This is a genomic window from Roseospira navarrensis (assembly GCF_009601025.1).
In the GTDB taxonomy this organism is placed as follows: Bacteria; Pseudomonadota; Alphaproteobacteria; order Rhodospirillales; family Rhodospirillaceae; genus Rhodospira; species Rhodospira navarrensis.
This window is the reverse complement of the sequence record NZ_WIVE01000033.1, coordinates 1-48,317: the sequence shown is the minus strand read 5'-3', so window position 1 is coordinate 48,317 and position 48,317 is coordinate 1. Positions and strand designations below refer to the sequence as shown.

Annotated in this window: 37 protein-coding genes and 2 pseudogenes; 19 read left to right on the top strand and 20 right to left on the bottom strand. The window is 67.9% G+C overall.

Annotation, left to right across the window (positions count from 1 at the left end):
• Nucleotides 1-590: 590 nt before the first annotated feature.
• Together soxC and GHC57_RS11395 are read left to right on the top strand one after the other, a co-directional pair.
• Nucleotides 591-1,886, top strand: a complete 1,296-nt coding sequence (gene soxC / locus GHC57_RS11400; protein ID WP_153344295.1) for a sulfite dehydrogenase — start codon at nucleotides 591-593, stop codon at nucleotides 1,884-1,886.
• Nucleotides 1,870-2,541 carry a c-type cytochrome gene (locus tag GHC57_RS11395; RefSeq protein ID WP_153344293.1) on the top strand — a complete coding sequence of 224 codons (672 nt, stop codon included), beginning with the start codon at nucleotides 1,870-1,872 and terminating at the stop codon, nucleotides 2,539-2,541. Before soxC ends, GHC57_RS11395 begins: the two co-directional genes overlap by 17 nt.
• Before the next feature lie 37 nt (nucleotides 2,542-2,578).
• Here GHC57_RS11395 and GHC57_RS11390 read toward each other — a convergent pair whose 3' ends face one another.
• Nucleotides 2,579-3,733, bottom strand: a complete 1,155-nt coding sequence (locus GHC57_RS11390) for an asparaginase (protein WP_153344291.1) — start codon at nucleotides 3,731-3,733, stop codon at nucleotides 2,579-2,581.
• A 238-nt stretch (nucleotides 3,734-3,971) separates the two neighbouring features.
• On the opposite strand from GHC57_RS11390, the gene GHC57_RS11385 reads away from it, so the two are divergent.
• The gene (locus GHC57_RS11385) at nucleotides 3,972-4,940 is read left to right on the top strand and encodes a DMT family transporter (protein ID WP_153344289.1); all 969 of its coding nucleotides are present in this window, start codon (nucleotides 3,972-3,974) and stop codon (nucleotides 4,938-4,940) included.
• 27 nt (nucleotides 4,941-4,967) lie between these two features.
• Here the strand turns inward: GHC57_RS11385 and GHC57_RS11380 are convergent, their stop codons facing one another.
• From GHC57_RS11380 to GHC57_RS11365, 4 genes are all read right to left on the bottom strand, one after another.
• Entirely contained in the window at nucleotides 4,968-5,591 is a 624-nt protein-coding gene (locus GHC57_RS11380) for a DUF1013 domain-containing protein (protein WP_153344287.1), read from the bottom strand.
• Between the two features lie 216 nt (nucleotides 5,592-5,807).
• Entirely contained in the window at nucleotides 5,808-6,818 is a 1,011-nt protein-coding gene (locus tag GHC57_RS11375; protein ID WP_153344285.1) for an NAD(P)H-quinone oxidoreductase, read from the bottom strand.
• Between the two features lie 95 nt (nucleotides 6,819-6,913).
• Nucleotides 6,914-8,257 carry an NAD(P)/FAD-dependent oxidoreductase gene (locus GHC57_RS11370; protein ID WP_246152273.1) on the bottom strand — a complete coding sequence of 448 codons (1,344 nt, stop codon included), beginning with the start codon at nucleotides 8,255-8,257 and terminating at the stop codon, nucleotides 6,914-6,916.
• Nucleotides 8,258-8,324: 67 nt separating this feature from the next.
• Nucleotides 8,325-8,756, bottom strand: coding sequence for a thermonuclease family protein (locus GHC57_RS11365; RefSeq protein ID WP_153344283.1), 432 nt, complete (start codon nucleotides 8,754-8,756; stop codon nucleotides 8,325-8,327).
• A 434-nt stretch (nucleotides 8,757-9,190) separates the two neighbouring features.
• On the opposite strand from GHC57_RS11365, the pseudogene nhaA reads away from it, so the two are divergent.
• Nucleotides 9,191-10,364 (top strand): annotated as a pseudogene (nhaA, locus tag GHC57_RS11360) (Na+/H+ antiporter NhaA); the annotation flags it as partial.
• Between the two features lie 107 nt (nucleotides 10,365-10,471).
• On the opposite strand, the gene tgt reads toward nhaA, so the two are convergent.
• Together tgt and GHC57_RS19355 are read right to left on the bottom strand one after the other, a co-directional pair.
• Nucleotides 10,472-11,629 carry a tRNA guanosine(34) transglycosylase Tgt gene (tgt, locus tag GHC57_RS11355; RefSeq protein WP_153344279.1) on the bottom strand — a complete coding sequence of 386 codons (1,158 nt, stop codon included), beginning with the start codon at nucleotides 11,627-11,629 and terminating at the stop codon, nucleotides 10,472-10,474.
• Nucleotides 11,630-11,912: 283 nt separating this feature from the next.
• Nucleotides 11,913-12,575 (bottom strand): cytochrome c, encoded by a 663-nt coding sequence (locus GHC57_RS19355; RefSeq protein ID WP_170294846.1) that lies wholly within the window; start codon nucleotides 12,573-12,575, stop codon nucleotides 11,913-11,915.
• A 324-nt stretch (nucleotides 12,576-12,899) separates the two neighbouring features.
• Between GHC57_RS19355 and GHC57_RS11345 the strand changes: the two genes are divergently transcribed.
• Nucleotides 12,900-13,691 (top strand): hypothetical protein, encoded by a 792-nt coding sequence (locus GHC57_RS11345; RefSeq protein ID WP_153344276.1) that lies wholly within the window; start codon nucleotides 12,900-12,902, stop codon nucleotides 13,689-13,691.
• A 265-nt stretch (nucleotides 13,692-13,956) separates the two neighbouring features.
• On the opposite strand, the gene GHC57_RS11340 is transcribed toward GHC57_RS11345, so the two are convergent.
• Entirely contained in the window at nucleotides 13,957-16,380 is a 2,424-nt protein-coding gene (locus tag GHC57_RS11340; RefSeq protein ID WP_153344274.1) for a GcvT family protein, read from the bottom strand.
• Nucleotides 16,381-16,475: 95 nt separating this feature from the next.
• Between GHC57_RS11340 and GHC57_RS11335 the strand changes: the two genes are divergently transcribed.
• The 9 genes from GHC57_RS11335 to grxD all read left to right on the top strand — a co-directional run bounded on the left by GHC57_RS11335 (nucleotide 16,476) and on the right by grxD (nucleotide 25,344).
• Nucleotides 16,476-17,369, top strand: a complete 894-nt coding sequence (locus GHC57_RS11335; protein WP_153344272.1) for a MurR/RpiR family transcriptional regulator — start codon at nucleotides 16,476-16,478, stop codon at nucleotides 17,367-17,369.
• A 28-nt stretch (nucleotides 17,370-17,397) separates the two neighbouring features.
• Complete coding sequence (locus GHC57_RS11330; RefSeq protein WP_153344270.1) at nucleotides 17,398-18,366, top strand: TAXI family TRAP transporter solute-binding subunit; 969 nt, start codon at nucleotides 17,398-17,400, stop codon at nucleotides 18,364-18,366.
• 92 nt (nucleotides 18,367-18,458) lie between these two features.
• The gene (locus tag GHC57_RS11325; RefSeq protein WP_153344268.1) at nucleotides 18,459-21,050 is read left to right on the top strand and encodes a TRAP transporter permease; all 2,592 of its coding nucleotides are present in this window, start codon (nucleotides 18,459-18,461) and stop codon (nucleotides 21,048-21,050) included.
• Nucleotides 21,051-21,075: 25 nt separating this feature from the next.
• Nucleotides 21,076-21,516: a universal stress protein gene (locus tag GHC57_RS11320; protein ID WP_153344266.1), complete on the top strand. Its 441-nt coding sequence runs from the start codon at nucleotides 21,076-21,078 to the stop codon at nucleotides 21,514-21,516.
• Nucleotides 21,517-21,567: 51 nt separating this feature from the next.
• Nucleotides 21,568-22,251, top strand: a complete 684-nt coding sequence (locus GHC57_RS11315) for an O-methyltransferase (protein WP_153344264.1) — start codon at nucleotides 21,568-21,570, stop codon at nucleotides 22,249-22,251.
• Between the two features lie 86 nt (nucleotides 22,252-22,337).
• On the top strand, nucleotides 22,338-22,733 hold the full coding sequence (locus GHC57_RS11310; RefSeq protein ID WP_153344262.1) for a DUF952 domain-containing protein: 396 nt from the start codon (nucleotides 22,338-22,340) through the stop codon (nucleotides 22,731-22,733).
• Nucleotides 22,730-23,812: a quinone-dependent dihydroorotate dehydrogenase gene (locus GHC57_RS11305; protein WP_153344260.1), complete on the top strand. Its 1,083-nt coding sequence runs from the start codon at nucleotides 22,730-22,732 to the stop codon at nucleotides 23,810-23,812. Before GHC57_RS11310 ends, GHC57_RS11305 begins: the two co-directional genes overlap by 4 nt.
• Complete coding sequence (locus GHC57_RS11300) at nucleotides 23,809-24,693, top strand: TIGR01459 family HAD-type hydrolase (RefSeq protein ID WP_153344258.1); 885 nt, start codon at nucleotides 23,809-23,811, stop codon at nucleotides 24,691-24,693. Before GHC57_RS11305 ends, GHC57_RS11300 begins: the two co-directional genes overlap by 4 nt.
• Nucleotides 24,694-25,002: 309 nt before the next feature.
• Nucleotides 25,003-25,344 (top strand): Grx4 family monothiol glutaredoxin, encoded by a 342-nt coding sequence (grxD, locus tag GHC57_RS11295; protein ID WP_153344255.1) that lies wholly within the window; start codon nucleotides 25,003-25,005, stop codon nucleotides 25,342-25,344.
• A 25-nt stretch (nucleotides 25,345-25,369) separates the two neighbouring features.
• On the opposite strand, the gene GHC57_RS11290 is transcribed toward grxD, so the two are convergent.
• From GHC57_RS11290 to GHC57_RS11265, 6 genes are all read right to left on the bottom strand, one after another.
• Nucleotides 25,370-26,137 (bottom strand): trypsin-like serine peptidase, encoded by a 768-nt coding sequence (locus tag GHC57_RS11290; RefSeq protein ID WP_170294845.1) that lies wholly within the window; start codon nucleotides 26,135-26,137, stop codon nucleotides 25,370-25,372.
• A 77-nt stretch (nucleotides 26,138-26,214) separates the two neighbouring features.
• On the bottom strand, nucleotides 26,215-27,024 hold the full coding sequence (locus GHC57_RS11285) for a trypsin-like serine peptidase (RefSeq protein WP_170294844.1): 810 nt from the start codon (nucleotides 27,022-27,024) through the stop codon (nucleotides 26,215-26,217).
• Nucleotides 27,014-27,838 carry a 3'(2'),5'-bisphosphate nucleotidase CysQ gene (gene cysQ, locus GHC57_RS11280; protein ID WP_153344249.1) on the bottom strand — a complete coding sequence of 275 codons (825 nt, stop codon included), beginning with the start codon at nucleotides 27,836-27,838 and terminating at the stop codon, nucleotides 27,014-27,016. The genes GHC57_RS11285 and cysQ overlap by 11 nt, the downstream gene beginning before the upstream one ends.
• On the bottom strand, nucleotides 27,835-30,201 hold the full coding sequence (locus GHC57_RS11275; RefSeq protein ID WP_153344247.1) for a xanthine dehydrogenase family protein molybdopterin-binding subunit: 2,367 nt from the start codon (nucleotides 30,199-30,201) through the stop codon (nucleotides 27,835-27,837). Before GHC57_RS11275 ends, cysQ begins: the two co-directional genes overlap by 4 nt.
• Nucleotides 30,202-30,344: 143 nt before the next feature.
• Nucleotides 30,345-31,415: a GDP-mannose 4,6-dehydratase gene (gene gmd, locus GHC57_RS11270; RefSeq protein ID WP_153344245.1), complete on the bottom strand. Its 1,071-nt coding sequence runs from the start codon at nucleotides 31,413-31,415 to the stop codon at nucleotides 30,345-30,347.
• Nucleotides 31,416-31,706: 291 nt separating this feature from the next.
• Nucleotides 31,707-32,666 (bottom strand): O-fucosyltransferase family protein, encoded by a 960-nt coding sequence (locus GHC57_RS11265; protein WP_153344243.1) that lies wholly within the window; start codon nucleotides 32,664-32,666, stop codon nucleotides 31,707-31,709.
• 790 nt (nucleotides 32,667-33,456) lie between these two features.
• On the opposite strand from GHC57_RS11265, the gene GHC57_RS11260 reads away from it, so the two are divergent.
• From GHC57_RS11260 to GHC57_RS11250, 3 genes are all read left to right on the top strand, one after another.
• Nucleotides 33,457-34,080, top strand: coding sequence for an FkbM family methyltransferase (locus GHC57_RS11260; RefSeq protein WP_153344241.1), 624 nt, complete (start codon nucleotides 33,457-33,459; stop codon nucleotides 34,078-34,080).
• A gap of 285 nt (nucleotides 34,081-34,365) precedes the next feature.
• Nucleotides 34,366-35,619: an O-antigen ligase family protein gene (locus GHC57_RS11255; protein WP_153344239.1), complete on the top strand. Its 1,254-nt coding sequence runs from the start codon at nucleotides 34,366-34,368 to the stop codon at nucleotides 35,617-35,619.
• A 443-nt stretch (nucleotides 35,620-36,062) separates the two neighbouring features.
• Complete coding sequence (locus GHC57_RS11250; protein ID WP_153344237.1) at nucleotides 36,063-39,590, top strand: LamG-like jellyroll fold domain-containing protein; 3,528 nt, start codon at nucleotides 36,063-36,065, stop codon at nucleotides 39,588-39,590.
• Nucleotides 39,591-39,965: 375 nt separating this feature from the next.
• On the opposite strand, the gene GHC57_RS11245 is transcribed toward GHC57_RS11250, so the two are convergent.
• From GHC57_RS11245 to GHC57_RS20265, 5 genes are all read right to left on the bottom strand, one after another.
• The gene (locus GHC57_RS11245; RefSeq protein ID WP_170294843.1) at nucleotides 39,966-40,679 is read right to left on the bottom strand and encodes a VPLPA-CTERM sorting domain-containing protein; all 714 of its coding nucleotides are present in this window, start codon (nucleotides 40,677-40,679) and stop codon (nucleotides 39,966-39,968) included.
• 1,324 nt (nucleotides 40,680-42,003) lie between these two features.
• The gene (hslU, locus tag GHC57_RS11240; protein WP_153344233.1) at nucleotides 42,004-43,314 is read right to left on the bottom strand and encodes an ATP-dependent protease ATPase subunit HslU; all 1,311 of its coding nucleotides are present in this window, start codon (nucleotides 43,312-43,314) and stop codon (nucleotides 42,004-42,006) included.
• A gap of 57 nt (nucleotides 43,315-43,371) precedes the next feature.
• Entirely contained in the window at nucleotides 43,372-43,941 is a 570-nt protein-coding gene (gene hslV, locus GHC57_RS11235; protein ID WP_153344231.1) for an ATP-dependent protease subunit HslV, read from the bottom strand.
• 102 nt (nucleotides 43,942-44,043) lie between these two features.
• Nucleotides 44,044-45,273, bottom strand: a complete 1,230-nt coding sequence (locus GHC57_RS11230; RefSeq protein ID WP_153344229.1) for an adenylate/guanylate cyclase domain-containing protein — start codon at nucleotides 45,271-45,273, stop codon at nucleotides 44,044-44,046.
• Nucleotides 45,274-45,303: 30 nt separating this feature from the next.
• Nucleotides 45,304-45,792: an LEA type 2 family protein gene (locus GHC57_RS20265; RefSeq protein ID WP_170294842.1), complete on the bottom strand. Its 489-nt coding sequence runs from the start codon at nucleotides 45,790-45,792 to the stop codon at nucleotides 45,304-45,306.
• A 236-nt stretch (nucleotides 45,793-46,028) separates the two neighbouring features.
• Between GHC57_RS20265 and GHC57_RS11220 the strand changes: the two genes are divergently transcribed.
• Nucleotides 46,029-47,015 (top strand): 2-hydroxyacid dehydrogenase, encoded by a 987-nt coding sequence (locus GHC57_RS11220; protein ID WP_153344225.1) that lies wholly within the window; start codon nucleotides 46,029-46,031, stop codon nucleotides 47,013-47,015.
• Between the two features lie 41 nt (nucleotides 47,016-47,056).
• A complete protein-coding gene (locus GHC57_RS11215; protein ID WP_153344222.1) occupies nucleotides 47,057-47,995 on the top strand; it encodes an AEC family transporter in 939 nt (312 codons plus the stop codon).
• A gap of 131 nt (nucleotides 47,996-48,126) precedes the next feature.
• Here the strand turns inward: GHC57_RS11215 and GHC57_RS11210 are convergent.
• Nucleotides 48,127-48,317: pseudogene (locus tag GHC57_RS11210) on the bottom strand (hypothetical protein); the annotation flags it as partial.

The window sequence follows — 48,317 nt, the reverse complement described above, 5'->3', positions numbered from 1 at the left end:
CCGGATCGCGGATCACGATGACAACGGGCAAAGACCCCATCCTGAGACGATCACACGATCCGGTGCGGGGCCCCGGGTGGCCACCCGGGGCCCCGCAACCCGGCATCTCCACAATGCCACAAATCAAACAGACAATCCTGAGAGAGTGAAGCGACCGAAGGACCTCGTGAGGCGGATTTGACCCCATCAGTGTCACAGAACGGTCATCCGGGTTCGGGCCCCTGGGATGCCAGCCGGCACGCGATGCCGGCGCCATCCCAAGAGATCCACCGCACGCCCGGCGATTCCAGCGCGTTTTTCTTCTCCACGGGATCGCCGTTCAGGCAATACATCCCTTTCTTTTCAGGGGGTATCAGCAAAACCGGGGCTGTTGTACGCGAACACATGGCATCGATTCGGAGAGGCGTGCGCCCGGGCGCACGGGATCATGATTCGCTCTTGAACGGCCGTGATATTTCGTTAGGGTTATCTAATATTCAAACGGCCAAGAGGGGCTCCAGCGGCGCGAGACCGCTCCGGAAAGCCCCCCGCCACGACAGGGAGACGAAACGATGGTCCGGACAAAGGGGGCGCCGCCGGGCGGTGCCGGAATGCAACGGCCTTCGGCGCCCAGCTCAAGCGGGCGCCGCCGGTTTCTCAAGGCCGGGGCCGGCATGGCGGCCGGGGCCGCCGCCGGCGCCGTGATGGGCCGCACCGGCGCGGCCGCCGCCGCGGCCGAGGCCGATCCCACCACGCTGCCGCCGAACGTGCCCTGGTGGGGCCAGTACCTGGGGGACGGCGTGGCGGCCCATCCCTACGGCATGCCCTCGGAGTTCGAGGCCCATGTCGTCCGGCGCAACGTCCCCTGGCTGACGGCGACCACCGAGTCGTCGGTGAACTTCACGCCGATCCACGAGCTGCACGGGTTCGTAACCCCCAACGGCCTGTGCTTCGAGCGCCACCACGCCGGCGCGCCCAGCCTGAACCCGGCTGATTTCCGGTTCATGATCAACGGGCTGGTGGACACGCCGAAGATCTTCACCCTGGAAGACATCCTGCGCTTCCCGCCGGTGAGCCGCTTCCACTTCCTGGAGTGCGCGGCCAACAGCGGCATGGAGTGGCGCGGCGCCCAGCTCAACGGCGTGCAGTACACCCACGGCATGATCCATTGCGTGCAGTACACCGGCGTGCCGCTCAAGGTGGTGCTGGATCAGGTGGGCGTGAAGCCGAACGGCACGTGGCTGATGGCGGAGGGCGGCGACGCCTCCGGCATGAACCGCTCGATCCCGCTGGAAAAGGCCATGGACGACGCCATCCTGGCCTATGCCATGAACGGCGAGATGCTGCGCCCGGAGAACGGCTATCCCCTGCGCCTCGTCCTGCCCGGCTGGGAAGGCAACATGTGGGTGAAGTGGATCCGCCGCATCGAGGTCGGCGATCAGCCCTGGTTCGCGCGCGAGGAAACCTCCAAGTACACCGACCTGCTGGCCAACGGCAAGGCGCGCTACTTCACCTGGGAGATGGACGCCAAGTCCGTCATCACCGGCCCGTGCCCGGAAAAGCCGGTGCTGCGCAAGGGGGTGAACCAGATCAAGGGGCTCGCCTGGTCGGGGCGCGGCAAGATCAAGGAAGTCCACGTCAGCACCGACGGCGGCCGCAACTGGATGCAGGCGCGGCTGGCGACCCCCGTGCTGGACAAGTGCCTGACCTGCTTCAACGCCGAGTTCGACTGGGACGGCGGCGAGGTCCTGCTGCAAAGCCGCGCCGTGGACGAGACCGGCTATGTCCAGCCGACCATGCAGGCGCTGCAGGAGGTGCGCGGCGTCAACTCCATCTACCACAACAACTCCATCCAGACGTGGCTGGTGAACAAGAGCGGGGAGGTGGAGAATGTCCGTCTCGGCTAAGACCCTTCTGGCCGGTGTGGCCGGCGCCACGCTGCTCGCGGCCGGCGCCATCGCGGCCGATCTGAAGCCGGGCAAGTCCTACGATTTGGGCCGCGCCGCGACACCCGAGGAAATCGCCGGCTGGGACATCGATGTGCTGCCTGATGGCAGCAATGCCCTGGAAGGCGAGGGCACGGCGCTGGAAGGCGAGGAGATCTTCATGGCCCAGTGCGCCGTCTGCCACGGCGAGTTCGGCGAGGGCGTGGACCGCTATCCGGTGCTGTTCGGGGGCGAGGACACCCTGGCCAGCCACGACCCGGTCAAGACCCCGGGCAGCTACTGGCCCTATGCCTCGACCCTGGTGGATTACATCTACCGGGCCATGCCGTTCGGGCAGGCGCAGACCCTGACGCCGGACGAGGCCTACGCCCTGACCGCCTACCTGCTCTACATCAACTTCGTGCTGGACGATGACACCCTCGTGCTGAGCCACGAGAACATCGGCGAGGTCGAGATGCCGAACCGGGACGGGTTCATTCCCGATGACCGCCCGGACGCCCAGCCGGAGACGGTGTGCATGAGCGACTGTGACGTGGCGACTCAGGTGGTCGGGCGCGCGCGCATCATCGACGTCACGCCGGACGACGACGAGACGGCGGGCATCAGCATCGAGTAGGGCTTGACGGTGCGCGCGGGGCGGATCGCCTCGCGCGTCACCCGGTCGCGTCGTCGTCCCAGCCTTCGTCCCAGGGGTCGATGCGGTCGCCGTCGTCGTCCTCTTCCTCTTCTTCCTGGGGCGGGTTCTCCACGGGCAGCACCGGCAGGACCCGGCCCGCCGACGCCCCGGCGGCGTTTGTCACGGCGGGCTGAAACACGGTGGCCAGCGCCTCCCGCTCCGGGGCCGACAGTTCCCCCAGGGTCTCCAACACGAGACCCAGCGCGACCTCGGCCGCGCGGCGGTCGCCGTCGTCGATCTTGAGCGCGAGCCCGAGCCCCCGCTCCGGCAGCATGGCGGCCGTGTTGCCCTCGGCGCCGCGCTTGACCAGCACGCGGCCCCGGGTCGTCTCCATCACCACGGTGTCGCACCAGCCGGGCCCGGCGATCAGGTCCGGGTGCGCCGCCATGGCGGCCCGCAGGCGGATCGCCGCCGACCGTCGGGGCGGCGCCAGGGTCTCGGGGTCCGCCAGCCGGGCCATGCCCAGCGCCACCGCCCACAACGGCAGCGCCAGCGAGGGGATGCCGCAGCCCTCCAGGCCCCAGGGAGCCGCCTCGGCATCCAGGTCGGTCAGGTCGGAGATCGCGGCCATGGCGGCCCGCTGCACCGGGTGGTCATGCTGCACATAGCCCCGTGTGGGTGCCCCCATCGCCTGCGCCAGCCGCAGGAACCCGGCGTGCTGGCCGGCGCAGTTGTGATGCACCGCCGTCGGACGCGCGCCGGCGCGGGCCATGGCCCGCGCCGTCGAGGGCTCCGTCGGCCAGTCCAGGTGGCCGCATTCCAGGTCGGCGTCGGACAGCCCCATCTCGGCCAGCCACGCCTCGATCAGGGCCGTGTGCCGGGGCAGCCCCACATGGGACGAGGCATGCAGCGCGATGCGCTCGGGAGTCAGGTCCGGGGCGTCGGGCAGCGCCTCCAGCAGCGGCAGGGCCTGCATGGGCTTGAGCGCCGAGCGCGCGAACACCGGCCGTTCCACGTCGCCCCAGGCCAGAACCACGTTGCCCTCGGCGTCCAGCACGATCGCGGCGCCCCGGTGGTGGTTCTCCACGGTCTCGCCCCGCGTGGTGGCCACCAGGACGGGATTGTCGGGAAACGCCACGGCCGGGGTCTGGTCCCGGGAGTCGGCGGCGGTGTCAGCGGGCTCTGCGCACATGCGGGCGATGTCCTTGGCGGAGGGGGAGGAAGCGGCACGGCCCGCGACTGTGGCAAGGGACCGCCGGGCAGGCAAGCATCCGCGGCCGGGGACGCGGGACCCGACACGCGAGGGACCCGACACGCGAGGGACGCGACACGGCGCGGGCGATCCGATAGATTACCGCAACACCGCCCCTTGATGGTGCCGCCGGTCGGTCGGCGCAGACCTGGGGGCGTCCCGCGAACGGATTCCGTCCATGACCTCGCCGCTGACCCGTGTCCACGCCCTTGCCGTGTCCGCCGTGCCAGGCTGGCGGACGCTGCCGGGCAACGTGCGCGGCGGGGTGCTGATGCTGGTCTCGGCCTTCTTCTTCACGGTGATGGCGACCCTGGTGAAGGCCCTGGGCGGCGTGGTGCCCACGGTCGAGCTGGTGTTCTTCCGCTTCGCGTTTCAGGCGGTGGCGCTGCTGCCGCTGGGCGTGCTGGCGCTGCGCGACGACCGACGGGCGCTGATGACGCGCCGTCCCGGGCTGCACGCGCTGCGCCTCGTGTTCGGCGCGGCCGCCATGTACGGCGGATTCTTCGCCGTCGCCAATCTGCCGCTGGCCACGGCGATGTCGATCACCTTCACCCGCGCCCTGTTTCTGACCGTGCTGGCCGTGATCGTGCTGCGCGAGTCGGTGGGCCCGCACCGATGGGGAGCGGTCTGTGTGGGGTTCGCGGGGGTCCTGGTGATCCTGCGGCCCTGGGACGGCGGCGCAATCGAGCCGGCGATGCTGGTGGCGCTGGGCGCTGCGGCGGCGGTGGCCAGCATGAGCATCTGTGTGCGCCTGCTGTCGCGCACCGAAGGCAATCTGGTGCTGATGCTGTACCCCAGCCTGTTCGCGACGCTGCTGTTCGCGGGGCCGGCCTGGGCGGTCTGGGTCATGCCGGATGCCTGGACCCTGGTCCTGCTGATCGCCATGAGCGCGGCGGGAGGGCTGGGACAGGTGCTGCTCATCAGCGCCTACCGGCAGGCCGAGCCCTCGGCGGTGGCGCCGATCAACTTCACGCAACTGATCTGGGCGACCCTGTTCGGGTTCGTGCTGTTCGGCGAATTTCCGGATGCCGCGACCTGGATCGGGGCCGCCATGATCCTGGGCGGCGCGCTGTACACCCTGCACCGGGAGCGGCGGCGGCGCATCACCATCGCCGCCGGCTTCGATCGGAGTGGCGGCGATCCGTGACCCCGCCCGGTGGGCGGGGCGCCGTCGTCAGGAATGATCCTCGGGCATGGCCGGTTCCAGCGGGTCGTCGCCGCTGGACTCGTCGTGGTCCAGTTCGACCGGCTGATGCTGCTGCTGCGCGGCGTGGCCGGCCCGGCTGCGGGCGATGATGATGGCCTTCTCCAGGTCCGCCTCGATGCACAGGCCCAGGATCACCGGGTTGCGCGGCTTGATGTTGGGCGCGTTCCAGTGCGAGCGGTCGCGGATCGACTGGATCGTGGGCTTGGTGGTGCCCAGCAGCTTGCAGATCTGCGCGTCGGTCAGTTCCGGATGGTTCTTCAGCAGCCAGGCGATGCCGTCCGGACGATCGTGGCGCTTGGACACCGGGGTGTAGCGCGCGCCCTTCTGGCGGGACTGCGGAATGGGATTCTGGCCTTTCTGGAGCACCAGGCGCGCATCGGAATTGGCCTGGCATCGATCCAGTTCGGCCTGGGTCAACTGGCCGTTGGCGAGAGGATCGAGCCCGGTGATCCCGATGGCCACCTCGCCGTCGGCGATGGCCTGGATCTCCAGTTCATGCATGCCGCAGAACTCCGCGATCTGCTCGAAGGTCAGCGCGGTGTTCTCCACCAGCCAGACCGCGGTCGCCTTGGGCATCAGCGGCAGAGCCATGGGTCGGTCCTCCCAAACGATAAGCCGTCGCCGGACGGGGGCCGGCGCCTGACAGGCCATCCGGGGCGCATGGCTGCGCCGCCGGATCCGTCCTGGACCCGGTGGACCCTCCGTCCCCCTGCGACGTGAAGTTGCGTGAGCGTCCGTTTCTCCGCCTCGGCCGACCATCATCCAGGCGGCGCGCGTGCACGGAGCGTATCCCGTGTATTTGGCGGGTCAGCGACCCACGGTCAAGACAATCTTGCCGATGTGGGCGCTCGATTCCATCAGGGCGTGGGCCTGGGCGGCCTGCTCCAGGGGCAGGGTGGTGTGGATCACGGGGCCGACGGAGCCGGCCTCCAGCAGCGGCCAGACCTGTTCGCGCAGGGCGGCGGCGATGCGGCCCTTGGCGGCCACCGGCTGCGGGCGCAGGGTCGAGCCGGTCAGGGTCAGGCGTTTCAGCATGACCGGCATGAAGTTCATCTCGACCGTCGAGCGCGCCAGGAAGGCGATGGAGACATGCCGGCCCTCGGGCGCCATCAGCGCCACGTTGCGCGGCAGGTAGTCGCCGCCGACCATGTCCAGGATGACGTCCACGCCCTTGCCGCCGGTGTCGGCCTTGATGGCCTCCACATAGTCCTCGGTGGCGTAGTTCACGGCCAGATCCGCGCCTAGATCGCGGCAGGCGGCGCACTTCTCGTCCGAGCCGGCGGTGGTGTAGACCGTCGCCCCGAACGCCTTGGCGAGCTGGATCGCGGTGGTGCCGATGCCGCTGGTGCCGCCGTGGACCAGGAACCGCTCGCCGGCCTTCAGCGCCGCGCGCTCGAACACGTTGTGCCACACCGTGAAGAAGGTTTCCGGCACCGCCGCCGCCTTGACCCCGTCGTAGCCGGTCGGGACCGGCAGCACCTGCGGCGCGGGGGCCACCGCATAGGCCGCATAGCCGCCGCCGGCCAGCAGGGCGCAGACCGACTCCCCGACCTTGAGGCCGCCCGTGTCGCCCTCGCCGAGCGCGACGATCTCGCCGGCCACCTCCAGGCCCGGCAGGTCGGAGGCATCCTTGGGCGCGGGGTAGTGCCCCAGGCGCTGGATCACGTCCGGCCGGTTGACGCCGGCGGCTTGCACCTTGATGAGCACCTCGCCGGACCCCGGGGTCGGGACAGGGCGTTCGGTTGCCACCAGCACGTCCGGGCCGCCCGGCTTGGTGATCTCGACGCAGGCCATGGTCTCGGGCAGGGCGTCGGTCATGGCGGGGGCTCCTCTGTCGGGCTGGGTGCGGGGCGGTTCGGGCCGCGAGGGTAGCGGGCGGGGTGCCACCGGACAAGGCCGGGCGGCGTGGTGTGTTACAGCCAGTCCCGCACCCGGTGCAGCGCCATGGCGGCCACCAGCATCGGCGTGCGCAGCAGGCGCCCGCCCGGGAAGGGCAGGTGGCGGATGCGGGCGAACAGGTCGAACCGTTCTTCCTGCCCCGCGACCACTTCGGCCATCAGGCGGCCGGCGAGACTGGTCAGGCCCACGCCGTGGCCCGAGAAGCCCTGGGCGAACAGGGTATGCCGTCCCAGCCGCCCGAAGTGGGGCAGCCGGTTCACGGTGATCCCCACGTAGCCGCCCCAGGCGAAATCCACCGGCACGTCCGACAGGTCGGGGAAGGCCCCCAGCATGGTCCGGCGCATTGCCTGTGCGACGCTGGACGGCTCCACGCGCGAATAACTGACGCGGCCGCCGAACAGCATGCGGTGATCGGCGGAGAGGCGGAAGTAGTTCAGCACGAAGTTGACGTCGGACACGCCCTCGTTGCCGGGGATCATGGCCCGCGCGCGCGCGGCCCCCATCGGGGCGGTGGCGATGATGTAGGTGCCCACCGGCATGATGCGGCTGCCGATGGCGGGCACCGTGCGCCAGAGATAGGCGTTGCCGCACAGGATCAGCCAGCGCGCCCGCACCGTGCCGTGCGGGGTGCGAACGACGATGCCCGTGTCCGTCTCCTCGAACCCCAGCATGGGCGTCGAGTCGTGGATCATAGCGCCGGCGCGTTCGGCGGCCTCGGCCAGCCCCAGCGTGTAGTTCAGGGGGTGCAGGTGGCCGCCGCCGGGGTCGTGGACCGCGCCGACGTACCGGGAACTGGCGATGCGGGATTGGGTGGTGGCGCGGTCCCACACCTGCAGGCCCCGATAGCCCATGCGCGCCCAGTCCTCGGCGGTCTCCTCCAGCTCGCGCACCTGGCGGCGCTTCAGCGCGACGTCCACATGGCCGGGCGCGAAGTCGCAGGCGATGTTGTGCCGCCGGATCAGATCCTTGACCAGCGAAACGGCCTCTTCGCCCAGGTCCCAGTAGGCCTGGACCTCGGCCGGTCCCAACTGGGCGCGGATCGGCTCCAGCCCGGCCGCGAACCCGGCGATGAGCTGCCCGCCGCTGCGCCCGGAGGCCCCGAAGCCGATGACGTGCTCTTCCAGCACCCGCACGGCGTAGCCGCGCTCCGCCAGATGCAGGGCGGCGGCCGTGCCGGTCATGCCGGCGCCGACGACGCAGACGTCGGTTGTGGTGTCGCCGTCCAGCGCCGGCCGGGGCGCGCGCGGATGAGCGGACTCCGTGTACCAGGAGCGGGGCGGCGTCTGGGCGGGCTGGCTGTGGGGGGGCGCGAAGGGCATGCGGAGGAAACGGGCCGGCGGCGGAGGGGAAACGGCCATCCCCTCTTACGCCAGGGCCTCGGTTTGCGTCCAGGGCCAGTGACGGACCCAGGGGAAAGGCGGTCTCTCAGCCGCCGCCGCCGCACAGGCGGGTGCGCTGCGCCTTGCGATCCGCATAGGGCACGGCGTGCCCGGCCTCGATCAGCGCCCGGCCCAGATTGAGGCCGGTTTCCGTCTCCAGTTCGCCCAGCACCCGGCCGGCATAGGTGCCCAGCCGGACGTTGCGCAGCCACAGCGCCCCGTCGGCCTGGATCACAAGGGCCTTGACGTGGTCGCGTGCGCGTTCGGCGGCGGCCTTTTCAGCGGCGCACCGGCCGCGGAGTTCCGGGGTGTCGATGTCGGCCAGGCGAACCGCCGTGGTCACCACCTGATCGGGCCAGATGTGGGCGCGCACCTCCACCGTGTCGCCGTCGATCACGCGCACCACTTCGGCCAGGAAGGGCCCCGGATACAGGCGCGGGTCGCCGGCGTGCGCCGGCCGCGGGCCGATCGCCAGCATGGCGAGGCCGACGCCGGTCAGCAGCGCGCAGGCGCGAGCGGAAGCGGGGCGGGCGCGGGTCGTTACACGTCATGGTTAAGTCTGGGGCGAATGTGCGCTCAGGATGCGCGCTCGGCCGTCCGGCCTCAGGCGAAAAATGCAGCCGAAACGTTTTATTCTCATGAATGCGCGCTTTGCGCGCGTCAGCGCTCGCCTTGAGGGCGCGCGCCTTGAGGGTGGGCGCCGCTGCCGGTTTCCCATGCCTCAGGGACTCGTAACATGCGTTCAATTGGATTATGTAAGAACGGGTCGGAGGCACCGTGGTTCGATGCTGTGAATGGTCGTGGCGTTGATCTATGTGGGCCGCGACAGCCTTACGCCTTCAAGCCGGGTTGGAGTCCCAAGCGCCGGTGAACCAGAATCGAATAAAGACGATCATCGCCTGGAGCCTGCTCATGCCCTTGACCGCGATCAAGTATTTCCTGCGAATGGAGGCCTCCGGCGGGATCCTCCTCATGATCGCCGCCGTTCTGGCCATGATCGTGGCCAACTCCGCCATCGCCTCGTACTACACAACCTTCTTCGAGACCCATCTGGTCATCGGGTTCGGCGACCTGAAGCTGGACAAGTCCCTGATCCACTGGATCAACGACGGCCTGATGGCGATCTTCTTCCTGCTGGTCGGCCTGGAGATCAAACGGGAGGTCATGCGGGGCGAACTGTCGACCCCGTCCAAGGCCGCCCTGCCCATCATCGCGGCGATCGGCGGCATGGTGGCCCCGGCGCTGGTCTATGTGGCGTTCAACTACGGCGATCCGGTGACCATGCGGGGCTGGGCCATCCCGGCCGCGACGGACATCGCGTTCGCGCTCGGCATCCTGATGCTGCTGGGGTCGCGGGCGCCCATCTCGCTCAAGATCTTCCTCACCGCGCTGGCCATCATCGACGACCTGGGCGCGATCATCATCATCGCCCTGTTCTACACCGAAGACCTGTCGATGGTGGCGCTGTATGCGGGCCTGGCCTGTATCGCGGTGCTGACGGTGTTGAACCTGGCCGGCGTGCGCAAGGTGTCACCCTATGTGATCGTCGGCGTGATCCTGTGGGTCTGCGTGCTGAAGAGCGGGGTGCACGCCACGCTGGCCGGTGTGGCGCTGGCGCTGGCGATCCCGCTGGGCGAGCGCGGCAAGGACCAGAAGGATCTGGCCGGCCACATGGAGCATGAGCTTCACCCCTGGGTCGCCTACGCCATTCTGCCGCTGTTCGCGTTCGCGAACGCCGGGGTCTCGGTGCAGGGCATGACCCTCGCGAGCCTGCTGGCGCCGGTGCCGCTGGGCATCGCTCTGGGTCTTTTCGTGGGCAAGCAGATCGGGGTGATGGGCTGCGTGTGGCTGGGCGGCAAGCTGCGGCTGTGCAAGCTGCCCGAGGACGTGACCTGGATGCACATCTACGGGGTCTCGCTGCTCACGGGCATCGGCTTCACCATGAGCCTGTTCATCGGCACGCTGGGCTTCGAGCACTATCCGGAATACGGCGACGATGTGCGCATCGGTGTGCTGGGCGGCTCGATCCTCTCGGGTCTGGCGGGCTACTTCGTGCTGCGGTTCATCGCGCCGAAGGCCCAGGACATCGGGGCCACGCCGGCGACGGCGGACGCCAGAGCGCAACCCGCCGCGAGCAGGGCGGGATGACGGGCGGGGGCCTCCGGGCCTCCGCCCGGTTCCGTGTCCGGGAGGTCAGGCGAGGGGCGGAAGGTCGCCCGCCTCCATCTCCGCCAGCACCGACGCCGCGTGGGCCTGAAAGCGTCCCTCGGCGATGGCGGCCCGCAGGCCGGCCATCAGGTCCTGATAGTGCTGGATGTTGTGCCAGGTCAGCAGCATGGGGCCGAGCATCTCGTTCGCGCGGATCAGGTGATGCAGATACGCGCGCGAGTACCCCCGGCAGCACGGGCAGCCGCAGGTCTCGTCAAGGGGCCGGGGGTCATCGGCGTGGCGGGCGTTGCGCAGGTTGACGGTCCCCCGCCACGTGAACCCCTGCGCCGTGCGCCCCGAGCGGGTGGGCATGACGCAGTCGAACATGTCCACGCCGCGCCGCACGGCCTCGATGATGTCGCGGGGCCGACCCACGCCCATCAGATAGCGCGGACGGTCCTGGGGCAGGTGGGGCGCGATGCCCTCCAGCACCCGCAGCATCTCCGCGTGCGGCTCTCCCACCGCAAGCCCGCCGATGGCGTAGCCGTCGAAGCCGATGTCCCTCAGCGCGGCCGCCGACTCCCGGCGCAGGTCGTCGAACACGCCCCCCTGGACGATCCCGAACAGGGCATAGCCCGGCCGCGCCTGGAACGCGGCCCGGGAGCGCGCGGCCCAGCGCATGGACAGGTTCATGGACTCCGCCGCCTGCTCCCGGGTGGCGGGGTAGGGGGTGCATTCGTCGAAGGCCATGGTGATGGTGGAGTCCAGCAGCCCCTGGATCGCCATGGACCGTTCGGGCGTCAGGTGGTGGCGCGACCCGTCGATGTGCGACTGGAAGGTGACGCCGTCCTCGGTCAGGGTGCGCAGCTTCGCGAGGCTCATGACCTGAAAGCCGCCCGAGTCCGTCAGCACCGGCCCCGGCCAGTTCATGAACCGCCGCAGGCCGCCCAGCCGCGCGACCCGCTCCGCGCCCGGCCGCAGCATCAGGTGGTAGGTGTTGCCCAGCACGATTTGGGCCCCGGTCGCCGCGACGCTGTCCGGGCGCATGGCCTTGACCGTGCCGGCGGTGCCCACGGGCATGAAGGCGGGCGTGTCGAAGCTGCCGTGCGCGGTCTCGACGCGGCCCAGGCGGGCCGCGCCGTCGGTGGCGAAGGCGGTGTAGTGGAAGGCGGGCGGCGCGGCCGGGGCGGGGGTGTCGATCATCGCGCGGGTTTAGCCCGCCGCCTCGGTGCGCTCAAGGGGCACGGCGTGCAGGCAGGGCAACGGGCTCAGGGTAACGGCATCGCTCTTCCAGGTCGTTTCAGCGGGTCGGAGGCCTGCGCTCGAGGTCCTTCAGCCGCTTCGCGGCGTCAGGATGACATCTTATAATTGTAGCGTGTCATCCCGAGTGAGCGAAGCGAGACGAGGGATCTCGAGAGGCCTGTTCCGGCCGAGCGGACCGTGCCGTCATGTTGACCTGAGCCCGTTGCCCTGGGCGCGCAGGCGCTCAGGAGCCGTCCTCGATTATCAGGCGGAAGGTGTCGTGGCACGACCGGCACACCGCCGTGACCTCCTGCAGGCTGCCCATGAGGGCAGTCACCTCGGCGGCGTCCGGGGACTCGCCCATGGCGCGGGCCTGCTCGGCGAAGCGCTGACCGGCGGCGTGGAAGCTCTGGCCCATCATGCGAAAGTTTTCCGGCATGAAGCGGCCCGGCCCCGGCCCCATGGCCATGCCGCCGCCGCGTCCCATGCCCATGCCCTGGCCCATGCCCTGGCCCATGCCGCCGCCGGGGCCTTGTCCCGATCCGGGCTCCATGCCGGCGGCCGTCATGGCATCGCGCATGGCGGCCTTGCGCGCCGCGATTTCTTCGGGGCTCATGCCCTGGTCTTCCATCGCCTCCCACATGCGGTGGGCGAAATCCCAGTGGACCACGGCGATGTCGGCGGCTTCGTCATAGTCGCCCTCGGACAGGGCGTACAGGATGTCGTCGAGCGAGCGCATGTGCCCGCGCATCTCGGCGCGCAGGGCCTCGGCGACCGCGGCCGGCAGCGGCACGGCGATGCGGGGGTCGCTGGTGTCGCCCGGGGTCTGGGCGCGGGTCGGCGTCACGGAAGCAGCAGTCAGGGCGGCGACGATCGTGGCGGCGGTGAGTGTCGCGCGGAGGGGCACGGGGCATCTCTCCCAGGATCAAGGTGTGGCGAGACCGGCTCGCCGGGACCCAAGCGTAGCAGGGCGGCCCCCATGCAGGGAAGCGGTCGCGCCGGGGGAGTAAGGCGGCGGGGGCCTGCATCGCCGCACCACCGATGCGTCCCTCCTTGCTCTGCTGCTCTCGGGCAAAACTATCAAAAATTTGTGACAATTATGCTTATATTTTTGTTCAGGTCGGCGCCGCGGCTTGGTATTGTGGCGATATGATGGTCCCGGCTGCGGGTGGGCGACCGCGCCCCCCACCCGCGACCCGGGCCAGCGGTCACGTGGATGGGAGATCTCCCCATGAGCACGGAAGCGTTGCATCGGCCGGGCCACCGGGCATTGACCACCCAGGAATGGGTCGCCGCCTGCACCATGGCGGCCATCGGCGGCATGCTGCCGACGCTGTCGCGCATCGCCGGGACCTATGTCTCGAACCCGGGCAACCCGCTGCCGGAAATCGGGCTTTTGGTCGGGCTGGCCATCTTCGCGCTGATCGGCATCGTGCTGTGCATCGCGTTTCGTCAGACGGAGCTGCGTCAGGCGCTGATCGTGGGGATCTCGGCCCCGGGCATCGTCACCAATATCGTCGGCGGCCTGTCTGACGGGCAGGGGCGGGCCGAGGCCGAAGCCGAGGTCGCCGCGCTATCGCGCACCGTCGAGCAGCCCACGGCCGCCGTGATGCCCGGGGGATTGTTCATCGCCAGCGCCCATGCCAAGGACCCGGTGTTCACGCGCGAGTCGGCGGTCCAGCCAGCCAGCACTCGTCAGGCGGTCATCCAGTATTCGCAAAAAGGGTTGGCGAGTTCGACCCCGATCCTGGTCTACGCCAACACGGCGGGCCGGGGGGGCGCCGAACGGCTGGGCGTGCTGGGCCGGGTTTCCAGCGTGGCCATTCCCCACGACACGGTGTCGCTGTCGTTCCGGTCGGGCAGCCTGACCAAGACGGTGGATGTGCCCGATTCGGGCTCGTTCGTCGTGACCGTTCAGGTGGTGTCAAAGGCGACCTGGGGGCAAGACCTGCTTTGGGCGCTCGGCAAGCAACGGTCCGGGTCCGTGGTCGAACTGGATGCGCGCGTCATGACCGCGTATTAGGGCCTGTTGACATTAGGGGCACGGTCACGGCGGGCCGGGGTTTTTCGCTGGCAAGGAGCGGATGGCGCCGTGTGGCAGGTCCCACACAAGCCATGCGCGACGCTGCCCAGCGGGAAATCCCGGCCCGTCCCTTCGGGATTGGGCGAAAACGGCCCGAGATGGCGTCGCTTGTCCTTGAATATGCGCGGCATGTCCTTCGTCCTCGCTCCTGATCTCTGACCGTTTTCGCCTCAACCGTGGCCGCGCCTCCTATTGTCAACAGGCCCTAGCCGGGCGTGTTCTCGTCAGGGCGCATGCGCGCGCCTTGCAGGTCGTAAAGTGGCCCCCATGTCACGGTCGCGTCGAGCCGGTGACCCGCGATGTCCACCTGAACCCGGGTTCCGGTCTCGACCGGCGTGGACAGGTCCTTGAGGACCGCCAGCGCGACCGGCCGCCCGATGCGGTAGCCGAAGGCGCAGGACGTGGTGTCGCCGATGATCCGGTCGCCCAGGTGGACGGGCTCGTGGCCCAAGGGCACGGCCTGGGGATCATCCAGCGTGAGGGAGACGATCCGTGCACAGGCCCCCTCGGCGCGCCGGGCGCGCAGGGCCTCCGCTCCGATGAAGCCGCCGGCCTTTCGGGTCAGGCCCGCCAGCCCGGCCTCGACGGGCGTGATGTCCGAATCCAGTTCGTGGCCCATCGCCAGGAAGCCCTTTTCGATTCGCATCGCGGTCTGGGCGTACAGGCCGGCCGGCGCCGCGCCCGCGCCGGTCAGGGCCGCGTAGACATCCCGCGCCGCCTCGACCCGGCGGGTGATCTCCCATCCGGCCTCGCCCACGTAGGAGAGCCGGGCCGCGCGCACGGCATGGCCGGCGATCTCGACCGCGGCATGGCGAAAATAGCCGATGGCGTTCAGCGCCGGGCACCCGATGGCGGCGGCGATCCGGGGCGTGTCCGGCCCCATGAGGCCGAGCACGGCGAAATCCTCCGTGCGGTCCGTCACCGTGACGGCGAAGCCCTCGGCATGGCGGCGGAACCAAGCCAGATCGCGCCGGATGGCGGTCGTCCCCACGAACAGGCGGTAGCGCGTTTCCGTCAGGCGTTGAGCGGTCAGGTCGCTTTCATAGGTGCCGCGGTCGTTCAGCACGGCGGTGTAGATCACCGCGCCCGGCGCGCGGCCCACCTGGCCCGCGCAGGTGTGGCGGAGGAAGGCCTCGGCGTCGGGACCCTCCACCTCGATCTTGCCGAAGGGGGAGGCATCGAACACGGCGGCCGCCTCGTGGGCCGCGCGGACCTCGGCGCCCACGGCTTCGAACCAGTCCGGGCGCCCGAACCGCAGCACGGGCTCGGCGGTCTTGCCGTAGTAGAGCGGCCGTTCCCAGCCGTAGACCTGCCCCATGTGGGCCCCGGCGGCGCGGTGCTCGGCGTCCAGCGGCAGGGGGCGCAGGTCTCTCGCGGTCCGGAATTGCATGCCGGGATAGGCGATCGCGTAGTGCGTGCCCAACACCTCCGGGGCGCGCGCCATCAGGTGCTCGACCGAATTGAACACGGGGGCGAACCGCATGGCGTCGGCCTCGCCCAGGTCATAGGCGGTGTGGCCGTGCACGATGGCGTGGGCCAGGTTCATGCCCGCGCCGCCCCCCGCCGCGATGCCCACCGAGTTCATGCCGCAGCCCAGGAACAGACCCCGGGTCTCGGCGGTCTCGCCCAGCATGAAGGTGCCGTCCGGCGTGAAGCTCTCCGGCCCGTTCAGCAGCATGCGCACCTCGGCCTGTTCCAGCACGGGCAGGCGGTGCAGGGCGCGTTCGGCCATGGGTTCGAAATGCGCCCAGTCCTCGGGCAGCAGCGCGAATTCGAAGGTCTCGGTCAGCACGCCGGGCGGGATGGCCTTGCCCATGGGCTCGAAGCAGCCGACCAGAAGACCGCCGGAATCATCGCGGATATACAGATGGTTGTCGTGATCGCTCAGGGTAGGCAGGTTGCCGGAGATGCCTTGCACCGGCTTGGTCAGCATGTAGAAATGCTCGCAGGGCCACAGCGGCGCGTCGGCGCCGGCCATGGTGGCCACCTCGCGCGACCACAGGCCGGCGCACACGGCCACGGCGTCGCACATCACGGTGCCCTGCGTGGTCTCGACGCCCCGGATGCGGCCGGTCTCGGTCAGGATGCCGCTCACCCCCGTCTGTTCGAAGAAGGTCGCGCCCAGCCGCTTTGCCGCCTTCACCAGCGCCGCACAGACGTCGGAGGGGCTGACCCGTCCGTCCTCCGGTGACCAGACCGCGCCCAGCACATCGGCGGCGTTCATCAGGGGCCAGCGCTCGGCGGCCTCGCCCGCGGGGATCGTGCAGGCCGGAATGCCATAGGAATGGGCGAGGGCGGCCTGTCGTTTTATGTGGGTCAGGCGGTCCGGGGTGGTGGCGATGGACAGGGATCCTTCCCCGATCCACCCCACCGCCTGGCCGGTTTCTGCTTCCAGACGGTTGTAAAGATCGACGGAATACTGGATCATTCGTGTCAAGTTTCGGGAATGCCGAAGCGCGCGGACCTGCGCGGCGGAATGCCACGTGGTCCCGGAGGTCAATCTGTTCCGGTCCACCAGGATGGCGTCACCCACACCCATCCGGGCCAGATGATAGAGGGTCGAGCAGCCCATGATGCCGCCGCCAATGACAACGACGGAGGCCTGTGCGGGAAGGGGCTTCGAAGGCATGGCGCCGCGCATCCGGATCAAGGTGAGAGGGTCACGGCATAGTACAGTTGTTTCACGCAGAGGCAATAGTTGAAACACATGAAACGCCGCCGCGCATGACAGATCCGGTTCGGCCTCCCCTGCTCCTGGACGCCATTTCCGCCCGGTATGCCGACCTGAGCGAGTCCCTGCGTGCGGCGGCCGACTACGTGGCCGCGCACCGCGTCGAAGTGGCCACCCGCAGCCTTCGGGCGGTGGCGGGGGCCAGCGGGGTCTCGCCCGCCAGCTATTCCCGGCTCGCCCGCGCGCTCGGGTTCGAGGGCTATGAGGCGCTGCGCGATCAGGCGCGGGCGGAGATCGAAAGCCGCCTGGACAGCTTCCCGGACAAGGCCCGCCGGCTGCGGGACGACCCGGACCGCCCCCTGCTGCCGCGCCAGGTGAAAGCCTGCACCGCCAACATCGAGGCCCTGCTTGCCGACATCGATCCGGCCGAGCTGGAGGCCGCGGCCGACTGCCTTGCGACCGCCCGGCGGGTCGTCGTGGTCGGGGCCCTGGGATCGGCCGGTGTGGCCCACTATCTGTCTTACATGGCCGGCTGGTTCAGCGACCGCTGGTGCCTCGCCGGCCAGGACGGCGCGACCATGGCCGGGGCGCTGGCCGGACTCGGGCCGCAGGATGCGGTGATCGTGATTTCCAAGGCGCCCTATGCGCGGCGGGCGGTGAAGGCGGTCGAGGCCGCCGCCCGCGCCGGGGCGCGCCTCGTCGTCCTGACGGACAGCCACGCGTTCCCCGGCCTCGCCCGGGCGGACTTCCGCTTCATCCACCGCATCGACAGCCCCCAGTTCTTTTCCTCCTACGCCGCCACCCTTGTCCTGATCGAGACCCTGACAGGCATGCTGGTGGCGCGGGCCGGTCCCGCCGGCGAGGCGCGGATCCGGACAGTCGCCGAGCAGAACCGCCTGCTTGACGAATTCGCAGGGGACGAGTGTCCTGCGTTTCCACCCTCCTGACCGTTCAGAAAACAGGGAGACCACCACGATGAAGATGACCCACGTCAAATTCGCCGGCGCCGCGCTGGCGGCCAGCGTCGCCTTCTCGGGCAGCGCCGCGGCCGACCAGTTCATTACCATCGGCACCGGCGGCGTGACCGGGGTGTACTACCCCACCGGCGGCGCGATCTGCCGTCTGGTCAACAAGGACCGCAAGGACCACGGCATCCGCTGCTCGGTGGAGTCCACCGGCGGGTCGGTCTACAACACCCGCACCATCCGCCAGGACGAACTGGACTTCGGCGTGGTGCAGTCCGACGTGCAGGCGTCCGCCCTGGAAGGCACGGGTTCGTTCGAAAGCGACGGCCCGTATCCCGAACTGCGCGCGCTGTTCTCGCTCCATCCGGAGCCGCTGCACGTGATGGCGCGCGCCGATGCCGGCATCGACACGGTGGCCGACTTCGAGGGCAAGAAGATCAACATCGGCAACCCCGGCTCCGGCACCCGCGTGCTGGCCGAGACCCTGCTGGCGTACTCCGATCTCAGCCCCGAGGACTTCGCTCTGGCCGCCGAGCTGAAGTCGTCCGAACAGGCGACCGCGCTGTGCGACGGCAAGATCGACGCCACCATCTGGGCCGCCGGCCTGCCGAACGGCTCGTCGCAGGAAGCCACCTCCACCTGCGACGTGAACATCATTGCGCTTGAGGGCCCGGGCATCGACACGCTGCTGGAAGAGAACAAGGCGTATGCCCGCGCCACCATCCCGGGCGGCATGTACCCCGGCAACCCGGACGACATTCCGTCCTGGGGCCCGAAGGCGACCTTCGTGACGGCCGCCGAGACCCCGGATGACGTGGTCTATGCGGTGGTCAGCGCCGTGTTCGACAACTTCGAGGACTTCAAGAAGCTGCACCCGGCGTTCTCGCGCCTGCAGGAGTCCGAGATGATCAAGGACGGCCTGTCCGCCGACCTGCACCCGGGCGCGGTGAAGTACTACGAGGAGCGCGGCTGGATGTAATCCGGCCCCGGCAGGACGCCGCGGTTCCGGATCCGGAATCGCGGCGTTCGCCGTTCCGACACAGGTGAGACCGCCCGGCAGGGAGAGGGCCCATGACCACCGAGGCCGAAAAGGCGAACGACTACGACGACATCATCGCGGAGGCCGATACCGGCGCCCGGGCGCCGAAGCACTGGTTTTCGCGCTCGTTTCTGTGGGTCGTTCCCCTGATCTGGTCCTTGTTCCAGTTGTGGATCGCCTCGCCGCTGCCGTTCGTCCTCGGGATCGGGGTCTACAACGACACCCAGACCCGGGCGATCCACCTCGGTTTCGCCGTCCTGCTGGCGTTCCTCGCCTTTCCCGCGTCCAAGAGCGGGCCGCGCGACCATATTCCGATCCTGACCTGGATCGTGGCCGCCGTGGCGGCCGCGACCGCGTCCTACCTGTTCTGGGATTACGACGGCATCGCCGCGCGCACCGGCATCCCCAACACCACCGATCTGGTGATGGCCGGGATCGGGCTGGTGCTGCTGATGGAGGCCGGGCGGCGGTCGTTGGGCATCCCGCTCATGGGCGTGGCCGTGGTGTTCCTGGCCTATGTGTTCTTCGGCTCGTCGGAGCTTCTGCCGGACGTGGTGCGCTGGAAGGGCGCCTCATTCGAGAAGGCCATGAGCCACCTGATGCTGACCACCGAGGGCGTCTACGGTGTCGCGCTCGGTGTGTCCTCGGGGTTCGTGTTCCTGTTCGTGCTGTTCGGGGCGCTGCTGAACCAGGCCGGCGCCGGCAACTACTTCCTGCAACTCGCGTTTTCGGCCCTGGGGCATCTGAGGGGCGGTCCGGCGAAGGCGGCCGTCATCGCCTCGGCGGCCACGGGCCTGATTTCCGGCTCGTCCATCGCCAACGTGGTGACCACGGGCACCTTCACCATCCCGCTGATGAAGCGGGTGGGCTTCTCCGCCACCAAGGCCGGCGCGATCGAGGTGTCCTCGTCCATCAACGGCGTGCTGACTCCGCCGGTCATGGGCGCGGTGGCGTTCCTGATGACCGAATACGTCGGCGTGTCCTATGTCGAGGTCGTCAAGACCGCCATCGTGCCGGCCGCGATCTCGTATGTCGCGCTCATCTATATCGTGCATCTGGAGGCGCTGAAATCCGGCATGACCGGCACCTCCACCATGCACCCGGTGAAGTTCATCCTGGGCGCCGTGTTCATCATCGCCATCTCGCTGGTGATCGCCGGTGGCACGCTGTACGTGGCCGGCGTGGTGGTCGATTTGCTGGACGGCGCGGTCGGTCCGGCCTCGACACCCACCCTGGTGGCGGTGCTGGCGATCGCCTACGTGACCTCGGTCTGGTACGCCTCGAAGGCGCCCGACCTCGACCTGAGCTTCGAGACCATCGACCACCTGCCGTCCACGGGCACCATCTTCAAGACCGGCATGCACTATCTGCTGCCGATCCTGCTGCTGATGTACCTGCTGATGATCGAGCGCAAGTCGCCCGGCCTGTCGGCGTTCTGGTCCTCGGTCTTCATGCTGGGCATCCTGGTCACCCAGAAGCCCCTGAAGGCGCTGTTCCGGGGCGACGCCAGCGTTTTGATGCGGGCAAAGGAGGGCTGGGAGGACGTGGCGGCCGGCCTCATCATCGGCGCGCGCAACATGATCGGGCTGGCCTGCGCCATGGGCATCGCCGGCATCATCGTGGGCTCGGTGACGCTGACCGGCGTCGGTCAGGTGATGGCGGAGTTCGTCGAGTTCCTCTCCGGCGGCAACCTGCTGGCCATGCTGTTCTTCGTGGCCTTGATCTCCATCGTGCTGGGCATGGGCCTGCCGACCACGGCCAACTACATCGTGGTGTCGTCGCTGATGGCCGGTGTGGTGGTCGAGCTGGGCGCCCAGTCCGGCCTGATCGTGCCGCTGATCGCCGTTCATATGTTCGTGTTCTACTTCGGCATCATGGCGGACGTGACACCGCCGGTGGGGCTGGCCAGTTTCGCCGCCGCCGCGATCTCCGGCGGCGATCCGCTCAAGACCGGCTTCCAGGCGTTTTTCTATTCCATCCGGACGGCGCTGCTGCCGTTCCTGTTCATCTTCAACACCGACCTGCTGCTGATCGACGTGGGGCCGGTGCAGGCGGTGTTCGTGTTCGTCGTCGCGCTCATCGCCATGTTGCTGTTCGCGGCCGGGTCCATGGGCTTCATGTTCACGCGATCCCGGCTGTGGGAGAGCGTGGCCCTGATCCTGATCGCGTTCACGCTGTTCCGGCCCGGGTTCTTTCTGGACATGATTACGCCTGAGTTCGAGACCCGGCCGGCCGCCGATGTGTACCAGATGGCCGAGGATGCCGGGGCGGGCGAGAGCCTGCAGGTCCGCCTGGTCGGCGAGAACCTGATGGGCGATCCGGTGGATGCGAAATACCTGCTGCCGCTGGGCGAGGCCGGTGCGGACGGCGAGACCCGGCTGAGTGAAAACGCCGGCATCGAGTTCCGGGTGGAGGACGGCGACTACTACGTGGACAACCTGGCGTTCGGGGGGCCGTCGGAGCAACTCGGCATCGATTTCGACTGGCAACTGGTCGAACTGGAGGTGGCCACGGACCGGCCGCCGAAGGAACTGTTCTTCATCCCCGCGTTCCTGCTGTTTGCGGTCGTCGCGCTGATCCAGCGGCGGCGCCAGCGGGCCGAAGAGGCCGAGGCGCACGCCTGACCCGGGAGGCAAGGGAGGCACAACCATGCCCAAGACCGTTCTCGTCGCCGTGGATCTGGATCATGCCGAGATGCACCGGCGGGTCCTGCGGGAAGGCGCCCGCCTGGCCGGGTTCTACGAGGCCAAGCTGTGCGTCATCACCGTGCTGCCGCCGCTGGACGGCAACGTCAGCACCTATTTCCGCGACGACGCCGCCGACCGGATGATCCATGACACCCAGGTCGCCTTGCACCGCTTCACGCGCGAGACGCTGGGCTCGGACAAGCACGTGCAGCACATCATCTGCCACGGCTCCACCTACGAACAGATCCTGGCCATGGCCGAAGAGATTTCGGCGGATCTGGTCGTGATGGGTGCGCACAAGCCCAAGTTGCAGGACTTCATCATGGGGCCGAACGCGGCGCGGGTCTCGCGTCACTGCCGGTGTTCGGTGTATATCGTCCGCGAGACGGACGACGAGGACTAAATCGGGGCTGGCCGCGGGGGGCGCTCGGCGGATCCCCCAGTGGGAGCGGACATGGGGCTGACCAAATTCATGCGCCGACGTGCGGCCGCCGTCATGGCCCCCGTCACCGACGAGGTGCTGTATTTCGAGGTGTTCCGGGATCGCCTGCGCGCGCTGGACCTTCCGTTGATCTACCGTCCGTTCGGGGCCGGGGCCAATGCGTCCTTGCTGTTCCTGATCGTGCGCCTGATCGAGCTGCACCGGCCCGCGCGCGTGCTGGACCTGGGCGGCGGGCAATCCACCCTGCTGCTGGATGCGCTGTCGGACCGCTTTCCGATGACCCTCCAGACGGTGGAGAGCGATCCCGGCTGGCGGGACGATCTGGCGGCGCGGGTGCGCCACGACGTGCGGCTGTGCCCGGCCGAGACCCGGCGGCACGACGGCCACGCCATGCGGGCCTATGCGCTGCCGGACGATGTTCGCGCCGGTCCCTACGACCTGATCCTGGTGGACGGGCCGGGCGGGGCGCGCCGCTTCGGCCGGGTCGGCGCGCTGGACGTGATCCCGGCGGCGCTGACGCCGGGGGGCGTGGTGGTGTTCGATGACACCCACCGGCCCGGAGAGCGCGAGACCGCCGCCCTGGCCGAGTCCCGGATCGCCGCCGCGCACGGTCCCGTCCGCCGCCTGACCTACGAGGCCAAGGGCGCGCAGGTCCTGCTCGCGCCCGCCGCGGCGCCCTGGCTGTCGCGACTCTAGGGTGCCGGGCAGGGGAGGCGAGGGCGCGTCGCAGGGGCTGCCGGAAAGGGTGTCCAGCCCCGGGGAAATCGGATAGTCTCCGCGCCATGACGACCGATCCCGCCGCCGCGCCGTACCCGCGCCTTGTCTATCGCCTCTGCCACGCCGACGACTGGCGGGCCGCCGCCCTGTCGGGTGTCTTCGAAGGCACCGACGTGGATACGCGGGACGGCTACATTCACCTGTCGGAAGCCGGTCAGGTCGAGGACACGGCGCGTCTGCATTACGCGGGCGTGCGGCCCCTGATGCTGCTGATCGTGGACGGCGAAAAGGTCGCCGGCGACCTGCGGTGGGAGCCCAGCCGGGGCGGCGCCCTGTTCCCGCATCTGTATGGCACCATTCCGCTGGAGGCCGTGATGGCGGCCCTGCCGGTGCCCGAGGACCGGGAAGGCCACCTCATGTTCCCCACGCTGTCCAATTCACCGGGAGATCTCGGACTATGAAAGCCGTCGATTCCATGTTTCTCGGCCTGCTGCAGGCCATGGACCCTGAGAAGGCCCATGACCTCAGCATCCGGACGCTCGCACGCGGCATGGGCCCGACGCTGCCGCCGCCGGACGATCCGGCGCTGGGCGTGGAGATCTGGGGCAAGCGGTTCAACAACCCCATCGGGCTCGCCGCCGGCTACGACAAGAACGCCCTGGTGCCGGATGCCTGCCTGCGCATGGGCTTCGGCTTCGTCGAAGTGGGCGGCATCACCCCCCGCCCGCAGCCCGGCAACGCGCGCCCGCGCCTGTTCCGGTTGCAGGAAGACGGCGCGGTCATCAACCGCATGGGCCTGAACAACGACGGCATGATCGTCGCCTACGACCGGCTGTCGCGCCGGCCGCGCTGGGAGGACCGGGGCTTCGTCGGCGTCAACCTGGCCATGAACGCCGATACGCCGCTGGAGCACGCCGCCGACGATTACGCCACCCTGGCCGCCGTGCTGGGGCCGCACGCCGACTTCCTGGTGCTCAACCTGTCCTCGCCCAACACCGAGGGGCTGCGCCAGCTCCAGGCCGCCGACTCGCTGCGGGCCGTGATCCGCCGCACGCGGGCCGCCATGCCGACCCGCGTCCAGCCGCCGCTGTGCCTCAAGGTCTCGCCGGACCTGACGGATGCGGAGCTGGACGACATCGCGCGCGTGGCGCTGGAGCCCGAGAACCCGCTGGACGGCATCATCGCCATCAACACCACCACCGCCCGGCCGGAGTCGCTCCAGCACCCGGCCAAGCAGGAGGCGGGCGGCCTGTCCGGTGCGCCACTGAAGGACCGCGCCATGGAGGTGCTGCACTTCTTCGTTGCCCGACTGTACGGGCGGATGCCGATCATCTCGGTCGGCGGCGTGGACAGCGCGGCCGACATCATGATCCGCCTGAAGGCCGGGGCCAGCGCGGTGCAGATGTATTCGGCGCTCGCCTACTTCGGGCCGCGCCTGATCCCGAAGCTCAAGACCGAGCTGCTGGAGATGATGCAGGCCGAGGGCTTCGAGTCCATGCAGCAGGTGGTGGGTGCGGACCGGCAGGCCGCCGCCGCATGACCCCTGCCATTCCCGTGCTACCCGGCCTGCGCGATCTTTGCGCCGGCCGGGACGGTCTCATCATCGACCTGTGGGGCGTGCTCCACGACGGCAACACGGCCTATCCCGGGGTAACGGACGCCCTGGCCGCCATCAAGGCGTCCGGGCTGCGCACCCTGCTGCTCACCAACGCGCCGCGTCTGTCCGCGCCCCTGGTCGAAACCATGGCCGGGATGGGCATCCCGCGCGACCTGTACGACGACATCCTGTCGTCCGGGGACGCCGTCCACCAGGAACTGCGTCGGCGCAGCGATCCGGCCTTTGCCGCGCTGGGCGCGCGCTGCTGGCATCTGGGGCCGGCGCGGGACCGCAGCATCTTCGAGGGCCTGGACGACATCACGGTGGTCGAGAGCCCGGAGGCGGCCGACTTCGTGCTCAATACGGGGCCGTGGTCGTTCGACGAGACGGTGGCGGACTACGAGGACCGGCTGAATCGCTGCCGGGCGCGGGCGCTGCCCATGGTCTGCGCCAACCCGGACCACGAGGTGATCCGCGAGGGCCGCAAGGTGATCTGCGCCGGCGCCGTCGCCGCGCGCTATGCCGAGATGGGGGGGGCCGTCATCGACCGGGGCAAGCCGGATCCGGCGATCTATGACCTGGTGATGGACCGCATGGGCCTCGCCGACCGGCGCCGGGTGCTGGTGGTGGGTGACGGCCTGCATACGGACATCGCCGGGGCCGCCGCCGCCGGCATCGACTCGGTGTTCGTGGCCGGCGGCCTGTTCGCCGAACCGCTGGGCCTGACCTCCTATGGCCAGACGCCGGAGACGGACCGGGTCACGGCCCTGTGCGCGGCCGAGAGTCAGTCCCCGATCGCCGCCATTCCCGCGCTGGTGTGGTAGGCCAGGGCCACCGGGTGACGGCGCGTTTGGCGAAAGGCGAAACCCCGTAGGGCGGGTTCGCGCCGAAGGCGCAACCCGCCGCATCGCTGACTCGCGGCGGATTCGACACCGCCCTACACCGCGCCTTTGTGCCCACACGTCCTTTCGCCCGATTGCCCAGGGGTGTGATAGACGGCCCGCGTTGACAGGCCGGGCGGGCGATGCCATATCCTCCGGCACGGATACAGGACCAAATTACTCCGTATTCCGTTCGGTGTCATTTCGGGACCGTCGCCCCTGCGGCGGCCTGCCAGTGAAGGACAGTCTCCCATGAGCGATACCCCGGTCGAAGCGCGCATCCGCGAGGAAATCACGAGCAACGACGTCGTGCTCTACATGAAGGGCTCGCCGATGTTCCCGCAGTGCGGCTTTTCCGCCGCCGTCGTTCAGGTGCTCAGCCACATCGGCGTGAAGTTCAAGGGCGTCAACGTGCTGGAGGACGAGGAAATCCGCCAGGGCATCAAGGACTTCTCCAACTGGCCGACGATTCCCCAGCTCTATGTGAAGGGCGAGTTCGTGGGCGGCTGCGACATCGTGCGCGAGATGGCCGCCGAGGGCGAACTGCAGACCCTGCTCAAGGACAAGGGCGTGGAGACGGCCACGGCGGCCTGATCCGACCGGAGTCCCGGTTCCGGGCTCACTCCACCGTGATGCCGCGCGCGTCCAGAAAGGCGCGGATCACGGGGGTGGGCACCATGATCCCGCGCGGCAACGGCCCGCTGGTGGCGAAGCCGATGGAGATGCCGGCGACGCGCGGGGCGCCCCCGTCCTCTGCCGCGCCCACCAGGATCGGGCCGCCCGACGAGCCCTTGGGGCCGTCGCAGTCGTGGCGCCACAGGGGCCCCTCCGTCAGGCCCTGCATCACGCAGTTCTCGTGTACGCTGAGCAGGTGCGGCCGGTCCTGGGCATAGGCGGCCAGCATCACCCGCGCATGCGTCGCCGGGTGACGGCGGGCGTCGGGTGCGGGGGCCAGCGGAATGGGCGTGATGTCCAGGGGCTCGGTCAGGCGCAGGATGGCGAAGTCATTGCGGGGGCCATCCCGCTCCGGCCGGATGAGTTCGGCGGCCAGCCTGTGACCCTCGAAGCCGCCGAACCGATATCCCGCCACGAAATGCATGCTCACCGGCGGCAGGGTGCCCACGCGCCGACTGGCGAGGCAGTGCTGCGCGGTCAGCACCAGATCCGGGGCGATCAGCGTGCCGGTGCAGAAACCGCCCGTGCCCCGGTTGACCCGGCCGATGGCCTGCCAGGGCCAGGGGTACTCGCCGCGCTTGGGTGGACCGCCGGTTATCACCGGGCGGCGGTCGTCGGCGCCATGGATGCCCGGCAACTCGGTTGCCCCGGCGAGCCCGCCCGCGCCGCTCAGAAGCCCCGCGAAGACGAGGGCTCCGATCGCCCGGGTCAACCATCCCCGGCGTGGGAGTCGCGGGGCACCCGTGTGACCCGGTGTCGTCCTGGGTGGCGGGATCGCCCCTCTGTGTCTCATGGTCTGCCATCCGGTGCGGGGGCGTCGGCGATCGCCAGCCCCTGCGCTCGCAGGAACGCGCGGATGACCGGGGCCGGAATCATGACGCCATGGGGCGGCGGCCCGGCCGTGGTGTACCCGATCAGGACCCCGGCGATCCGGGCCCCGGACGGGTCCGTGTCCATGCCGACCAGGATCGGTGCGCCCGAGGCCCCCGACGGCCCGTCGCAGGTATGGTACCAGAACGGCTGGCCGAATTGGCCGTCCAGGATGCAGCGGTCGTGCACGGACAGCACGTCCGGCCGGTCGCGGCTGTAGCTGGGCAGGACCACGTGGCTGGGCGCGGCCAGGATCAAGCTCAGCCTGTCGTCGGACGCCAGCGGGATCGGCGGGATGTTCAGGCCGGTGGCGAGCCGCACGACGGCGAAATCCTGGGTCTGGGACTCCGCGGGCGGCGCCAGAATCTCCGCGCCGGCGGTGGTCGTCTCCGCGACCCCGAATCGGTATCCGGCGGCAAAGGTCAGGCCGGATGCCTCCGGGATGGGGGCGCCGCGAGACGCCATGCAGTGCCGGGCCGTCAGCACCAGATCGGGCGCGATCAGCGCGCCGGTGCAGAGGGCCGCGCCGCCCCAGTCCAGACGGCCGATGGCGCGCCAGGGCCAGGGATAGGGGGCGGACTCGGCCGTGTCGGCGGTCAACACCGGCGTCCGGTCATCGCGTCCCTGAATGCCCACCACCGCGCCGTCCGCTTCCGCCGGGCCGCCGGGCCACAGCAGGGCGGCGGCCACCAGGGCGGCCACCGGCAGGGGGGCTCTGTCAGAGGCCAAGATCGGCATCCCGCCACGCCCCGCGCGCGATGAAGTGCGGGTTGAGGAAACGCGCGTTCTTGGCGTAGCCGAGGGGCGCGCCGTCCTCGGTCTCGACGCGGCCACCGGCCGCCAGCAGGACCGCGTGGGCCGCCGCCGTGTCCCACTCGCAGGTGGGGGCGAGGCGCGGGTAGAGGTCCGCCGCGCCCTCGGCCAGCCGGCAGAACTTCAGCGAGCTGCCGGCGTTGGTGCGGTCCGCCACCGTGTAGCGGGACAGGAAGGCTTCCATGCGGTCGCTGTCGCCGTGCGACCGGCTGGCCAGCACCACCAGACCGTCCGGTCCCGGCGTGCGGCAGGCGATGGGTTGGGCCGCGCCGTCCCGGATCACCCGGGCCGTGCCGGGACCGTGGCCGATGTACAGGGTCTCCAGCGCCGGGGCGAGCACCAGCCCCAGGATGGGCGCGCGGTTCTCCACAAGGCCGATGTTCACCGTGAACTCGCCGTTGCGCTTGATGAACTCCTTGGTGCCGTCGAGCGGATCCACCAGCCAGAACGGGCCGTCCCCCACGGTGGGCACGTGGCCGGCGGCGACACTTTCCTCGGCCACAACCGGGATGTCCGGCGTCAGGTCGCGCAGCGCCGCCAGGATGACCGCCTCGGCGCGTCCGTCCGCCTCGGTGACCGGGGATGTGTCGTCCTTGTTGGCCACGGCGAAGTCGGTGGCGTAGACGGCCATGACCTCGCGCCCGGCGGCCCGGATGACGGGCACCAGCGCGGTGGCCCAGGCGGCGAGGCGGGCGGGGTCGGTGGCGGCGGAGGCCGGAGCGGTGGTCATGGGGCGGCGGCTTTCCTGCGATCCTGGATCGCCCGCCACACCCGGAACGGCGTGGCGGGCATGTCGAGATGGGTGACGCCGAGCGGCGACAGGGCGTCCACGACGGCGTTCATGATGGCGGGGGCCGCGCCGATGGCGCCGGCCTCGCCCGCGCCCTTCACGCCCAGCGGGTTGGTGCGGCAGGGATAGTCCTCGACGGCTTCGAACGCGAAGTCCGGGATGTCGCGCGCCCGGGCCAGGGCGTAGTCCTGCAGCGTGCCGGTGACCAACTGGCCGGAGTCGGGGTCGTAGATCACCTGCTCGCACAGCGCCTGGGAGAGGCCCTGCACCGCGCCGCCGATGATCTGCCCTTCCAGCAGCAGCGGGTTCAGGACCACGCCCATGTCGTCCACGATGGTGTAGCGCAGGATGGCGGTCTGTCCCGTGTCGGGGTCGATCTCGACTTCGCAGACATGGCAGCCGTTCGGATAGGTGAACTGGCTGGCGACGAAGGACTCCGTGGCGGTCAGCCCGCCGCCGGCCGGCATGTCCTCCGGCCGGTGGGCGGGGTCGCGCGCGGCGGCCGCGACCTCCGCCAGATGCAGGGTCCGGTTGGTGCCGGGCCGGCGGAACAGGCCGGTCTCGGGGTCGTGCTCGATGGCGTCCGGCCCCTCGGCTTCCAGCACGCGGGCCGCCACCGCCCGGGCGCGGGCGATCAGGGTGTCCGTCGCGGCGGCCAGCGAGGCCCCGCCGGCCGGAATGGAGCGCGACCCGCCGGTGCCCTTGCCCTCGGGCACCTCGTCCGTATCACCCTGGCGCACGCGAATGCTCTCCAGCGGCACGCCCAGCGCATCGGCGACCATCTGGGCGTAGGCGGTTTCGTGGCCCTGGCCGGTGGACTGGGTGCCGATCACCACCGTGACCGTGCCGTCCGGGTCCACGCCGACGGTGGCGGGCTCCGAGAAGTTCCGGCCGCCGCCGCAGGCCTCGACATAACAGCTCAGGCCGATGCCGCGCAGGCGCCCGGCGGCCTCGGACTCGGCCCGGCGGGCCGGGAACCCGGTCCAGTCGGCGCGGGCCATGGCGCGCGCCATCAGGCCGGCGAAATCTCCCGAGTCGTACACGTGCCCCAGCGCGGTGGTGTGGGGCAGGGCGTCCGGCCCGATCAGGTTGCGCCGCCGGATCTCGTCGCGCGACAGCCCGGTCTCCGCCGCCGCCACATCCACCAGCCGTTCCAGCAGATAGGCGGCCTCGGGCCGGCCGGCGCCCCGATAGGCATCCGTCGCCACCGTGTTGGTCATGATGCCGCGACTGCGCACCGTGGCTGCCGGAATGTCGTACAGGCCCACATACATCGCACCGCCGGCCATGGTGGGGATGAAGGCCCCGAACTGCGAGCAGAAGGCGCCCAGGTTGGCGCGGATGTCCACCCGCAGGCCCAGGAAGCGGCCGTCGGCATCCATCGCCAGCTCGGCGTGGGTCAGGTGGTCGCGGGCGTGCAGGTCGCTGGCGAAGCCCTCCGCGCGCTCGGCGATCCATTTGACGGGGCGGCCGAGCTGGCGGGCGGCGACCAGCACCAGCACGTGTTCGCTCATCAGAAACAGGCGGGTGCCAAAGCCGCCGCCCACGTCCGGACAGACGACCCGGAAGCGGTCCTCGGGCAGGCGGAAGACGCTCTTGGCCAGCACCGCCCGCAGATTGTGCGAGCCCTGGCTGCCGGTATACAGGGTGTAGCGGCCGTCCGCGTCGTCGAAGGCCCCGATGGCGCCGCGCGGCTCCATGAAGGTGGGCGACAGGCGATTGTTGACCAGATCCAGGGAGACGACTCGGGCCGCCCTGGCGAACTGGGCCGCCGTGGCCTCCGTGTCGCCCATCTGCCAGTCGAACAGGACGTTGCCGGGGGCCGCCTCGGGATGCAGCACCGGCGCGCCTTCGGCCAGGGCGGCCGGCATGTCCGCCACCGCCGCCAGCGGCTCCACGTCGATCAGCACGGCCTCGGCCGCGTCGCGGGCGGCATGGGCGGTCTCGGCCACCACGAAGGCGACCGGCTCGCCGGGGTACAGCACCCGGTCGCGGGCCAGGGTGGGGCGCGGCGGCGTGCCCATGCGCCGGCCGTCGCGGCTCTTGACCGCCATCCCGACGGGAATCTCGCCCAGCCCGGCCGCGTCCAGGTCGGCTGCCGTCAGGACAGCCAGCACCCCGGGCATGGCCCGCGCGGCCTCGATGTCCACGGCCGTGATCGCGCCGTGTGCATGGGGCGAGCGCGCCGCGGCGGCGAACGCCATGCCCGGCAGGGTGATGTCGTCCGTATAGCGGCCGGTCCCCGTCAGGAACCGGCGATCCTCTGTGCGGCGAATGGCCTGGCCGGCGCCGAAGCGTCCCATACGGATCTCCCGTCACGCTCCCCGGGTCCGGCGCCGTGCGACTCGGCACAGGGCGCCGTCCGGGATCGCCGCGAGTGTAGGGGCTGGACCGGGGGAGCGTACAGGGTTCTGTACGCCGTGGCGTTCGGGCCTGACACGCAGGGTCAGTCGGCGCGGTTTCGCCGCTCGGTTTCCTTTCGAACGATGTCGAGATCGGCGGTGACCATGTCCCGCACCAGCTCCGGGAAGGTCGTGGTGTGGCGCCAGCCCAGTTCGGCCTGGGCCTTCGACGGATCGCCGAGGAGCAGATCAACCTCGGTCGGGCGGAAATATTTCGGATCAATCTTGACCAGCGTCTCGCCGGTCCGGGCGCAGTTGCCCGTCTCGTTCACGCCCTCGCCTTGCCAGACGATCTTGCGGTCCACGCAGGCGAAGGCCTCCTCGACGAAGTCCCGCACGGAATAGGCCTCGCCGGTGGCCAGGACATAGTCGCTCGGCGTGTCCTGCTGCAGGATGCGCCACATGCCTTCCACGTAGTCGCGGGCGTGCCCCCAGTCCCGTTTGGCGTCAAGATTGCCGAGGTACAGGCGGTCCTGGAGGCCCTGTGAGATCGCCGCGACGGCCCGCGAGATCTTGCGGGTCACGAAGGTTTCCCCTCGGATCGGGCTTTCGTGATTGAACAGAATGCCGTTGGAGGCGTGCATCCCATAGGCTTCACGGTAGTTCACGGTGATCCAGTAGGCGTAAATCTTGGCGGCGGCGTAAGGAGAGCGCGGGTAGAACGGTGTGGTTTCACGCTGCGGCGTCTCCTGAACCTTGCCGTACAGCTCCGACGTCGAGGCCTGATAGAACCGCGTCGTCGACTCCAGGCCAAGGATGCGGATGGCCTCCAGAAGCCGCAGGGTTCCAAGCGCGTCGGAGTTGGCCGTGTATTCCGGGGTCTCGAAACTGACCTGGACGTGGCTCTGCGCCGCCAGATTGTAGATTTCGTCCGGCTGCACTTCCTGAACCAGGCGGATCAGGTTGGTGGCATCGGTCAGGTCTCCGAAGTGCAGGAAGAACCGCACGTCGCTTTCATGCGGATCCTGGTACAGGTGGTCCACACGCTGGGTGTTGAAGGACGACGAGCGCCGTTTGACGCCGTGAACCGTGTACCCTTTGCTCAGCAGGAGTTCCGCCAGATAGGCGCCGTCCTGGCCCGTAACGCCCGTAATCAGGGCGGTCTTCGCTGTCATCGTATCGCGCTCCCAAGATGTGGTGTCGTCAGCCAAGCGATCCCGGCGGATGGGCGGACGCGGTCCAAGGCGTCGAGGCTCTCCGGGGACCCACTCAAGGGCCCGACAGTCGCGGCGTGGTCGTCCGCCGCCCCAACGCCGTCAGGGCGGACGCATTGAAACGCATCCGAGGTGAGTGATCCAGGCAGAGTTGCCGCCCCGAGTCCTCCAGGATACCCCCCAATCCGGGGCCGAGGATGGGGTTTGAACAGATGGCCTGCCCGCAATGCACTCAGTACGGCAGTCCTCTGCTCAGGCATATCTTTGAAATGCCTGCTTTGCGCGAAGCAGGGGATTGGCCCGTTCGACGTCAAGGGCGCGCTGTCCGCGCGCGCTGCCAAGAATGGCGCTGACGACGGAGAACGTGGACCGGCTGGAGTACAGCAACTGGTCGCACTGCCCCAACGTCCACATGTCCGCCAGCGCGTTTTCCGCTTCGAGGGTCGCATCCGGTATATTCGCGTTGTTGTGCAGGCGTCCTCCGTCTTCCGGCAGCCACTTCGCCAGGGTAAACACCCCCGGAAACCGATCGCGGATGCGCCGTTCGACCTCGCCACTGTCCGTCGCCAGGAAAATCGCGGCGTCGGGTTGCTTCGCCAGGGCGGTCGTCAAGGCGCGCTCGAAGGCGCCCAGCGGCGTCTTGCGGTCGGTGTAGCGGATATGGACGCCGATCAAGGGCCGCCGGTCGGCTGATGCAAGGGCGTCAACCTTGGCCCGAATCCGCGCGTTGGGGCGAAACCACGTTTCCAGGACATCCCGGTTGATGGCGACGTGGGAGCGGCCGCGGAACCGCGGGTCGGCCCGGAGCGCCCGGTTCAGCCGCGCAAGCTTGGGCAAGTAAGACCAGAATACGACGACGGTCGTCTCGCGATCGAGCCGGCTGAGATCAACGCAGTATTTCCGGTAAATGAAGGGGTCGGAGTGCTTCTTCGGATCGAACTGAGAAATCAACTCTGAAGGGTTCATGCCCAGCCGGCCGCGCCAGAGGGCTGGCGCCACGGATTGTTCATCGTTCAGGCTTTCCGGGTCCGGCATCTCAGGCGAGTCAAACAAAGTTTTGTAAACATTCATTCCCGTGCTGTCATAAGTATTGTCGCGCCAGTCGATCACGGGCTGTCGATCTGTAAGTTCTGCATAAACAATTCCGGTCGCAGCCGAAAGGATCCGGTTGCCGAAGCCACCTTTTCCCTTAATCAACACATATCGGCTCATATAACCGCTCTCCGAGACTGCTGCCGGTGTTGGTCCTGCGGCAAAGAGGGTATTGTTTGGTCCGTGCCGTTGTGGGCGAACACTGATGTCCGAGACCGGCACACGGCATCCAAGCCAACGTACTGCACCCCATTGACGGGGCACAAGGTACCTTTCTAGGGCCGAACAAGTTGGCCACCGTTCATGTGATGCATTGGAACCCTGTTGCCCATCTCGATTGCGGTTCCCCGGTTGGCGATCCCGTGCGGCCCGCTGCCCAGTCGCCCGATGCTCCAGGGGGTGCGCGATGTCGTCGGGCCCCCCAGGAGGCGAGGCGGCCGCCGCCGCCGTTCACCTTTGGTGCCCCGTAGCGAAGGGTATGTCATTTCTTTGCTGTATGGTCGGGCGAACATTGGCATCAAAAGGTATTTCGACTTGGCCCGGAAATTTTTTTCGTCCGATCCGCACATCTGTCAACGGGGCAAAATATTTGTCGCTCAGAAATGCAATCCGTATAGTGGCGGGCGCCTGGGGCCGGTTAGGCCTCTGAAGGGTCAGATCTGCCTTGCCTTAACCCGACGACACCCTCAGGTTAGCCACTGGCACTGAAGAATGGTTTAAAAGGGCGAAAAGCATGAGCGTTGAATATATAAGAAGTCGCGTCAAAAGGCTGCTCGGCCGACAGCGCCTGCTGTTTCAGATGGCAAAATCTGTATACGAGTGGTACAAGTACAAAGTAGATACGAGGGTGGCGCGTTCGATATCAAAAGACGTGGCAATCGTTAGATACAAGAAACAAGAAATTAAGTAGATGCGTAAAAGCGGGTGCAGATCTCAGTTTGGGCAAGATCACTATTTTTTGAATCACGTTTTTAAGTCTCAAGACACCGGAATATTTATTGATATTGGGGCTAACAGGCCAATAGAAAATAGCAATAGTTATGTGTTTGAGCGCGCCGGGTGGAGGGGTTGGGCTTTCGATCCCCTATCCTGTTTTAAGGAGGATTGGGCGCGTGAAAGAACTACACCTTTTTTCTGCGCAGCGATCTCGAACAACGCCTGCGAACGGCCGTTTGTTGAGTTCGAGGCACTCCAGGGTTGGGAGCACCAATTGTCCGGGTTTTCGGATTGCGTCCGCGCCGAAGATCTTTCGCTCCATCAGCATAAGATCTATGACGTAGCGTGTTATCCGCTGGATCATTTCCTTCCAGACGTCACCCATATCGACCTTGCCTTGATCGACGTCGAAGGCGCTGAGTTAGCTGTCATTGAAGGATTGAACCTTGGCCGGATTAAGATCGACTGGCTGCTGATCGAAAACGTGTCCGTTTTGGGTGGCGATCAAAAAGTCCGCGCGGTGATGGCCGAGCATGGCTATGAGTTCCGTGCCCGCATCGCGATGACGGACGATCTGTACGAGCGTCGGGGGGCTTAACCAGGCCCTTGGATTGAATGTATCGCCCATAATGCGCCTTTTTTGGGGTTCCGCTGTCCGGCATTCTTCTTGATTCGAGCCCAGTGAGGATACAGTGCCGGCTCCTGCGGCCCCCGATTGATGCGCCGCCCAACGGGGCGCGTGCCATCAAGATTAACCGGAAGGTGCACAAGTGGGGGCAAGCGCTTATCAGAATCGGAAGAAATGGCACAGTCAATGAACGCGACTGGAAATGGGTTGGATGGAGCGCTGCGAGCCCGGGTCCCTGAAAAAAGGCTTGGGATCATGGGTGCGCTTTTTCTTGTATCTCTGTTTATACCCGTTGGCTTGAGCATTGGCCCTATTCACCTCCAGACATTTCGGTTTATCCTTATTCTTTTCTTTTTTCCAGCGCTTTTTGCGTTCTTTTCAGATCGAACCATCCGGCCTTCCCTTGCGGATGGGCTGATCGTTATTCATGTGATGTGGGCGTCTGTCGCCATCCTCGTCTTGCATGGCGTCGTGCGAATTGAAGCCGTGGGGATTTATGCGATCGAAGTCCTGGGTGCCTATTTCCTAGCCCGCACGCAGATCAGGTCTCCGAAGGCCTTTATGCAAGCGTTCGTTATTCTTTTGGTTGCGGCTGCGGTGATGCTGCCGCTTGCGATTTTCGAATCAGTGACAAACAAGAATGTGTTTTCAATGTTACTCGGGTCCTTTTCAGTTTCACGTGGTTTTTACGGTGTCCGATTGGGGTATTTTCGGGCTCAAACTGCTTTTGACCACCCGATATTGCACGGTATGGTGTTTGGCAGCCTGCTTGCTCCGGCCATGTATTTGACGTACAAGAGGACGCGTATAATACGGTCATTGTTCCGCGCATTGCTTCCAGTATCAACGACAATGTTCTCTTTGTCGTCCGGCGCGTTTACGCTGCTCGCGGTTCAGTTGCTTGCGTTCGCCTGGGACAAGGTCGTGAAGGTTGCGTCGAAATGGAAGATTCTTGCAACGCTCATCATTGCGGGATACGTGGTGGTGGACCTGCTGTCCGACAGAACGCCCTATCAGGTCGCCATCAGTTACCTGAGTCTGAGTCCCGGAAGCGCGTATAACCGAATCCTCATCTGGAATTTCGCGTCCGACGATCTGTTTCGAAACCCGATTTTCGGGATCGGGTTCAATGCGTGGGATATGCCGGACTGGATGCACTCGAACAGTACGGACAATTTCTGGCTTGTCACGGCGCTACGCTATGGGATTCCGGGATTCTTGTTGCTGTTCCTGACGCTTGTCTTCGTCATCGTGAACAATGTCCGTGCGAAAGTGACCATTCCATACGTCAACAATTTCCGGAAGGGCTACAATATCATGATGATCGCCCTTTCGTTTTCGATTCTGACCGTCCACCTTTGGAATCAGCCTTTTGTTCTGTACATATTCTACCTGGGGGCCGGTATGTGGTTCCGGGAGTATCAGCGGCGCGTGAACCGCCTCGCCGCCGCGCGCCACAACGCCTCGCTCGCCCCGGAGCCGGAGGCCGCTGCGCCCAATCCAGTGTGATCCCGGCCCTCGGGGGCCTGTCCGCTCGCGCGCCGGGGTGTCGTGGCCCGTGCGGCGCCCCTGACCGCGCCGGCGCCGCGCTGCGGTGACACGTCCGTGTCCCGACGGGGCGCGACGACAACCGCCCATGAGGGCAACAGCCCCCGCGATTTGAACAGCGCGCGCCCCGGTCGTCCGTCGAGGGTCCGGCCCCGCCTGCGGCTGCGTGTCCGGGGGCCGGCTCCGGTCGTCGGATCATGGCACCCATTTCGATCCGAATGCCGGCAAAATTCGTCGCAAAATAATAAACAAAAGAAATGTCAGAAAAAGTAAATAAAAAGCAAAGAACGGAGTTGTAACGCCCGTCACTGTCCAGATCCGAAGCCTGATCTACTGTGATCCCACCGTAGACATCGGCCGTTTCAGAATGAAGGCGCGGTCGTCAGGCTGAAGGAGTTGGTGAGATGACGTCGTACACCGTGTCGAACAGCGAAGAACTCATTGCCGTGCTGGAGAAGGCCACAGGTGGCGAAACAATTCTCCTGGCGGGCGGCCAGTACGACGACATCAGCATCCACGGCGTGAAGAATCCGGCCACCGCCAACTACGATGCGCCCGTGACCATTCAGTCGCTGGATAGCGAAAGCCCGGCGGTGATTACCGGCCTGGAAGTGTACGGTGTCGACAATATCACGTTCCAGGATGTTGACTTCAGCTACACGTATCAGGGTGGTGATCCGACCCGCGAAAAGCCCTTCACCGTCGGCGAAAGCAGCGGCATCACCTTCAATGACTGTGAGTTCTCTGGCCAGCCCGTGGAAGGGACCGGCACGGTGTCTGACGGCTACGGCGGCGGCATTGGCCTGTATGTGACCGACAGCAGCGACATCGGCGTGACCGATTGCCAGTTCGAGACGTTCCACCGCGGCGCCGTCTTCGGCCGGGTGGACGGGCTGACGGTCACCGGGAACACCGTCACGAAGATGACGTCGGATGGCTTCAACTTCGTGACGGTGAACAACGTGCTGATCGAAGGCAACCATTTCAGCAACTTCGACAAGGCCGATACGGACACCTCGCACCAGGACTTCGTCCAGTTCTGGACCAACGGTACGACGGAACCGTCCACCAACATCGTGATCCGCGAGAACATTTTCGATCGGGGCGAGGGTGACGCGCCGCAGGCGATTTTCATGCGCAACGAAGCCGTGGACTCACAGGGCGGCGGCTACGACATGTACTACCAGAACATCCTGATCGAGGATAACGTCATCTACACGTCCGTGATCCACGGGATCACGGTGGGTGAGACGGACGGCTTGGTGATCCGGGACAACACGATTGTCCAGTCCACCGAGGGCGACAGCGACTCCCTGTGGGTTCCGCACATCAATTCGAATGGCGAATCGTTCAACGTCGAAATCTACGGCAACATCGTGCCGGCCGAGCCGGTTCTGAGGACCAGTGATCCCAACAGCTCGGTGGGCGAGAACTTCATCACCCAGAACACCGATCCGCTGGCGCCCAACTACGTGCAGACCGTGTTCAGCGACGCGCTGGGCGGCGCGACCGTGGCGGTTCCCGAGGACCTTCAGGTTCTGCCGGACAGCCCGGCGGCCGGCTTCGGGGCTCCGCAGACGCAGTTCGACGCCACCCCCGACGCGCTGACGGCGTCGATCCGGTTCGAGGACAATGAAGCTCTGACGGGCGAGGCCCTGGTCCTCGACGGCAGCCTGACCCGCGATGCCTCCGGGCTGCTGTCCGCTGATGCGGCCGACTTCGCGTGGACGGTCTTCGACGCCGAGGGGAACGCGGTCCAGACGGCCTCTGGCGTGACATTCGAGTTCAAGACCAACGTTCCCGGCGCCTATACGGCCCAGTTGACCGTGACCGGCGCGGACGGGTCGCAGGCGACCAACGTGACCGCGATCGAGATCGCGGACCGCGTCCTGATGGCTCTGGACTTCCAGGCGGGCGCCGTCGAGGACCTGTCCTATTACAACGGCGACGGGACCAACGTGGACGAGGCGGTCTTTGCCGACGTGGATGGCGTCACCGCGCTCGACATGACCAACACGCTGGGTGTGAAGCTCGACATCGGTGACAACGATCAGCTCTACAGCCTTGATGCCTTCACATTGGATTTCGGCCTGCAGCGCGCCGATGTGCTGGGTGGCGTGGGTGATATCTTCCGGATGCACACGGCCTTCACGGTGACGCTGACGGACACGGGCGAGTTGAAGGTCTGGCTGGCCACTCAGGACGGTCAGGATGTTGCCGTCACCACCAGCGGGGCCGGCCTGCAGGATACCGACTGGCACCATGTGGCGGTCAGCTATGACTCGGATGCGGGCTCCGTCGGCGTCTATGTGGACGGCGCGCTGGTCGGCTCCGGTGACATTTCCGGGCTGACCCTGGCCCAGGCGTCCTGGCATCCGATGCTCGGCAACCTGTGGAAGGGTGGGTTCCAGGGTTATGTGTCGCACCTGAACATGACGGCGGACTCCAGCGACGCGGCCTCCGTCGAGACCCTGAACACCGCGTTCGATGCCTACCTGACCGGCGCCGGTGAGTCCGTGTCCAAGGTTCTGACCTCCGCCGAGGTGGTCGCGGATCCGGTCGAGCCGACCGAGCCCGAAGACACGGTGGAGCCGGTCCTGCTGCCGGAGACGCAGTTCGCCTTCGACGCGTGCAGCTACGACGACAGTTGCGTCAGCCTGGAAGGCGGCGCTACGCTGCAGACCGCCGCGGACGGCACCAGCTACGTCAACACCACGGACGGCTACGTCAGCTTTACGGACAACACGGCCCTGACCGGCAGTGACCAACTGAGCGTCTTCTTCGACTTCCGGACCGAAACCGCACCGGGCGGCGAAGCGCGCATGTTCTGGCACCACATGAACATGGGTGTGGTTCTGAAGGAAAACGGCGACCTCGCCTTCACGTTCCTGAACGGCGACCGGCAGTCCGTCACCGTCTCCGATCTCGGTGTGATCGATGGCGAATGGCACAAGGTCGGCTTCACGGTGGACGAGACCACCGGCGCGTTCCAGGCCTTCCTGGATGGCGAGCTGGTCGCGAGCGAGACCCTGGACGGCCTCAGCCTGGCGGACAGCTCCAGCCGCGACGTGTGGCTGGGCGGCACGGCCTGGGGGCGGAGCCTGGACGGCGACGTCAACAACCTGGATATCTTCGCCGAGTGCGTGGATTGCGAGACGGCGCAGGCGATCGCCGGTGTCGCGCCGACCGTGTCCGAGCCCACCACCGATCCGGTCACCGATCCGGTCACTGATCCGGTCACCGATCCGGTCACCGATCCGGTCACCGATCCGGTCACCGATCCGACGACCGACGGCGGGACCGACACGGACGTGGCCGGGCCGGCTCCGAGCCTGTCCTTCGATGGGGCGATGGACTCCGACGGCGACGGCCTTGCCGAAGCGGTTCTGAAGGGCGCGGCCCAGGTCGTGGCCGAAGCCGACGGGTCCGTCTACGTCGATACCACGAGCGGATACGTCAGCCTTGACGACAACAGCGCCCTGGCCGGCCAGGACGAGGTCAGCGTCTTCTTCGACTTCCGGACCGATGGCCTGAGTGGGGACGCGCGCATGTTCTGGCACCACATGAATGTCGGTGTGGTGTTGGGCGAGGACGGTGACCTGACCTTCACCTTCCTGGATGGCGAACGGCACAATGTCACGGTCTCCGATCAGGGTGTGATGGATGGCCAGTGGCACACGGTCGGCTTCGCGGTGGACGAGACCTCCGGCGCCTTCCAGGCCTACCTGGATGGCCAGATGGTGGCGAGCGAGACGCTGGCGGGTGTCTCCCTGGCGGACAGCTCCAGCTACGACATTTGGCTGGGTGGTACGGCCTGGGGGCGGAGCCTGGACGGCGATGTGGACAATCTGGCGGTCTACGACCAGTTCATCACCGAGGACATGGCGGCCGACGTCTCCACGATCCTTGCGACGGACGACCTGATGATCTGATGTCCGGGCTTTCCTTCCGGAAGTGACTCGAAGGCCGCGCTTCACCCGAAGCGCGGCTTTCCTGTTGGGTGCCAGGCATGGCACGAACCTTGGAGGTGGAAGGTTCAACCGCGCCGGCGCCGCGAAGCGGCGGAGGTCCTGAGGCGGGCGTGTCGCCGTCCCGCCGATCCATCCCGAAAAACCCGGCGCGACCGCGCCGGCGCCGCGAAGCGGCGGAGGTCCTGAGGCGGACGTGTCCGCCTCAGGACCGATATCCAAATACATAGGAACGTGCCGCGCGGGCCGGGCCTGTTCGATTGAGCAGATCGAGCAGCGGGGATCAAATCGCGCCGGTGGCCCGACCCGCGCGGTCGGGTGGGGGAAACGGGGTCCCCCCTACGCTGTGGCCGCCATGCCGTCCTTGCGCAGCCAGCGGGCGCCGACCAAACCACCGATCGCCGTCAGCAGGAACCAGGCGGCGGCGGGCAGCGGGGTGACGGCGATGCTGACCACCATGTCGTCGTGGTTGTCGTCCGGACCCGCGCCGCCGTCATCCAGGGCCAGAAGGACGGTGTTGCCCGCGCGGGCCGCGCCGTTGCCGTCCAGGATGAACGAGGCGAAGACGTTGGGGTCCTTGGTGGTGCCGTTGCCGGCGTTAGTGGCGTCATAGTCCGGCGTGTTGTTCGCGTTGCGATCGGTCACGAACTTGAAGCCCAGAAGCGTGTTCTGCGTCCCCTGCGGCAGCAGGGTGCGGGTCACGGTCTCCAGCGGATTCGCGAGCGTGCCCTTGCGGTTGGACGGCGCATAGTCCTCGGTGTCGAAGATCTTTTCGGCGGCCGAATAGAGGCCGTCGCCGTTCAGGTCGAGCCAGAACTGGTTCTGATAGCCAGCCTCGAACCCGTGGAAGGTCAGCGCGACGTTGGGGTTGGTCAGGGCCCCGAAATCCAGCCAGACGCGGCCGTAGAAATAGCCCGGGGTGGCGTCGTCCATGACGTTGTTGACGTCGGTGGTGGCGCCCGCGATCGGACCCGCCGTGCCGCCCTCGATGCTCATGTAGGCGGCCTGGGCCGGCGTGGCGGCCATCAGGGTGAGCGCCGCGGCCGTGGCCATGCCCGCGATCCCCGACCGGGTCGTCGTGATCCGTTGCATCATATTCATCGTGTGTGTCCTTCACCCGTGAACGATGCGGGACCTGATGTGTCCGCCCATCATCGTCGGTTGTTGTTGTGTTCCGCCGGGGGTTCGTAAGGGGACACCGAGGCCCGGCAGCGGGTGCCAGAGGTGAGGGCAATGTCTGTCGTTCAGACAGCGGCCTCAACTGGCACTCTCAATTTACCATCAATTTGAAACGAAACAACGCGGCAAACGATATATGGTGAATTAATCTTGAGGTATGCCGGGATATGCGTCTTATGACTTAGGGCATAAAGCGCCGGTACTTATGGGCATATTGCTTTGTGTTGGGTGGGGGCGTGCCTGTGGCCGAAGGCAGGGGAGGCGTCCGGGTCCACGTCGCGCCGAACGGCCTCCCTCCCTATGGAATGGCTCTCCGAGTCACACGTCTTCGGCGGCGGGCGCTGGATGATCCGGCAGCGCCGGATCATTCACCACCAAGACACAAAGAACACCAAGAACGGAGCATCAAGACAATCGCGTCAAGAGCCCCAGACTCGTAGCCGGTAACCGCAACGGTATGGCCGGATGACGACATGACGACCGCTCTGTGACCTTTGGGTCTCTGTGGTTAATTTTGCTGCGGAGGAGAAGTAGACCACAAAGACACGAAGAGCACCAAGAGCGCGGCGAAAATGTCATAGCGCCCGCCCTCCATCATTTTCCTGGAGGGTCGCTGCGGGTCCGCCAAGGCGCGGACCCCTTTGTGATCTTGGGGTCTTGGTGGTCCATCCTCTTGCAGAAGACGGCCGCACTCGTTCGAAAAATCTGTGACCGTGATAGCGGCAGGTTGAGGCTGGGAGGGGTCAAGGGCGGCACCCGAAACCAGTGCGTGCTCAAGCCCCTCCCGAACCCTCCCCTTGCCAGGGGAGGGCGTTCGGTCTGCCCCCGACGAAAGGTCCCGGGACGCCCCATGGCCTCGATTTTCCGTGAGGAACCAGATCCTTCCCCGCTGTCAGCGGCTTCGGGTGACGCGCAGGGCTCCGAATCCAGATGACAGGGGTGTCATGGCTCATCCCTCATCACGAGATCCTTCGCGCCCTTCGGGCGCTCAGGATGACACTCTCTATCAAAAGTGTGTCGTTCTGAGGGAGCCCCCGCGACCATCGTTGCGATGGTTGCGCTCCCTTGCGGCGACGCGACGCGTCGCCGGGGGCGACCGAAGGACCTCGAGAGGTAAGTTCGACCCCATCCGTGTCACAGAACGGTCATCCGGATGTGGAGCCCTGGGGTGACGCGGGCTCTCATCGCTGGTCTTGCGCTACAGAATGAACTTGGACAGGTCCGCCGACTTGGCCAGCGGGCTGACGCGGTCGCGCACCATGGCTTCATCCACCACGATGGTCTCGCCGCCCCGGTCCGAGGCCGTGTAGGAGATCTCCTCCAGCAGCCGCTCCAGCACCGTGTGCAGACGCCGCGCGCCGATGTTTTCGACCGACGTGTTGATCTCGGCCGCCAGATCGGCGATCGCGCGGATGGCGTCGTCCTCGAACGCGAGGGTCACGTCCTCGGTGCCGATCAGGGCCTTGTACTGCTTGATGAGGCTCGCTTCCGGCTCCGTCAGGATGCGCACGAAGTCGTCCTTGTCGAGCGCCTTCAACTCCACCCGGATGGGCAGGCGGCCCTGCAGCTCGGGCAGCAGGTCCGACGGCTTGGCCAGATGGAACGCGCCCGAGGCGATGAACAGGATGTGGTCGGTGCGCACCGCGCCGTGTTTGGTGGCGACGGTGGTGCCCTCGATCAGCGGCAGCAGGTCGCGCTGGACGCCTTCCCGAGAGACATCGCTGCCGCGCGCGTCGGTGCGGGCGGTGATCTTGTCCACCTCGTCCAGGAAGACGATGCCGTTGTTCTCGACGGACGCGATCGCTTCCTTCACCACCTGGTCCTCGTCCAGGAGCTTGTCGGCCTCCTCGCGCACCAGGACCTCGTAGCTCTCCTCGACGGTCATCCGCTTGCGCTGGGTGCGCCCGCCCAGGGCCTTGCCGAAGATGTCGCCCAGGTTGAGCATGCCCATCTGCTGGCCGGGCATGCCCGGGATGTCCAGCGTCGGCATGTTCATGCCGCCGGTGTCGCGGACATCGACATCCACTTCCTTGTCGGCCAGTCGGCCCTCGCGCAGCATCTTGCGGAAGTTCTGGCGGGTGCCTTCCTTTGCGTTCTCGCCCACCAGGGCGTCCAGCACGCGTTCCTCGGCGGCCGTTTCGGCCTTGGCGTGGACCCGCTTGCGCATGCGCTCGCGGGTTTCGCTGATGGCGATCTCGATCAGGTCGCGGACGATGCTTTCCACGTCGCGACCGACGTAGCCCACCTCGGTGAACTTGGTCGCCTCCACCTTCAGGAAGGGCGCCTGGGCCAGTCGGGCGAGTCGCCGGGCGATTTCGGTCTTGCCGACGCCGGTGGGGCCGATCATCAGGATGTTCTTGGGCAGCACTTCCTCGCGCAGGGCCTCGGGCAGTTGCTGGCGGCGCCAGCGGTTGCGCAGGGCGATGGCGACGGCGCGCTTGGCGTCGGCCTGGCCGACGATGTAGCGGTCCAGCTCGGAGACGATTTCGCGGGGGCTGAAGGCGGACATGGCGGCGGACTTCTCTCAGGCAATCGAGCGGGAAGGGCGGGCGGGTCTCCGGGCGGCTCAGTCGGCGCCGTCGAGGGTCTCCACGACCAGCGAGTGGTTGGTGTAGACGCAGATGTCGGCGGCGATGGCCATGGCCTTGCGGGCGATGGTTTCGGCGTCCATGTCGTCGCGGTCGATGAGGGCGCGCGCGGCGGCGAGCGCGAACGACCCGCCGGAGCCGATGCCGATCAGGCCGTCCTCGGGCTCCAGCACGTCGCCGTTGCCGGTGAGCACCAGCGAGACGGAGCGGTCCACCACCACCATCATCGCCTCAAGCCGGCGGAGGTAGCGGTCGGTGCGCCAGTCCTTGGCCATTTCGACACAGGCCCGCGTGAGCTGGCCGGGGTGCTTCTCAAGCTGGCCCTCCAGGCGCTCGAAGAGGGCGAAGGCGTCGGCGGTCGCTCCGGCGAATCCGGTCAGCACCGCGCCCTCGGACAGGGTGCGCACCTTGCGGGCGTTCGACTTCATGACGGTCTGCCCGAACGACACCTGGCCGTCACCGGCAACCACCACGCGCCCGTTCTTGCGGACCGACAGGATGGTGGTGCCATGCCACTGGATCGGGTCGTGCGACGGCGCGGCTGTCATGGATCGGGGCCCTCCGGATCGAAAAATAGGGTCATTCACGCGCCAACACATGGGGCAGGGCGTCGCGCGGGGCAAGCCAAAACGTACCGTCGGCGCTTCGCCTCACGCCGGGGCGTAGACGGCCTCAGGTCTGTCCACGCCGCGCAGGGCATGGCGGCCCAGGGCGCGCCACGGGCCGGGGTGCCGCTCGCGGAAGGCCGCGCTGACCACGACGGGCTCGTCCAGCGTCTTGCACAGGCCCTCGACTCGGGCGGCCAGATTGGCGGCGGCCCCGATGACGGTGAACTCCAGCCGGGTCTGTACGCCGATGTTGCCATAGGTCACGCGGCCCACATGCAGGCCGATGCCGTGCCCCAGGGGCGGCAGGTCGGCGGCCAGCCGTTCCGCGTTGAGCGCCGCCATCCGCGCGCCGGCATCGCGGGCGGCATCCATTGCGGCCCGGGCCGGGGCGGGGTCCGCGCCCTCGGTGTCGCCGGCGGGGTAGGGGAAGATGGCCAGCGCGGCATCGCCGATGTAGCGCAGCACCTCGCCGCCGTGGTCCAGGACGGCCCCGGCCATGGCGTCGAAATAACCGTTCAGCGTCTCCAGGAAGCACGCGGCGTTCATGGCCTCGGCTAGGCGGGTGGAGCCGCGCAGGTCGCAAAACCAGATCACGGCCTGGATCACGTCGCTGTCGCCGCGCCGGATCTGGCCGTCCAGCACCCGTGCTCCGGTCTGCCGGCCCAGATAGGTCTGCATCAGGGTCAACGAGGTATGGCGCAGGGCCATGATTTCGACGACGCGGGCCAGGGCCGGCGCGGCGTCGTCGATCAGCGCCAGATGGGCGGCGTCGAACCCGCCGGGCGCCCTGGTCGCCAGGGTGATGGCGCTGTGCCGCCCGTCGGAGAAGGGCAGGCCGAGCGCCAGATAGTCGGTGAAGCCCTCGGCGGCGAGGTCGTGCAGGATGGGGTAGTCGAGGGACGCCGCCGGGCCTGTGATGCGCCGCCGGATCACGGCCCCATCGCCGTCGCTCAGGTCCTTCAGGGGGCTGAGTCGGAAGCGGTCCTCGTCCAGGATCGCGTAGGCGCCCTCCAGCCGCTTGATGGGCTGTCCCGGCTGCCAGATGAACACGAGGCTGAACACCTGGGGATGCAGCAGCCGGACCGAGAGGTTCACGCGGTCGGCCGGAACGCCGGCGTCGATCAGACGGGGGCACAGCTCGGAGAGCAGCGCTTCCGGCGTGCGCGTGCGCCAGCCGTCCTCCAGCAGCCACCGCACGATGTCGTTGCGTCGCCAGCTTTCGCTGGCGAGGGTCGGAGCCGCCGGGTCCAGGACGGTCGCGTCGCCGTTCATGTCGTCTCCGTCATCCTTCTGGGGGCGGCCCTAAAGGGGGGTCAGGGCGGGTCCCGTCTCGCCGGACAGCACGTCCAGGGATCCGGTGCTGCGGAACGGCAGGCCGCCCCGTCCAGTGGACGGCCCGAACGCCTCGCCGCTCAGGACATAGTCCACCCCCGAGCGGTTTCCCAGGGTCAGGATCTGCCGCACCAGGTCCACGGAGTCGATGCGCGCCCGCACCGGGATCGTGACCGTGGACAGACGCGGCAGGGTGGCGGTCCGGTCGGCGTAGCCCCGGGCCAGGGGCTGGCCGTTGACGGTGAGCGCGACCCGCAGCCCCGTGAGCGGCATCGGCTCCGGATTCGGGTTGCCGACGGACAGCAGCAGGTCCACCTCCTGCTGGAACAGGCCGGCGCGCAGGAACCGCACGTCGGCCAGGGCGACGTCGGGGGGAGACAGGGCGCGGGGCCCGGCGCAGCCCGCCAGCAGAACGGGGGCGGCGGCAAGGGCGGCGAGAACGGTGCGGCGTGGCGTCACGGGCGGGCCTCCGGGTCGTCGGGGTGGCGTCCTGAGTCCATTCAGCCCGGGCATCATGTCCAAAGTGCGCCAAACCCGTGGCGGACGGACGCAGGACGGTTGTGTTTCTGGACAGGTGGGGTAGGGACGGTCTAATACAGGAGCCATCCCTTGGGACCATCGCGCCTCGGGTCGTGCATCGCTCAAGGTCCGGACCACCCCCGTATCCCCCAGACAAGCCGAGAGGAACAGGCCGTATGCCCACGACCAAGCCCCTCGTCGTTGTGACGCGCAAGCTGCCCGAGCCGATCGAGACGCGGATGGCCGAGCTGTTCCGCGTGGAACTGAACCTGGATGACCATCCGTTCAGCCGCGAGGAACTGGCCGCGGCCATGGCCAAGGCCGACATCCTGGTGCCGACCGTGACGGACCGGCTCGATGCCGCGGTGCTGTCGCAGGCTGGTCCCAATCTGCGGCTGATCGCGAACTTCGGCACCGGCGTGGACCACATCGACGTCGCCACCGCCCACCAGCGCGGCATCACGGTGACCAATACGCCGGACGTCCTGACCGAGGATACGGCGGACATGACCATGGCGCTGATCCTGGCCGTGCCGCGCCGCCTGGTGGAGGGCGAGCGCCTGCTGCACTCCGGCCAGTGGGCGGGCTGGTCGCCCACCCACATGCTGGGCAACCGCATCTGGGGCAAACGCCTGGGCATCGTCGGCATGGGCCGCATCGGTCAGGCGGTGGCGCGGCGGGCGCGCGGCTTCGGCATGGCCGTCCACTATCACAACCGTCGCCCGGTCCATCAGGATGTCGAGACGGAGCTGGAGGCCACCTACTGGGACAGCCTGGACCAGATGCTGGCCCGCATGGACGTGATCTCGGTGCACTGCCCGCACACCCCGGCGACCTATCACCTGCTGTCGGCCCGGCGCCTGAAGCTGCTGCACCCCACGTCGTACATCGTCAACACCGCGCGCGGCGAGGTGATCGACGAGAACGCCCTGGTGCGCATGCTGTCCAACGGCGAACTGGCGGGCGCCGGCCTGGACGTGTTCGAACAGGCCCCGGCCGTGAACCCCAAGCTGCTGTCCATGAAAAACGTGGTGGCCATCCCGCACATGGGCTCGGCCACCATCGAGGGCCGCATCGACATGGGCGAGAAGGTCATCATCAACATCAAGACCTTCAGCGACGGCCACCGGCCGCCGGACCGGGTGCTGCCCAACCTGCTGTAATCCCGGCCGGGTCGGCGCGGGAGGGGCGAGGGAGTCTCCGCATGGCCGAGACGGTCGTCGCCGTCCTCCCGGTGTTCCTGGTCATCCTTCTGGGATTCGGGCTGAAGCGGTCCGGATGGGTGCCGGACGCCTTCTGGGGTCCGGCGGAGCATCTGACCTATACCGTGACCTTCCCGGCGCTGCTGACCGCCAATCTGGCGCGCGCGGACATGGGCACGGTCGCCTGGGCGCCGTTCATGTCGATCCAGGCGCTGGCCGTGCTGGCCGTGGCCGGCCTGACGCTGGCCCTGCGCCGGCCGCTGCTGACGGGGCGCATGGGTGTGGACGACGCCGGCTTTACGAGCGTCTTTCAGGGGGCCATCCGACCCAACACCTACATCGGCCTCGCCGTCGCCGCCGCCCTGTTCGGCGACCTGGGCGTGACGCTCACCGCGATCGGCGTGGCCGTCGTGGTCCCCCTGGTCAATGTGCTGTCGGTGGCCTGCATGACCCGGTTCGGCCGCGGTCAGGCGGCGAGCCTGTTCGGGGTGGCGCGCGGCATCGTCACCAACCCGCTGATCCTGGCCTGCGCGCTGGGGCTGGTGCTGAACGCGAGCGGGGTGGGGCTGCCGCCGGTCATCGGCCCCGTGCTGGAGATCCTGGGGCGGGCCGCGCTGCCGGTGGCCCTGCTGGCGGTGGGGGCCGGCCTGTCGTTCGCCCACCTGAAACGCGCGGGCGGGCCGGTCGCGGTCTCGGCCGTGCTGAAGCTGCTGGGGCTGCCGCTGCTGGTCTGGGCCGGCTGCGCCCTGGCCGGGCTGGATGCGGTGACGACCACCGTGGCGGTGCTCTATGCCGGGTTGCCGTGCTCGGCCTCGTCCTACGTGCTGGCGCGGCGCATGGGCGGCGACGCGCCGCTGGTCGCGGGCATCATCACGGCCCAGACGCTGGCGTCCGTGGTCACCATCACGCTGCTGGCGGGATGGGTCGGGGCCGGCGGGTGAGTCGGGCGGGTCGGACCGCCAGGGCTCCGAATCCGGATGACTGGGGTGTCACGGTTCGTGCCCCATCACGAGATCCTTCGCGCCCTTCGGGCGCTCAGGATGACACTCTCTATTAAAAGTGTGTCATCAACTCAGTTTGTGGCGGGTTCGGGCTGAGGCCGGAGGACCGCGTTTGCGATGATGACGAGCTTTCTGGCAACGGCGAGGAGTGCGCCTTTTGGTGTCTTTTTGTTGCCGATAAGCCTTTCGTAGAAGGCCTTGAGGTCGGGGTTGTATCGCACGGCGGAGAGCGCGGCCATGAAGAGCTTGGATCGCAAGGCGC

What these genes read in the sequence shown, in the direction of transcription:
- GHC57_RS11370 (WP_246152273.1), bottom strand. Translation starts at nt 8,257, where the DNA reads ATGGCCGTTTCCCCTCCGCCGCCGGCCCGTTTCCTCCGCATGCCCTTC.
- GHC57_RS11390 (WP_153344291.1), bottom strand. Translation starts at nt 3,733, where the DNA reads ATGTGCGCAGAGCCCGCTGACACCGCCGCCGACTCCCGGGACCAGACC.
- tgt (WP_153344279.1), bottom strand. Translation starts at nt 11,629, where the DNA reads ATGATCGACACCCCCGCCCCGGCCGCGCCGCCCGCCTTCCACTACACC.
- GHC57_RS11245 (WP_170294843.1), bottom strand. Translation starts at nt 40,679, where the DNA reads ATGGCCACGGCCGCGGCGCTCACCCTGATGGCCGCCACGCCGGCCCAG.
- GHC57_RS11265 (WP_153344243.1), bottom strand. Translation starts at nt 32,666, where the DNA reads ATGAGCCGATATGTGTTGATTAAGGGAAAAGGTGGCTTCGGCAACCGG.
- GHC57_RS11220 (WP_153344225.1), top strand. Translation starts at nt 46,029, where the DNA reads ATGCCCACGACCAAGCCCCTCGTCGTTGTGACGCGCAAGCTGCCCGAG.
- GHC57_RS11310 (WP_153344262.1), top strand. Translation starts at nt 22,338, where the DNA reads ATGACGACCGATCCCGCCGCCGCGCCGTACCCGCGCCTTGTCTATCGC.
- GHC57_RS11325 (WP_153344268.1), top strand. Translation starts at nt 18,459, where the DNA reads ATGACCACCGAGGCCGAAAAGGCGAACGACTACGACGACATCATCGCG.
- soxC (WP_153344295.1), top strand. Translation starts at nt 591, where the DNA reads ATGCAACGGCCTTCGGCGCCCAGCTCAAGCGGGCGCCGCCGGTTTCTC.
- GHC57_RS11365 (WP_153344283.1), bottom strand. Translation starts at nt 8,756, where the DNA reads ATGCTGGCGATCGGCCCGCGGCCGGCGCACGCCGGCGACCCGCGCCTG.
- GHC57_RS11340 (WP_153344274.1), bottom strand. Translation starts at nt 16,380, where the DNA reads ATGCCTTCGAAGCCCCTTCCCGCACAGGCCTCCGTCGTTGTCATTGGC.
- GHC57_RS11375 (WP_153344285.1), bottom strand. Translation starts at nt 6,818, where the DNA reads ATGACCGACGCCCTGCCCGAGACCATGGCCTGCGTCGAGATCACCAAG.
- GHC57_RS11380 (WP_153344287.1), bottom strand. Translation starts at nt 5,591, where the DNA reads ATGGCTCTGCCGCTGATGCCCAAGGCGACCGCGGTCTGGCTGGTGGAG.
- GHC57_RS11385 (WP_153344289.1), top strand. Translation starts at nt 3,972, where the DNA reads ATGACCTCGCCGCTGACCCGTGTCCACGCCCTTGCCGTGTCCGCCGTG.
- GHC57_RS11315 (WP_153344264.1), top strand. Translation starts at nt 21,568, where the DNA reads ATGGGGCTGACCAAATTCATGCGCCGACGTGCGGCCGCCGTCATGGCC.
- GHC57_RS11215 (WP_153344222.1), top strand. Translation starts at nt 47,057, where the DNA reads ATGGCCGAGACGGTCGTCGCCGTCCTCCCGGTGTTCCTGGTCATCCTT.
- GHC57_RS11250 (WP_153344237.1), top strand. Translation starts at nt 36,063, where the DNA reads ATGACGTCGTACACCGTGTCGAACAGCGAAGAACTCATTGCCGTGCTG.
- GHC57_RS11305 (WP_153344260.1), top strand. Translation starts at nt 22,730, where the DNA reads ATGAAAGCCGTCGATTCCATGTTTCTCGGCCTGCTGCAGGCCATGGAC.
- GHC57_RS11230 (WP_153344229.1), bottom strand. Translation starts at nt 45,273, where the DNA reads ATGAACGGCGACGCGACCGTCCTGGACCCGGCGGCTCCGACCCTCGCC.
- GHC57_RS11330 (WP_153344270.1), top strand. Translation starts at nt 17,398, where the DNA reads ATGAAGATGACCCACGTCAAATTCGCCGGCGCCGCGCTGGCGGCCAGC.
- cysQ (WP_153344249.1), bottom strand. Translation starts at nt 27,838, where the DNA reads ATGACCACCGCTCCGGCCTCCGCCGCCACCGACCCCGCCCGCCTCGCC.
- GHC57_RS11320 (WP_153344266.1), top strand. Translation starts at nt 21,076, where the DNA reads ATGCCCAAGACCGTTCTCGTCGCCGTGGATCTGGATCATGCCGAGATG.
- GHC57_RS11260 (WP_153344241.1), top strand. Translation starts at nt 33,457, where the DNA reads ATGCGTAAAAGCGGGTGCAGATCTCAGTTTGGGCAAGATCACTATTTT.
- hslV (WP_153344231.1), bottom strand. Translation starts at nt 43,941, where the DNA reads ATGACAGCCGCGCCGTCGCACGACCCGATCCAGTGGCATGGCACCACC.
- hslU (WP_153344233.1), bottom strand. Translation starts at nt 43,314, where the DNA reads ATGTCCGCCTTCAGCCCCCGCGAAATCGTCTCCGAGCTGGACCGCTAC.
- GHC57_RS11395 (WP_153344293.1), top strand. Translation starts at nt 1,870, where the DNA reads ATGTCCGTCTCGGCTAAGACCCTTCTGGCCGGTGTGGCCGGCGCCACG.
- gmd (WP_153344245.1), bottom strand. Translation starts at nt 31,415, where the DNA reads ATGACAGCGAAGACCGCCCTGATTACGGGCGTTACGGGCCAGGACGGC.
- grxD (WP_153344255.1), top strand. Translation starts at nt 25,003, where the DNA reads ATGAGCGATACCCCGGTCGAAGCGCGCATCCGCGAGGAAATCACGAGC.
- GHC57_RS11275 (WP_153344247.1), bottom strand. Translation starts at nt 30,201, where the DNA reads ATGGGACGCTTCGGCGCCGGCCAGGCCATTCGCCGCACAGAGGATCGC.
- GHC57_RS11335 (WP_153344272.1), top strand. Translation starts at nt 16,476, where the DNA reads ATGACAGATCCGGTTCGGCCTCCCCTGCTCCTGGACGCCATTTCCGCC.
- GHC57_RS11345 (WP_153344276.1), top strand. Translation starts at nt 12,900, where the DNA reads ATGAGCACGGAAGCGTTGCATCGGCCGGGCCACCGGGCATTGACCACC.
- GHC57_RS11300 (WP_153344258.1), top strand. Translation starts at nt 23,809, where the DNA reads ATGACCCCTGCCATTCCCGTGCTACCCGGCCTGCGCGATCTTTGCGCC.
- GHC57_RS11255 (WP_153344239.1), top strand. Translation starts at nt 34,366, where the DNA reads ATGGGTGCGCTTTTTCTTGTATCTCTGTTTATACCCGTTGGCTTGAGC.